This is a genomic window from Streptomyces sp. NPDC021224 (assembly GCF_044332905.1).
Taxonomy (GTDB): Bacteria; Actinomycetota; Actinomycetes; order Streptomycetales; family Streptomycetaceae; genus Actinacidiphila.
This window is the reverse complement of sequence record NZ_JBIRPW010000004.1, coordinates 404,560-461,459: the sequence shown is the minus strand read 5'-3', so window position 1 is coordinate 461,459 and position 56,900 is coordinate 404,560. Positions and strand designations below refer to the sequence as shown.

The 56,900-nt window shown below is 72.9% G+C and carries 54 protein-coding genes and 2 tRNA genes (1 of these 56 running past the window's edge); 47 read left to right on the top strand and 9 right to left on the bottom strand.

Annotated elements, in window-relative coordinates:
* Both ACH4PY_RS13655 and ACH4PY_RS13650 read left to right on the top strand, forming a co-directional pair.
* A protein-coding gene (locus ACH4PY_RS13655; protein ID WP_398180429.1) for a hypothetical protein crosses the window boundary here: on the top strand, positions 1-417 show its 3' portion. The gene continues 48 nt to the left of window position 1, outside the view; 417 of the gene's 465 nt are visible here — the last part of the coding sequence; its start codon lies off the left edge, out of view; the stop codon is at positions 415-417.
* Positions 418-555: 138 nt separating this feature from the next.
* Positions 556-900, top strand: a complete 345-nt coding sequence (locus tag ACH4PY_RS13650) for a hypothetical protein (protein WP_398180892.1) — start codon at positions 556-558, stop codon at positions 898-900.
* Between the two features lie 14 nt (positions 901-914).
* Here ACH4PY_RS13650 and ACH4PY_RS13645 read toward each other — a convergent pair whose 3' ends face one another.
* Positions 915-1,490 carry a CGNR zinc finger domain-containing protein gene (locus tag ACH4PY_RS13645; RefSeq protein ID WP_398180426.1) on the bottom strand — a complete coding sequence of 192 codons (576 nt, stop codon included), beginning with the start codon at positions 1,488-1,490 and terminating at the stop codon, positions 915-917.
* Between the two features lie 202 nt (positions 1,491-1,692).
* Positions 1,693-2,106: an SsgA family sporulation/cell division regulator gene (locus ACH4PY_RS13640; protein WP_003959770.1), complete on the bottom strand. Its 414-nt coding sequence runs from the start codon at positions 2,104-2,106 to the stop codon at positions 1,693-1,695.
* Between the two features lie 191 nt (positions 2,107-2,297).
* Here ACH4PY_RS13640 and ACH4PY_RS13635 point away from each other — a divergent pair, with 191 nt between their 5' ends.
* The 4 genes from ACH4PY_RS13635 to ACH4PY_RS13620 all read left to right on the top strand — a co-directional run bounded on the left by ACH4PY_RS13635 (position 2,298) and on the right by ACH4PY_RS13620 (position 3,497).
* Complete coding sequence (locus ACH4PY_RS13635) at positions 2,298-2,711, top strand: TIGR02611 family protein (protein ID WP_398180423.1); 414 nt, start codon at positions 2,298-2,300, stop codon at positions 2,709-2,711.
* A gap of 52 nt (positions 2,712-2,763) precedes the next feature.
* Positions 2,764-2,835, top strand: a tRNA-Val gene (locus ACH4PY_RS13630).
* Between the two features lie 90 nt (positions 2,836-2,925).
* On the top strand, positions 2,926-3,387 hold the full coding sequence (locus ACH4PY_RS13625; protein WP_398180420.1) for an SRPBCC family protein: 462 nt from the start codon (positions 2,926-2,928) through the stop codon (positions 3,385-3,387).
* A gap of 38 nt (positions 3,388-3,425) precedes the next feature.
* Positions 3,426-3,497, top strand: a tRNA-Val gene (locus tag ACH4PY_RS13620).
* Positions 3,498-3,575: 78 nt separating this feature from the next.
* Here ACH4PY_RS13620 and ACH4PY_RS13615 read toward each other — a convergent pair.
* Positions 3,576-4,016: a response regulator gene (locus ACH4PY_RS13615; protein WP_398180417.1), complete on the bottom strand. Its 441-nt coding sequence runs from the start codon at positions 4,014-4,016 to the stop codon at positions 3,576-3,578.
* 209 nt (positions 4,017-4,225) lie between these two features.
* On the opposite strand from ACH4PY_RS13615, the gene ACH4PY_RS13610 reads away from it, so the two are divergent.
* The 5 genes from ACH4PY_RS13610 (at position 4,226) to thrS (ending at position 9,807) form a co-directional block, all read left to right on the top strand.
* On the top strand, positions 4,226-5,857 hold the full coding sequence (locus ACH4PY_RS13610; protein ID WP_398180414.1) for an ATP-binding protein: 1,632 nt from the start codon (positions 4,226-4,228) through the stop codon (positions 5,855-5,857).
* Positions 5,854-7,104: a PP2C family protein-serine/threonine phosphatase gene (locus tag ACH4PY_RS13605; protein ID WP_398180411.1), complete on the top strand. Its 1,251-nt coding sequence runs from the start codon at positions 5,854-5,856 to the stop codon at positions 7,102-7,104. Before ACH4PY_RS13610 ends, ACH4PY_RS13605 begins: the two co-directional genes overlap by 4 nt.
* A 69-nt stretch (positions 7,105-7,173) precedes the next feature.
* On the top strand, positions 7,174-7,479 hold the full coding sequence (locus ACH4PY_RS13600; protein ID WP_398180408.1) for a DUF6400 family protein: 306 nt from the start codon (positions 7,174-7,176) through the stop codon (positions 7,477-7,479).
* Positions 7,463-7,708, top strand: coding sequence for a hypothetical protein (locus tag ACH4PY_RS13595; protein WP_398180405.1), 246 nt, complete (start codon positions 7,463-7,465; stop codon positions 7,706-7,708). The genes ACH4PY_RS13600 and ACH4PY_RS13595 overlap by 17 nt, the downstream gene beginning before the upstream one ends.
* A gap of 116 nt (positions 7,709-7,824) precedes the next feature.
* Complete coding sequence (thrS, locus tag ACH4PY_RS13590) at positions 7,825-9,807, top strand: threonine--tRNA ligase (RefSeq protein WP_398180402.1); 1,983 nt, start codon at positions 7,825-7,827, stop codon at positions 9,805-9,807.
* 26 nt (positions 9,808-9,833) lie between these two features.
* Here the strand turns inward: thrS and ACH4PY_RS13585 are convergent, their stop codons facing one another.
* Positions 9,834-10,493 (bottom strand): potassium channel family protein, encoded by a 660-nt coding sequence (locus ACH4PY_RS13585; RefSeq protein ID WP_398180399.1) that lies wholly within the window; start codon positions 10,491-10,493, stop codon positions 9,834-9,836.
* 66 nt (positions 10,494-10,559) lie between these two features.
* Here ACH4PY_RS13585 and ACH4PY_RS13580 point away from each other — a divergent pair, with 66 nt between their 5' ends.
* Positions 10,560-11,117 (top strand): HIT family protein, encoded by a 558-nt coding sequence (locus ACH4PY_RS13580; RefSeq protein ID WP_398180396.1) that lies wholly within the window; start codon positions 10,560-10,562, stop codon positions 11,115-11,117.
* Positions 11,118-11,135: 18 nt separating this feature from the next.
* On the opposite strand, the gene ACH4PY_RS13575 is transcribed toward ACH4PY_RS13580, so the two are convergent.
* Together ACH4PY_RS13575 and ACH4PY_RS13570 are read right to left on the bottom strand one after the other, a co-directional pair.
* Positions 11,136-12,785 carry a hypothetical protein gene (locus ACH4PY_RS13575; RefSeq protein ID WP_398180393.1) on the bottom strand — a complete coding sequence of 550 codons (1,650 nt, stop codon included), beginning with the start codon at positions 12,783-12,785 and terminating at the stop codon, positions 11,136-11,138.
* A gap of 190 nt (positions 12,786-12,975) precedes the next feature.
* Positions 12,976-15,192 (bottom strand): elongation factor G-like protein EF-G2, encoded by a 2,217-nt coding sequence (locus ACH4PY_RS13570; RefSeq protein ID WP_398180390.1) that lies wholly within the window; start codon positions 15,190-15,192, stop codon positions 12,976-12,978.
* 361 nt (positions 15,193-15,553) lie between these two features.
* Here ACH4PY_RS13570 and pgsA point away from each other — a divergent pair, with 361 nt between their 5' ends.
* The 15 genes from pgsA to ACH4PY_RS13495 all read left to right on the top strand — a co-directional run bounded on the left by pgsA (position 15,554) and on the right by ACH4PY_RS13495 (position 31,033).
* Complete coding sequence (gene pgsA / locus ACH4PY_RS13565) at positions 15,554-16,222, top strand: phosphatidylinositol phosphate synthase (RefSeq protein ID WP_398180386.1); 669 nt, start codon at positions 15,554-15,556, stop codon at positions 16,220-16,222.
* Positions 16,219-17,181 carry a phosphatidylinositol mannoside acyltransferase gene (locus ACH4PY_RS13560; RefSeq protein ID WP_398180383.1) on the top strand — a complete coding sequence of 321 codons (963 nt, stop codon included), beginning with the start codon at positions 16,219-16,221 and terminating at the stop codon, positions 17,179-17,181. Before pgsA ends, ACH4PY_RS13560 begins: the two co-directional genes overlap by 4 nt.
* On the top strand, positions 17,178-18,338 hold the full coding sequence (locus ACH4PY_RS13555; protein WP_398180380.1) for a glycosyltransferase family 4 protein: 1,161 nt from the start codon (positions 17,178-17,180) through the stop codon (positions 18,336-18,338). The genes ACH4PY_RS13560 and ACH4PY_RS13555 overlap by 4 nt, the downstream gene beginning before the upstream one ends.
* Before the next feature lie 11 nt (positions 18,339-18,349).
* A complete protein-coding gene (locus ACH4PY_RS13550) occupies positions 18,350-18,901 on the top strand; it encodes a hypothetical protein (RefSeq protein WP_398180377.1) in 552 nt (183 codons plus the stop codon).
* Between the two features lie 144 nt (positions 18,902-19,045).
* Positions 19,046-19,957: a pyridoxal 5'-phosphate synthase lyase subunit PdxS gene (gene pdxS, locus ACH4PY_RS13545; RefSeq protein ID WP_398180374.1), complete on the top strand. Its 912-nt coding sequence runs from the start codon at positions 19,046-19,048 to the stop codon at positions 19,955-19,957.
* Positions 19,958-19,963: 6 nt separating this feature from the next.
* On the top strand, positions 19,964-20,554 hold the full coding sequence (pdxT, locus tag ACH4PY_RS13540) for a pyridoxal 5'-phosphate synthase glutaminase subunit PdxT (protein WP_398180371.1): 591 nt from the start codon (positions 19,964-19,966) through the stop codon (positions 20,552-20,554).
* A 64-nt stretch (positions 20,555-20,618) separates the two neighbouring features.
* Positions 20,619-21,371, top strand: a complete 753-nt coding sequence (locus ACH4PY_RS13535; RefSeq protein ID WP_398180368.1) for a YebC/PmpR family DNA-binding transcriptional regulator — start codon at positions 20,619-20,621, stop codon at positions 21,369-21,371.
* A gap of 126 nt (positions 21,372-21,497) precedes the next feature.
* Complete coding sequence (gene ruvC, locus ACH4PY_RS13530; RefSeq protein ID WP_398180873.1) at positions 21,498-22,157, top strand: crossover junction endodeoxyribonuclease RuvC; 660 nt, start codon at positions 21,498-21,500, stop codon at positions 22,155-22,157.
* Positions 22,154-22,765, top strand: coding sequence for a Holliday junction branch migration protein RuvA (ruvA, locus tag ACH4PY_RS13525; protein WP_398180365.1), 612 nt, complete (start codon positions 22,154-22,156; stop codon positions 22,763-22,765). Before ruvC ends, ruvA begins: the two co-directional genes overlap by 4 nt.
* Before the next feature lie 113 nt (positions 22,766-22,878).
* A complete protein-coding gene (gene ruvB / locus ACH4PY_RS13520) occupies positions 22,879-23,988 on the top strand; it encodes a Holliday junction branch migration DNA helicase RuvB (protein WP_398180362.1) in 1,110 nt (369 codons plus the stop codon).
* Between the two features lie 160 nt (positions 23,989-24,148).
* Positions 24,149-24,637: a preprotein translocase subunit YajC gene (yajC, locus tag ACH4PY_RS13515; RefSeq protein WP_398180359.1), complete on the top strand. Its 489-nt coding sequence runs from the start codon at positions 24,149-24,151 to the stop codon at positions 24,635-24,637.
* A gap of 79 nt (positions 24,638-24,716) precedes the next feature.
* Positions 24,717-26,501 (top strand): protein translocase subunit SecD, encoded by a 1,785-nt coding sequence (gene secD, locus ACH4PY_RS13510; protein WP_398180356.1) that lies wholly within the window; start codon positions 24,717-24,719, stop codon positions 26,499-26,501.
* Positions 26,501-27,685, top strand: a complete 1,185-nt coding sequence (gene secF / locus ACH4PY_RS13505) for a protein translocase subunit SecF (protein ID WP_398180353.1) — start codon at positions 26,501-26,503, stop codon at positions 27,683-27,685. The genes secD and secF overlap by 1 nt, the downstream gene beginning before the upstream one ends.
* A 161-nt stretch (positions 27,686-27,846) precedes the next feature.
* Positions 27,847-28,407: an adenine phosphoribosyltransferase gene (locus ACH4PY_RS13500; RefSeq protein WP_398180350.1), complete on the top strand. Its 561-nt coding sequence runs from the start codon at positions 27,847-27,849 to the stop codon at positions 28,405-28,407.
* A 166-nt stretch (positions 28,408-28,573) separates the two neighbouring features.
* Positions 28,574-31,033 carry a RelA/SpoT family protein gene (locus tag ACH4PY_RS13495; RefSeq protein ID WP_398180347.1) on the top strand — a complete coding sequence of 820 codons (2,460 nt, stop codon included), beginning with the start codon at positions 28,574-28,576 and terminating at the stop codon, positions 31,031-31,033.
* A 115-nt stretch (positions 31,034-31,148) separates the two neighbouring features.
* On the opposite strand, the gene ACH4PY_RS13490 is transcribed toward ACH4PY_RS13495, so the two are convergent.
* On the bottom strand, positions 31,149-32,378 hold the full coding sequence (locus tag ACH4PY_RS13490; protein WP_398180344.1) for a DUF349 domain-containing protein: 1,230 nt from the start codon (positions 32,376-32,378) through the stop codon (positions 31,149-31,151).
* A 170-nt stretch (positions 32,379-32,548) separates the two neighbouring features.
* The gene (locus ACH4PY_RS13485) at positions 32,549-33,409 is read right to left on the bottom strand and encodes a peptidylprolyl isomerase (RefSeq protein WP_398180341.1); all 861 of its coding nucleotides are present in this window, start codon (positions 33,407-33,409) and stop codon (positions 32,549-32,551) included.
* Between the two features lie 358 nt (positions 33,410-33,767).
* Between ACH4PY_RS13485 and ACH4PY_RS13480 the strand changes: the two genes are divergently transcribed.
* The 5 genes from ACH4PY_RS13480 to rpsD all read left to right on the top strand — a co-directional run bounded on the left by ACH4PY_RS13480 (position 33,768) and on the right by rpsD (position 38,850).
* Positions 33,768-34,481 (top strand): MBL fold metallo-hydrolase, encoded by a 714-nt coding sequence (locus tag ACH4PY_RS13480; RefSeq protein ID WP_398180338.1) that lies wholly within the window; start codon positions 33,768-33,770, stop codon positions 34,479-34,481.
* Between the two features lie 11 nt (positions 34,482-34,492).
* Entirely contained in the window at positions 34,493-35,755 is a 1,263-nt protein-coding gene (gene hisS, locus ACH4PY_RS13475; RefSeq protein WP_398180336.1) for a histidine--tRNA ligase, read from the top strand.
* A 103-nt stretch (positions 35,756-35,858) separates the two neighbouring features.
* A complete protein-coding gene (locus ACH4PY_RS13470) occupies positions 35,859-36,518 on the top strand; it encodes a vitamin K epoxide reductase family protein (protein WP_398180333.1) in 660 nt (219 codons plus the stop codon).
* 90 nt (positions 36,519-36,608) lie between these two features.
* Positions 36,609-37,967 (top strand): replication-associated recombination protein A, encoded by a 1,359-nt coding sequence (locus ACH4PY_RS13465; RefSeq protein ID WP_398180330.1) that lies wholly within the window; start codon positions 36,609-36,611, stop codon positions 37,965-37,967.
* A 268-nt stretch (positions 37,968-38,235) separates the two neighbouring features.
* Complete coding sequence (rpsD, locus tag ACH4PY_RS13460) at positions 38,236-38,850, top strand: 30S ribosomal protein S4 (protein ID WP_398180326.1); 615 nt, start codon at positions 38,236-38,238, stop codon at positions 38,848-38,850.
* A 21-nt stretch (positions 38,851-38,871) separates the two neighbouring features.
* On the opposite strand, the gene ACH4PY_RS13455 is transcribed toward rpsD, so the two are convergent.
* Positions 38,872-41,022, bottom strand: a complete 2,151-nt coding sequence (locus ACH4PY_RS13455) for an ATP-binding protein (protein ID WP_398180322.1) — start codon at positions 41,020-41,022, stop codon at positions 38,872-38,874.
* 395 nt (positions 41,023-41,417) lie between these two features.
* Here ACH4PY_RS13455 and ACH4PY_RS13450 point away from each other — a divergent pair, with 395 nt between their 5' ends.
* From ACH4PY_RS13450 to ACH4PY_RS13380, 15 genes are all read left to right on the top strand, one after another.
* The gene (locus ACH4PY_RS13450) at positions 41,418-41,834 is read left to right on the top strand and encodes a DUF948 domain-containing protein (protein WP_398180319.1); all 417 of its coding nucleotides are present in this window, start codon (positions 41,418-41,420) and stop codon (positions 41,832-41,834) included.
* A gap of 5 nt (positions 41,835-41,839) precedes the next feature.
* The gene (locus ACH4PY_RS13445; RefSeq protein WP_398180316.1) at positions 41,840-42,178 is read left to right on the top strand and encodes a DUF6167 family protein; all 339 of its coding nucleotides are present in this window, start codon (positions 41,840-41,842) and stop codon (positions 42,176-42,178) included.
* Entirely contained in the window at positions 42,178-44,847 is a 2,670-nt protein-coding gene (alaS, locus tag ACH4PY_RS13440) for an alanine--tRNA ligase (protein ID WP_398180313.1), read from the top strand. Before ACH4PY_RS13445 ends, alaS begins: the two co-directional genes overlap by 1 nt.
* A gap of 44 nt (positions 44,848-44,891) precedes the next feature.
* Entirely contained in the window at positions 44,892-45,356 is a 465-nt protein-coding gene (gene ruvX / locus ACH4PY_RS13435; RefSeq protein WP_398180870.1) for a Holliday junction resolvase RuvX, read from the top strand.
* Between the two features lie 101 nt (positions 45,357-45,457).
* Positions 45,458-47,422 (top strand): endolytic transglycosylase MltG, encoded by a 1,965-nt coding sequence (gene mltG, locus ACH4PY_RS13430; protein ID WP_398180310.1) that lies wholly within the window; start codon positions 45,458-45,460, stop codon positions 47,420-47,422.
* A 30-nt stretch (positions 47,423-47,452) separates the two neighbouring features.
* Complete coding sequence (locus ACH4PY_RS13425; RefSeq protein WP_398180307.1) at positions 47,453-48,292, top strand: shikimate dehydrogenase; 840 nt, start codon at positions 47,453-47,455, stop codon at positions 48,290-48,292.
* A 117-nt stretch (positions 48,293-48,409) separates the two neighbouring features.
* A complete protein-coding gene (gene aroC, locus ACH4PY_RS13420) occupies positions 48,410-49,594 on the top strand; it encodes a chorismate synthase (RefSeq protein WP_398180304.1) in 1,185 nt (394 codons plus the stop codon).
* Positions 49,591-50,130, top strand: a complete 540-nt coding sequence (locus tag ACH4PY_RS13415) for a shikimate kinase (protein WP_398180301.1) — start codon at positions 49,591-49,593, stop codon at positions 50,128-50,130. The genes aroC and ACH4PY_RS13415 overlap by 4 nt, the downstream gene beginning before the upstream one ends.
* Positions 50,127-51,227, top strand: a complete 1,101-nt coding sequence (aroB, locus tag ACH4PY_RS13410) for a 3-dehydroquinate synthase (protein WP_398180297.1) — start codon at positions 50,127-50,129, stop codon at positions 51,225-51,227. Before ACH4PY_RS13415 ends, aroB begins: the two co-directional genes overlap by 4 nt.
* Positions 51,224-51,664, top strand: a complete 441-nt coding sequence (gene aroQ, locus ACH4PY_RS13405) for a type II 3-dehydroquinate dehydratase (RefSeq protein WP_398180294.1) — start codon at positions 51,224-51,226, stop codon at positions 51,662-51,664. The genes aroB and aroQ overlap by 4 nt, the downstream gene beginning before the upstream one ends.
* Positions 51,665-51,866: 202 nt before the next feature.
* Positions 51,867-52,754, top strand: coding sequence for an AAA family ATPase (locus ACH4PY_RS13400; protein ID WP_398180867.1), 888 nt, complete (start codon positions 51,867-51,869; stop codon positions 52,752-52,754).
* 88 nt (positions 52,755-52,842) lie between these two features.
* Entirely contained in the window at positions 52,843-53,976 is a 1,134-nt protein-coding gene (locus ACH4PY_RS13395) for a M24 family metallopeptidase (RefSeq protein WP_398180291.1), read from the top strand.
* Between the two features lie 54 nt (positions 53,977-54,030).
* Positions 54,031-54,597, top strand: a complete 567-nt coding sequence (gene efp / locus ACH4PY_RS13390) for an elongation factor P (protein ID WP_398180288.1) — start codon at positions 54,031-54,033, stop codon at positions 54,595-54,597.
* Positions 54,598-54,599: 2 nt separating this feature from the next.
* Positions 54,600-55,025, top strand: coding sequence for a transcription antitermination factor NusB (gene nusB, locus ACH4PY_RS13385; protein WP_398180285.1), 426 nt, complete (start codon positions 54,600-54,602; stop codon positions 55,023-55,025).
* A 116-nt stretch (positions 55,026-55,141) separates the two neighbouring features.
* Positions 55,142-56,599 (top strand): pyridoxal phosphate-dependent decarboxylase family protein, encoded by a 1,458-nt coding sequence (locus ACH4PY_RS13380; RefSeq protein ID WP_398180282.1) that lies wholly within the window; start codon positions 55,142-55,144, stop codon positions 56,597-56,599.
* Positions 56,600-56,900: the final 301 nt, after the last annotated feature.

Genomic DNA, 56,900 nt, shown 5'->3' with positions numbered 1-56,900 from the left:
ATCGCCGTGATGACCGCCTACCGGCGCCGCTTCCTGGCGGCGACCAGGATCGCCGCGGTGTCGCTGCTGCCGGTGGGGCTGGCGATGGCCGGGCTGGTGACGCTGGGCCGCAAGATCGGTACGGCCACCGCGCACTGGGGCGCCGACCTGGTCTTCAAGCCGACGGTGTGGATGGGCTTCGGTGTGCTCGCGGTCGCCGCGCTGCTGTACGGGGTGACGCGGCTGATCTCCGCCCGACTCCCGGAGGGCGGCGGTGCGGCGGAGCGCGGCCCGGCGTCCGTGCGGGGCGGTGCGGCGGCTCCGGCGATCGCCGGGAACCGTCCGGCGGCGGTGTCCGGCCGCCGCTCGCGCGGGTCCGACAGCGGCCTGTCGGAGTTCGCCGACGTCGAGGAGATCCTCAAGCGCCGCGGCATCTGACCGCGTCCGCCCCGCCCGCGTCCGCGGTGCGGGGCCCGTTCGACCGCGCTGCGAACGGCTCCCCCCGGAGTGCTGAAGATCACGGCGAAGTCCGCCGGGGGTGCCTCGGCACCCTGCGGGCTAGGCGAAGATCATCGTGTGCTGCCCACCACCGGCGACCGTGTCGCCGCACAGCGGCGGCCGGAGAGTGCCGTGCCGGCTGCCCCCGACGTCCTCGCCGTCCCCGCTCCGCGCACACCGGTGCGCACCCGGACCGTCGCGTGTCCGGCCCCCGCGGGCTCCGCGGCCGCGGAGCCCGCGGGGCGTCCGCAGCCGGTGGCGGGCGACGGTGAGGGGCGCGCCGAGGACGCCGTACCGGCCGGGCCCGCGGTGGAGCCGCAGGGGTGCCTGTACGCGCTGTCGCAGCCGCCGCTGATGCTGTTCCTGCTGGTCGTCGGCGGCCTGCTGGGCACGGGCGCCGCGTACGACCTGATCTTCCTGTGAGCCTGGGGCAGGCCCTAGACGGCCGCTTCCGCCGGGTCGCCCGACTCGCGGCGCCGGGCGCGGTACGCGGCGACGTGCAGCCGGTTGCCGCAGGTCCGGCTGTCGCAGTAGCGGCGGGAGCGGTTGCGGGAGAGGTCGACGAAGGCGCGGCGGCAGTCGGGGGCGTCGCAGCGGCGCAGCCGCTCCCGCTCGCCGGCGACGATCAGGAAGGCCAGCGCCATGCCGCAGTCGGCCGCGAGGTGGTCGGCGAGGGAGGCGCCCGGCGCGAAGTAGTGCACGTGCCAGTCGTAGCCGTCGTGGTCGGTGAGCCGCGGGGTGGTGCTCGCGGCGGCGATGAGCGTGTTGAGCAGGCCCGCGGCGGCCGCGTCGTCCTCGGCGGCGAAGACCTCGGCGAAGCGGGCGCGGACCGCCCGGACCGCGGTGAGGTCCTGCCCGTCGAGCCGTCCGACCTCGCTGATGTCCCGCCGCTCGACGAAGGCCCGCAGGTCGGAGAGTTCGGCGAGCCGCTCGCGGCCCTCGCTCGCGGGTGCGGTGTTGAGCAGATCCACCGCGCTGTCGAGCGCGCACCTGGTGTCATGGTTGATCAGCACGAAACGCTCCCTGCGCCGGCGTCGTCGTTCGGCTGCGTTCCGGTGACTCTAGCGTGCGAGAGCCGCCGCCGTGGGGTGTGTCGGCCCCACCGCGGCGGCTCTCGTTCCTGCGGTGTCAGGCGGCCGGCGCGGGCCTGCGCCGCCTTGGGTGTCCGGGCGGTCCCCCCGAGTAGGACCGGCCGCGGACGGTCGGTGACCGCGGCTAGCTCTCCGCGAGGATGTGGGAGAGCTCGGTGTCGAGGTCGAAGTGGCGATGCTCGGTGCCCGGCGGGACCGCGGCGTCCGTCCGCTTCAGGAAGGACTCCAGGGCCCGTGCGGGGGCTTCGAGCAGGGCTTCGCCCTCCGGGGAGCTGAGGGCGATGCAGACGACGCCCTGACCGTGGCTGCGGGACGGCCAGACTCTGACGTCGCCGGTGCCGGTGGGGCGGTGCAGCCCCTCGGCGAGCAGGTCGCGGGCGAAGACCCATTCGACCGTCTCTTCGGCTCCGGTGTGGAAGGTGGCGTGCACGGCATACGGATCGGCCGTGTCGTACCGCAAGCCCGCGGGTACGGGCAGTGAGGATTCGCTCGACACAACGAGGCGCAGGTGCAGCTCGCAGCTGACCGTGGTGTTCATAAGCGCCAGGGCCTTTCGCTCAGTGTGCGCTCGGGGATTCGCACGTCGGCGAAATCGACATGCCACCTGCGGGGACGTTGTAAACCCCTCTGAGGGGTTTGTGAGGCTTCTGGTAGCTCGTCCGGACTAGTGGAGAGAAGGGCGGAAGGGCCGTTTCGGCTAATGCCCCGACGTCCGGTACGTTGGCATATGTGATCGCGGAGAGTGACCAGATCGATGAAGCTGTGGCCAATGGTTCGCAGCTCGGTTCGCGTGCGCCGGAGTTCGTCAAGCGGTCACGGCCGCTGCACGCGGCGTGGCGGGCGGGGATCTTCGTTGTCGGCCTCGCGGTCATCGGCGGCGGCATCGTGCTGCTGCCGCTGCCCGGACCCGGCTGGCTGATCATCTTCGGCGGCATGGCGATCTGGGGGACCGAGTTCGTCTGGGCGCAGAAGGTGCTGCGCTGGACGCGCCGCAAGGTCGCCGACTTCGCCAGGGCCGCCGCCGACCCCCGGGTGCGCCGCCGCAACCTGCTGATCACCACGGCGGTCGTGCTCGTGCTCGCCGGGCTGGCGGTCTGGTACGTGCTCGCCTTCGGCTTCACGATGCCGTGGAAGGCGGTGTGAGGCCGGCTGGTCGGGAGGGCCGCGCGGGTGCGGTAAAGTAGTCCGCACACCGGGGCGATTAGCTCAGCGGGAGAGCACTTCGTTCACACCGAAGGGGTCACTGGTTCGATCCCAGTATCGCCCACCCCGGACCGAGGGTCCCGGAGCCGTCACAGGCTCCGGGACCCTCGGCGTTTCCGCCCCCGCCGCCCGGTCCCGCGCGCACACTGGCCCCATGGACTGGAGTCACTACCGATTCCGCAGCGTCTGGCGGCTGGCCGCCGATCCGGACACCGTCTACCGCGTCCTGGAACGCCCGGACGCCTACCCGCGGTGGTGGCCGCAGATCCGCGAGGTCCGGCAGACCGGCGCCACCACCGGCGTGCTGCGCTTCCGCTCCCTGCTGCCGTACGACCTCGTCGTCACCGCCCGCTCCACCCGCCAGGACCCCGGCGCCCGGGTCCTCGAAGCGGCGATGGAGGGCGACTTGGAGGGCTGGGTGCGCTGGACGGCCGCCCCGGAGGGCACCGGCACCCGGCTGCTCTTCGAGCAGCAGGTCGTCGTCCGCAAACCCCTGATGCGCCTTCTCGCCGCCCCCGGGCGGCCCTTCTTCCTGGCCAACCACACGCTGATGATGTACGCGGGCCTGCGCGGACTGCGCGCCCTGCTGGCGGACGGGCGCGGCCATGTCGTTTGAACGCGCGCCGCGTTCACCTGTAAGGTTCTCGATGTCCCGGGCGATTAGCTCAGCGGGAGAGCACTTCGTTCACACCGAAGGGGTCACTGGTTCGATCCCAGTATCGCCCACACTTTCCGAGACGTTCAGGGCCGCCCTCACCGGGCGGCCCTTTCGTCGTTCCCGGGGGCGGGTCCCCCCGGCCGGGCTCAGTCCTCGCGGTGCGGGACGGTCGCGGTCTCCAGGAAGAACTGGTCGATGCTGCGCACCGACTCCAGGAAGTCGTCGAGGTTGACCGGCTTGGTGACGTACGCGTTGGCGTGCCGCTCGTAGGCCCCGCTCACGTCGGCGGGGGTCGCGGAGGTGGTGAGCACCACGACCGGGATGCTGCGCAGCGCGCCGTCCTCCTTGAGGACGTCGAGCAGTTCGCGGCCGTTCATCCGGGGCATGTTGAGGTCCAGGACGATCAGGTCCGGGCGCGGGTTGGCCGGGTCGCGGAGGTGGTCGAGCGCTTCGATGCCGTCGTCGGCCCGGGTGATGTCCCGGTCGATCCCCCTGCCGGTGAGCGCCTCCTCCACGAGGAGCGCGTCGGCGGGATCGTCCTCGACGAGGAGCACGCGGTAAGCGGGGTGCGGGACGAGGGAGTTCACTGCGGTGCTCCTGACGTTGTGGACGGCGGGGCGCCCGTACGGTCACTCGCAGGATATGCAGCCCAGGCCGCGTGAACAATCGAGCCTCCGCGAGACAGCCGCCCGGGCCTGTTCCCGGCGGCCGTTCCAGGTACGATGGCGCCGTCCGCGACCGGGCCCGCAGTTCGCGTGTCACGCGGCATCAGCGCCGGCCGGTCGTGAGGAGCAGGATGGACATCCAGATACCGCAGCAGCCTGCCGGACCGCAGGCAGTGCCGCAGCAGCCGCAGCCCGAGGAGGCCGGTCCGGACGCGGCGGGGCGCTGGACGACCCGGCGGTGGCTCACCATCGGCGCCGCGTCCGCCCTCGCCGTCCTGCTGCTGCTCGGAACGGCGGGCGGCCTGCTGCTGGCCCGCTCCGCGACGCTGACCGACCGCGTGCTGTCCGCCGACTCCGCCTTCGTCGCCGCCGTCCGGCTGGAAACCGCCCTGACCGACCAGGAGACCGGCATCCGCGGCTACGGCCTCGCCGGCCAGCCCGACTTCCTCGACCCCTACCGCACCGGTGTCAGCGACCAGCGCACCTTCGCCACCCGGCTGCGTACGGTCATGGGCGACCACGCCGACGTCGTCCGCGACCTCGACACGCTGGAGCAGCGGGCCGCCGTCTGGCAGGGGCGCATCGCCGAGCCCATCGCCACCGCCCCGCCCGGCGCCCCGGTCGCCCTGGCCTCCGAGCGCGCCGACGAGGGCAAGAGCGAGTTCGACGCCGTACGCGACGCCGCGGGCCGGCTCCAGCAGACCATCCAGCACGCCCGCGAGGACGCCCGCGCCCAGCTGCACTCGGCCACCACCGAACGCGACGTCCTCTTCGCCGCGATCGGCGCGCTCATCGTCGCCCTGACCACCGCCGTCTTCGTCGGGCTGCGCCGCGGTGTGACGCGCCCGCTGGAGCGGCTGTCCGGCGACGTACGGCTGGTCGCCGACGGCATGTTCGACCACCCCGTCACCCCGACCGGACCGGCCGACCTGCGGCAGATGGCCGCCGGTGTGGAGTCGATGCGGGTCCGGCTGGTCCGCGAGCTCGCCCGCACCGACGCCAACCGGCTGCAACTGGACGAGCAGGCCACCGAACTGCGCCGCTCCAACGCCGAGCTGGAGCAGTTCGCCTACGTCGCCTCGCACGACCTCCAGGAACCGCTGCGCAAGGTCGCCAGCTTCTGCCAGCTGCTCCAGCGCCGCTACGCCGACCGGCTCGACGAACGGGCCGGGCAGTACATCGGCTTCGCCGTGGACGGCGCCAACCGCATGCAGACCCTCATCAACGACCTGCTCGCCTTCTCCCGCGTCGGGCGGCTGAACGCCGAGACCTCCGAAGTGGACCTGGAGCAGCTCTTCACCCGCACCGCCGACGCGCTGAGCGTCGTGGTGGAGGAGGCGGGCGCCGAACTGGAGCACGACCCGCTGCCCACGGTCACCGGCGACGCCACCCAGCTGGGCATGCTGCTGCAGAACCTGCTGTCCAACGCGGTCAAGTTCCGCAGCCCCGACCGCCCGCCGCGGATCCGGCTCAGCGCCCACGCCGACGACGACGGCCTGTGGCACTTCGCCGTCAGCGACAACGGCATCGGCATCAGCGCGGAGTTCGCCGAGCAGGTCTTCGTCATCTTCCAGCGGCTGCACACCCGCGAGACCTACCCGGGCAACGGCATCGGCCTGGCCCTGTGCAAGAAGATCGTCGAATTCCACGGCGGGACCATCGCCGTCGACCCCGTCCACACCCCCGGGACGCGTATCGCCTTCACGCTCCCCGGGCCGTCCCCCGCCGCGGCGGCCGCCACGACGCAGGAGAACCATCGGTGAACCTTGCGGCAACCGGGCCGGCGGACGCGTCGGCCCACTCCACGCTGCGCGTTCTGCTCGTCGAGGACGACCCGGGCGACGCGCTGCTCGTCGAGGAGTACCTCGCCGACACCACCCTCGACGTCGACCTGACGTGGGTGCAGAGTCTGCACGAGGGCATCGCGCTGGCCACCCGGCAGGCGCCCGACTGCGTCCTGCTCGACCTGCACCTGCCCGACGCGCAGGGCGTCGGCGCCGTGCGCCGGGTGCAGGAGGCCTGCGGCGTCGCGGCCGTCATCGTGCTGACCGGCCTGGCCGAGGACACCGCGGGCGCCGACGCGGTGGCCTCCGGCGCGCAGGACTACCTGGTCAAAGGCTCCGTCACCGGCGAGCTGCTGGACCGGGCGATCCGCTACGCCGTGCACCGCAAACAGGTCGAGCACACCGCGGCGCAGCTGCGCGCCAACCAGCAGCGCGCGCAGGAGAACCAGCGGCTGGAACGCGGCCTGCTGCCCGTCCCGATGCTGCCGCCCGAACCCCGGGTCGTCCCGGCGTCCCGCTACCTGCCCGGACGCGAGGGCGCCCTGCTGGCCGGGGACTTCCTCGACGTCGTGGAGACCGCCGACGGCGTCGTGCACGCCGTCATCGGCGACGTCAGCGGCCACGGGCCCGACGAGGCCGCGATAGGGGTGTGCCTGCGGATCGCGTGGCGCACGCTGGTCCTCGGCGGCTACCGGGACGCCGCGCTGCTCGCGCTGCTGGAGCGGATCCTGGTCGCCGAGCGCACCGACCCGGCCATGTTCGCCACCGTCGCGACGCTGCGGCTGGACCCGGCGGCCGGCCACGCCGACATCACCCTCGCCGGGCACGAGGCACCGCTGCTGGTCGAGAAGGGCCAGGCGGCCCAGATCGCGGCCCGGCCCGGTATCGCGCTCGGCTTCCTGCCCGGCACCGAGGACTGGCGCACCTCACAGGTCGTGCTGCCCCCCGCCGGGGCCCTGCTGCTGTACACCGACGGGCTCACCGAGGGCCATGCGGGCAGCGGCCCGGAGCGGCTCGGCACCGAGGGCCTCATCACCGTCATCGCCGCCGCGCCCGAACCGTACGGCCAGGCCCTCCTGGACCACCTCACGGCCGCCACCCGCGCCCTGGACGGCGGGCGGCACCTCGACGACGTGGCCGTCCTGCTGCTGACCTGGGCGGCCACCGGCAGGCTGCCGGAGCCCAGGGCGCCGCAGAACGGACATGAGGTCGGTCACGGCAGGTAAGGGGACCCTTCCCCCGGGGCGGCACGGCTGGTAAGGATGGAAGGGTCCCCCCAGATCGGAAGTCCTGCCATGAATGCCGCCGATGCCCGCGATCCCCGCAATCCGGACCGCCCCGACCTCGTACCCTTCAGCCTCGACCTGACGCGCGACGAGGTCCGGCGGCGTGCCGAGGTCGTCGCCGCGCTGGGCCCGGACTGGGACCCGGTCGAGGTGCTGCGCGGCGAGGCAGAGGCGTACGCGCTGCTCTACTCCGGGCTGGACGCCGAGCAGCAGCGCGTCCACGACGAACTGGTCGCGGCCGGGGTCCTGCCGGGCCGCGGGCCCGGACCGCAGGACGGACCGGGGGAGGGGCCGGGCCGTGCGGCTGCCCATTGACCCCCAGGCCGACCCCGCCCGGCGGGCCTGGGTGGCCTGCCCCGGCTGCGACGACGCGCGTGACTGCGCGGCCTGCGCCGGCCGCCGCACCTGCGGGGAGCACTGGCGCTACCTGCTGTCCAACCGCGGCCCCGTCGTCCACCTCCAGTGCCCGCGCTGCACGCATGTGTGGTCGCTGAACACCCGCCCGGGCGCCGCGGGCCCCGGCGGCGGCTCCCCCTGCCCCTGAAGGCGGCCCCGCGGGCACCTGTGGACGGCCTGCGCGGGGGGACCTCCCGGCTCGGTACGATTCAGGCGTGCGGCGACCTCCGCCGCGGTCCGTAGACCTCAGTCAGGAGCAGACCGGTGTCAGACCTCCGTGTGATCATCAGACGCGATTCCGCCGAACCGGAAGAGCGGACGGTCACGACGGGCACGACGGCCGCCGGGCTCTTCGAGGGCGAGCGGTCCGTCGTCGCGGCCCGGGTCGGCGGCGAGCTGCGCGACCTGACGTACGTCCTGGCCGACGGCGAGACCGTCGAGCCGGTCGAGATCACCAGCGACGACGGGCTCGACATCCTGCGGCACTCGACCGCGCACGTCATGGCGCAGGCCGTGCAGGAGCTGTTCCCCGAGGCCAAGCTCGGTATCGGCCCGCCCATCAAGGACGGCTTCTACTACGACTTCGACGTCGACAAGCCCTTCCAGCCCGACGACCTCAAGGCCGTCGAGAGGAAGATGCAGGAGATCCAGAAGCGCGGCCAGCGCTTCTCCCGCCGCGTCGTCACCGAGGACGAGGCCCGCGCGGAGCTGGCCGCCGAGCCGTACAAGCTGGAGCTCATCGGCCTCAAGGGCTCCTCGGCCGGCAGCGAGGACGGCGCGGACGTCGAGGTGGGCGGCGGTGAGCTGACCATCTACGACAACCTCGACGCCAAGACCGGCGAGCTGTGCTGGAAGGACCTGTGCCGCGGCCCGCACCTGCCGAGCACCCGCCTCATCCCGGCCTTCAAGCTCATGCGCAACGCGGCGGCGTACTGGCGCGGCAGCGAGAAGAACCCGATGCTCCAGCGCATCTACGGCACCGCCTGGCCGACCAAGGACGAGCTGAAGGCGTACCTGGAGTTCCTGGAGGAGGCCGCCAAGCGCGACCACCGCAAGCTCGGCAGCGAGCTGGACCTCTTCTCCATCCCCGAGCAGATCGGCTCGGGCCTCGCGGTCTTCCACCCCAAGGGCGGCATCGTCCGCCGGGTCATGGAGGACTACTCGCGCCGCCGGCACGAGGAGGAGGGCTACGAGTTCGTCTACACCCCGCACGCCACCAAGGGCACGCTGTTCGAGACGTCGGGCCACCTGGACTGGTACGCCGACGGCATGTACCCGCCCATGCAGCTCGACGAGGGCACGGACTACTACCTCAAGCCCATGAACTGCCCGATGCACAACCTCATCTTCGACGCGCGCGGCCGCTCCTACCGCGAACTGCCGCTGCGGCTGTTCGAGTTCGGCACGGTCTACCGCTACGAGAAGTCGGGCGTCGTGCACGGCCTGACCCGGGCCCGCGGCTTCACGCAGGACGACGCGCACATCTACTGCACCAAGGAGCAGATGGCCGAGGAGCTCGACAAGACCCTCACCTTCGTCCTCAACCTGCTGCGCGACTACGGCCTCACCGACTTCTACCTGGAGCTGTCCACCAAGGATCCGGAGAAGTACGTCGGCTCCGACGAGGTGTGGGAGGAGGCCACCGAGACGCTGCGCCAGGTCGCCGAGAAGCAGGGCCTGCCGCTCGTGCCCGACCCGGGCGGCGCCGCCTTCTACGGCCCGAAGATCTCCGTCCAGACGAAGGACGCGATCGGCCGCAGCTGGCAGATGTCCACCGTGCAGCTGGACTTCAACCTGCCCGAGCGCTTCGACCTCCAGTACACCGCCCCCGACGGCTCGCGGCAGCGCCCCGTCATGATCCACCGGGCGCTGTTCGGCTCGATCGAGCGCTTCTTCGCGGTGCTGCTGGAGCACTACGCGGGCGCCTTCCCGGCGTGGCTCGCCCCCGTCCAGGCGGTCGGCATCCCGGTGGGCGACGCGCACGTGTCCTACCTGGAGGAGTTCGCGGGCGAGGCGAAGCGCAAGGGCCTGCGGGTCGAGGTGGACGCGTCCTCGGACCGGATGCAGAAGAAGATCCGCACGCACCAGAAGCTGAAGGTCCCGTTCATGATCATCGTCGGCGACGAGGACATGACGAACGGCACGGTGTCCTTCCGCTACCGGGACGGTTCGCAGGAGAACGGCGTTCCGCGGGACCAGGCGCTGGCCAAGCTGGTGGACGTCGTGGAGCGCCGCGTCCAGGTGTGAGCGCCCGCTGCCCCCGGCGCCGCCGCTCAGCGGTCCGGGGGCAGCTCGCCCTCGCGGGCGAAGACCTGGAAGAGCCAGGAGGAGAAGGAGCCGGTCACCGCGCCCAGCAGGGCCAGGCCCATCGCCATCAGGAAGGCCGCGATGGTCCGGCCGCCCACCGTGACCGGCGTGACGTCGCCGTAGCCGACCGTCGTGAGCGTCTCGCACACCCACCACACCGCGTCCCCGAAGGTGCGGATCGTCGCGCCCGGCGCGCCCCGCTCCTGCTGGTAGACGGCGAGCGCGCCCGCGAAGCCCATGAGCAGCGTCGAGATGCCCGCGTACGCGATGACGCGGCCGTACAGGCTGAGCCGCGGCTGCGCGTTGCGGCGCTGCATCACCTGGTAGATCTGCACCGCCCGCAGCGGGCGCAGCAGCGGCAGCAGCAGCACGACGGTGTCCAGCAGGTGGTGCGCGACGTAGCGCGGGCCGAAGCGCCGGCCGCTGAGCCGGACCCGCACCACGTAGTCGGCGAGGAAGCCCGCCCAGGTCGCGCCGATGACGGCGAGCAGCGCGGTGTGCGCGGCCCGCGGCAGCCCGGTGGCGAGCACGTGCACGGCGTAGGCGGCGAGGTAGAGCGTCGACAGCAGGAAGAGCGGGGTCTCGCTGCGGTTCTGCCAGCGCTCCAGCCGGTCGTGGTCCTCCATCGGGACAGGATCGCGGTACGGGCCCTGGGCCGGGCCCGGCGACACGCGCCCCGCCGGGGAAGTCCTATGCTGAGCGGCATGACGAGTGAGCCGGAGCACAGGCACGGGGCGGGGGTACCGGACGCGTTCCAGCGGCTGTGGACCCCGCACCGCATGGCGTACATCCAGGGGGAGAACAAGCCCACCGGTCCCGGCGCCGGCGACGGATGTCCGTTCTGCGCGATCCCGGCCGAGTCGGACGAGGACGGGCTGGTCATCAAGCGCGGCGAGCACGTGTACGCGGTGCTCAACCTCTACCCGTACAACAGCGGGCACCTGATGGTGGTGCCCTACCGGCATGTCGCCGACTACACCGAGCTGGACGCGGCGGAGACGCTGGAGCTGGCGGAGCTGACCAAGCGGGCGATGACGGCGCTGCGCGGCGCCTCGGGCGCGCACGGCTTCAACATCGGCATGAACCAGGGCGCGGTGGCGGGCGCGGGCATCGCCGCCCACCTGCACCAGCACGTGGTGCCGCGGTGGGGCGGCGACGTGAACTTCATGCCGGTCGTCGGCCACACGAAGGTGCTCCCGCAACTCCTGGCCGACACCCGCAAACTCCTCGCCGACGCCTGGCCCCGCTGAGGGCCCGGCGGCGCGGCGTCACGCGTCGTAGGCGTCGGCCTTCTTGGGCTCGGCGCTCTGCACCGCGCCGCTGAGGGAGGACGAGCGGCTGCTGAAGTGCGTGGTGTCCACGCCGTTCTCGGCCATGACCTGGATCGCGGCGGCGTGCACCGCGCGCAGCACGGGGGTCGCGGTGCGCAGCGCGTCGTCGGCCATGAAGCGGTGGCCCCACGGCTTGTCGACCCAGGTGTGGCGCAGCCCGAACGGCTCGGGGAGCGTGAGGGTGCCGCCGAGGTGGTCCAGGACCGGCGGGAACCAGGTCAGCGGGGCGCGGGCGGCGAGCCGGACGACCTCGGTCGAGTCGATCAGCGGCAGGTTGACGGTCCTGGTCTCCCAGAACTTGACCGACTTGCTGACGGTCTTGGTCCTGGCCGAAGGGCCCGAGGTGAACAGCCCGTTGACCGGGCCGAGGGCGTGCGCGGTGACGTCGACCCGCAGGGTGTGGGCGAGCACGGTCACCGTCGTCATGAGGGTGATGACGAGGTTGCCGTCCCACAGGGTGAACTGGATGCCCAGGTAGTGGCGGTTGCCCTTGCCGAACTGCTGGGTGTTGCAGATCCGCTGGATCTCGAAGTCCTTGACGGTGAAGGCGTCGACCTCAGCGCCGGTCGGGCGGGAGATCTTCGAGGCGCCCTCGCCGGTCGGGACGACGATCCAGTGCCGTATCGACGGCTTGCTGAAGCCGCCGGTGTGCAGCGGGGTGCGCTCCAGCATCCGCAGCCGGTCGTGGATCGCGCGGATCACGTCCCAGCTGCGGAAGGGGTTGATGTCCTTGACGCCCTCGGCGGGCACCAGCTCCTCGGCCATGTGCCAGCTGCCCCAGCGGCTGCCCATGCCGAGTATCCCCTTGGGGCCGGCGTAGAAGACGACGTTGCTGCGCTGCTCGGCGGAGAGCTTGGCGAGGGACTGGCGCAGCGTCTCGGCCTTGGTCTGGTTGGGGTTGCGCGGCACCGCCTCGGGGATCTTCGCGCCGACGCCGCTGCCCGCGACGAGGCCGCCCCAGCGGTCGCGCAGGTCCTTCGCGGTGCGCTCGCAGATCCGCTTGGCGTAGAACCAGCCGATGACCGGGACGATCATCATGACCCGGAAGTACTGCCGCCAGAAGCCGGAGAACGGCGGCACGACCGCCAGCAGCACGGCCAGCGCGACGGCGACGAAGAGCACCGCGCCGCCGAGCACGCCGTACTTCTTGCCGCCGGCCTTCGCGTTGCCGAGCGACTTGCGCAGCTGGAAGGCGCCGAGCCACAGCAGCACACCGGGCAGGAAGAGCGCGCCGAACACGCCCATCACGACGGTCAGCCGGGTGTCGCGCTCCTGCCGGATGCGGTTGGCGGCCAGGCAGTGCTCGACGACGGTCTGCGGTTCGACGCCGAAGGACTGCACGAGTTCGCCGCGGGCCCCGCCGAGCATCCGGGTCTGCACGGCGCGCGACCAGGCCTCGCCGAGGTTGGGCTCGAAGAGCGACAGGCGCGGAGGCTTGACCTTGGTGGCGTCGTTGATCTCGACCAGCGCCTCCATCTTGGAGTCCCGGTACGCCGCCGAGGCGAGCGCCTGCGTCGCGCCGGTCTCGCCGTCGGTGCCCGTGAGCGGGACCTGAGCCCCGGGGCTGAAGTCGAATCCGTTCGTCACCGATGCCCCCAGTCCGCCATGCCGCCGCACCACCCCGCTCCGACCGGCCCATTCCCCGCCGGAGTCCGTGTCACACGTTCGGAGCAGTCACCAGATTACCGGCGCGGCGGCCCGCGGTGGGGCCGCAAGCCGCCGACGCCTCGTCAACGCTCCGGCGTACGCCGGGTGTTGGCGGTGTCACGGGCCGGGGTCAGCCGGCCGGGACGGAGGTTCCCTCCTGCTCGCGCAGCTTCGCCGCGAGCGCCGCGGGCATCGGCTCGTGCCGGACGTAGTGCCGGCTGAAGCGCCCGGTGCCGTGCGACAGCGACCGCAGGTCCACCGCGTAGCGGCCGATCTCGATCTCCGGCACGTCGGCCCGCACCAGGGTGCGTCCCGGTCCCGCGGGTTCGGTGCCCAGGACCCGCCCGCGGCGCGCGGACAGGTCGCTCATCACCGGGCCGACGTACGCGTCCGGCACCATCACCCCGACCTCGGAGACCGGCTCCAGCAGGTCGATCCGGCACTCGGCCGCGGCCTCCCGCAGGGCGAGCGCCCCGGCGGTCTGGAAGGCGGCGTCGGAGGAGTCGACGGAGTGCGCCTTGCCGTCCGAGAGCGTGACGCGGATGTCGACCACCGGGAAGCCCATCGCGACCCCGCGGGCGGCCTGGGCGCGCACGCCCTTCTCCACCGACGGGACGAACTGCCGCGGCACCGCCCCGCCGACGACCTTGTCCACGAACTCGATGCCCGAGCCCGCGGGCAGCGGCTCCACCTCGATCTCGCAGATCGCGAACTGCCCGTGCCCGCCGGACTGCTTGACGTGCCGCCCGCGCGCAGCGGCCGGCCGCCCGAAGGTCTCCCGCAGCGGCACCCGGTAGGGCACCGCGTCGACCTGCACCCCGTACCGGCCGCGCAGCCGCTCCAGGGCCACCCCGGCATGCGCCTCGCCCAGGCACCACAGCACGACCTGCCCGGTCGCCCGGTTCTGCTCCAGCCGCATCGTCGGGTCCTCGGCGACCAGCCGGGACAGGCCCAGCGAGAGCTTGTCCTCGTCCGCCTTGCTGTGCGCCTCGATCGCGACGGGCAGCAGCGGGTCCGGCATCTGCCAGGGCTCCATCAGCAGCGGGCGGTCCTTGGCCGAGAGGGTGTCCCCGGTCTCCGCGCGGGCCAGCTTCGCCACGCACACCAGGTCGCCGGCCGCGGCGGACGGCACCGGGCGCTGGTGCCTGCCGAACGGTGAGGTCAGGGCGCCGACCCGCTCGTCCACGTCGTGGTCCTCGTGGCCGCGGTCGGCCATGCCGTGCCCGGACACGTGCACGGTGTCGTCGGGCCGCAGCGTCCCGGAGAAGACCCGCACCAGGCTGAGCCGCCCCACGTACGGGTCGGACGACGTCTTGACCACCTCGGCGGCCAGCGGCCCGTCCGGGTCGCAGGTCAGCGCGGTGCGTGCGCCGTCCAGCGCGGCGACCGGCGGCACCGCGCGCTCCAGCGGCGTCGGGAAGCCGCCGGTCATCAGCTCCAGCAGTTCGACGGTGCCCAGCCCCTGCCGGGCGCCCTCGGCGGCGGGGGCGGCGGCCAGCACCGGGTGGAAGGTGCCGCGGGCCACCGCGCGCTCCAGGTCGGCGATCAGCGTGCCGACGTCGATGTCCTCGCCGCCCAGGTAGCGGTCCATGAGGGTCTCGTCCTCGCTCTCGGCGATGATCCCCTCGATCAGCCGGTCGCGGGACCGCGCCAGCAGCGGCAGCAGGTCCTCCGGCGGATCCTGCGCGACCCGCTCGCCGGAGGAGTAGTCGTACACCCGCCGGGTCAGCAGCCCGGCCAGGCCCGTCACCGGGGCGTGCCCGTCGGGTCCCGGCTCCCCGTGCACGGGGAGGTAGAGCGGCAGCACCGCGTCCGGGTCGTCGCCGCCCAGCTCGCGGGCGACCTGCGCGGCCGTCTCCTCGAAGCCGGCCCGCGCCGACTCCAGGTGCGTCACCACGACCGCCCGCGGCATCCCGACGGCCGCGCACTCGTCCCACACCATCCGCGTCGCACCGCCGACGCCCTCGCCGTCCTGCGCCGCCGAGACGACGAAGAGGGCCGCGTCCGCCGCCCGCAGACCGGCCCGCAGCTCCCCGACGAAGTCGGCGTACCCGGGGGTGTCGAGCACGTTGACCTTGACGCCGTCCCATGCGACCGGCACCAGCGACAGCTGCACCGAGCGCCCCTGCCGCTGCTCGATCTCGTCGTGGTCGGAGACCGAGCCGCCGTCCTCCACCCGGCCCGCCCGGTTCACCGCGCCGGTGGTCAGCGCCAGCGCCTCCACCAGGGTCGTCTTGCCCGCTCCGCTGTGGCCGACCAGCACCACGTTGCGCACCTGCTCGGGGCGGTCGGCCGCCGGTGCCCTTCCGGCGGCCCCTGGCTGTCCGTTCCTGTCGGCTGCACCCATGTGCACTCGCCTCCCGGCCTTGCCCGCGTGGGGTCCGCGCCCTCGCCACGGGGGCGCGCTCCGGGACACCGCGTCACGACCGCGCGTACGTTCCGAGGCGGCCTGGCGGCGACGCCCGCGGTCTTTCGACCTTCCCACGGCGGTCAGGCGGCGTCCATACGTCGTACCGGCGCCGGTCACCCGGGGAGCCGGGGGACGGCCGCGGCCGGGGTGAGCGGCGGTTACGGCGGTGCCTGGCGCGTCCGCTCCTCGGCGGCTGGCTACGATGGGCCATCCGGCGGCGGACCACGGACCGCCACCGCAGGCGGCCGTGCGACGTACGGGACGCCGCGCTCACGTTCTCCGACCTGTCGGGAAGGCCATGCTGAACAAGTACGCGCGTGCTTTCTTCACGCGTGTTCTCACGCCGTTCGCCGCGTTTCTGCTGCGCAAGGGGGTGACCCCGGACACGGTGACGCTCGTCGGCACCGCGGGTGTCGTCGCCGGCGCGCTGGTGTTCTACCCCATGGGGCAGTTCTTCTGGGGCACGGTCGTGATCACGCTCTTCGTCTTCTCCGACCTGGTCGACGGGAACATGGCACGCCAGATGGGCCGCTCCAGCCGCTGGGGCGCCTTCCTCGACTCCACCCTGGACCGGGTCGCGGACGGCGCGGTCTTCGGCGGCCTGGCCCTGTGGTACGCGGGCAAGGGCGACGACCTGGTGCTGTGCGCCGTCACGATCTTCTGCCTGGCCAGCGGCCAGGTCGTGTCGTACACCAAGGCGCGCGGCGAGGCGATCGGCCTGCCGGTCAACGTCAACGGCCTGGTCGAGCGCTCCGAGCGGCTCGTCATCACCCTCGTGCTGTGCGGCCTGTCCGGCTTCCACCGCACCTTCGGGGTGCCCGGCATCCAGTACCTGCTGCCGGTCGCGCTGTGGGTCGTCGCCGTCGGCAGCCTCGTCACGCTGATCCAGCGGGTCGTCACGGTCCGCCGCGAGGCCGCGGAGGCGGACGCCGCCGCGGCGGCCGCCGGCCAGGGGAGCAGCGTGTGAGCGCTGACGGCACCTCCCGCGCCGCCCGCCTGCGGGGGAGCCTCGTCGACGGCCTGTACGGGGCCGGCTGGGGCGCGGTGAAGACGCTGCCGGAACCCGCGGCGCGGGCCCTGGGCCGTACCGTCGCCGACGCCGCGTGGCGCCGGCGCGGCAAGGGCGTGCGGCGGCTGGAGGCCAACCTCGCCCGGATCGTGCCGGACGCCGGCGAGGACGCGCTGCGCGAGCTGTCCCGCGCCGGGATGCGCTCCTACCTGCGCTACTGGATGGAGTCCTTCCGGCTCCCGGCGTGGAGCAAGGACCGCATCCGCGGCGGCTTCACCCCCTCCGACGTGCACTACCTGACCGGCGGCATGGCCGCGGGCAAGGGCGTCATCCTCGCGCTGCCGCACATGGCCAACTGGGACCTCGCGGGCGCCTGGGTCACCACCAAGCTGGAGACGCCCTTCACCACCGTCGCCGAACGCCTCAAGCCCGAGACGCTCTACGACCGCTTCGTCGCCTACCGCGAGGGCCTGGGCATGGAGGTGCTGCCGCACACCGGCGGCAGCGCCTTCGGCACCCTCGCCCGGCGGCTGCGCGACGGCGGCCTGGTGTGCCTGGTCGCCGACCGCGACCTGTCCGCCTCCGGCGTCGAGGTCGACTTCTTCGGCGCGAAGACCCGCATGCCGGCCGGCCCCGCGCTGCTCGCCCAGCACACCGGCGCCCTGCTGCTGCCGGTCACCCTCTGGTACGACGAGTCGCCGGTGCTCCAGGGCACCGTGCACCCGCCGGTCGCGGTGCCGGACGAGGGCACCCGGGCGCAGCGCACCGCGGTGATGACGCAGTCGCTCGCCGACACCTTCGCGGCGGGCATCGCCGCGCACCCGCAGGACTGGCACATGCTCCAGCGGCTGTGGCTCGACGACCTGGAGCCGCGCACCCGCGCGGCGGTGACGGGCGAGGGAACGGGGACCGCGTGAGGATCGGGATCGTCTGCCCGTACTCCTGGGACGTCCCCGGTGGCGTCCAGTTCCACATCCGCGACCTCGCCGAGCACCTCACCGGGCTCGGCCACCACGTCTCCGTCCTCGCGCCCGCCGACGACGAGACGCCGCTGCCGCCGTACGTGGTGTCCGCCGGGCGCGCGGTCCCGGTGCCGTACAACGGGTCGGTCGCCCGGCTGAACTTCGGCTTCCTGTCCGCCGCCCGGGTCCGGCGCTGGCTGCACGACGGCGGCTTCGACGTCGTCCACATCCACGAGCCCAGCTCGCCGTCGCTGGGGCTGCTCGCGTGCTGGGCCGCGCAGGGACCGATCGTGGCGACCTTCCACACCTCCAACCCGCGCTCACGGGCGATGATCGCCGCCTACCCGATCCTCCAGCCCGCGCTGGAGAAGATCCGGGCGCGCATCGCGGTGAGCGAGTACGCCCGCCGCACCCTCGTCGAGCACCTGGGCGGCGACGCCGTCGTCATCCCCAACGGCGTGGACGTCGGCTTCTTCGCGCGCGCCGAGCCCCGCCCGGAGTGGCAGGGCGACACCATCGGCTTCATGGGCCGCATCGACGAGCCCCGCAAGGGCCTGCCGGTGCTGATGCGCGCGCTGCCCGCGATCCTCGCGGCCCGGCCGCGGACCCGGCTGCTGGTCGCCGGGCGCGGCGACGCCGAGGAGGCCGTCGCCACGCTGCCGGAACGCCTGCGCGGGCAGGTCGAGTTCCTCGGCATGATCAGCGACGAGGACAAGGCCCGGCTGCTGCGCAGCGTCGACCTGTACGTGGCGCCCAACACCGGCGGCGAGTCCTTCGGCATCATCCTCGTCGAGGCGATGTCGGCCGGTGCCCCCGTGCTCGCCAGCGACCTGGACGCCTTCGCCCAGGTGCTCGCGCAGGGCACCGCGGGCGAGCTGTTCGGCAACGAGGACGCCGACGCGCTCGCCGAGGCCGCGCTGCGGCTGCTGGGCGACCCGGAGCGGCGCGCCGCGCTGAGCGAACGCGGCCGGGCGCACGTGCGGCGCTTCGACTGGTCCGAGGTCGGCGCGGAGATCCTCGCCGTCTACGAGACCGTCGCCGACGGCGCCGCGCGCGTCGCCACCGACGAACGCACCCGGCTGCGCGGCATCTTCGGGCCGACGCGCCGGTAGCCTTGCCGCCCGTGACCACCACCATCATCTGGATCGCGGTCGCGCTCGTCGCCGTCGGCCTCTACCTGAGCTGGACCGCGGGGCGCCTGGACCGGCTGCACGCCCGTATCGACGCCGCGCGCGCCGCACTGGACGCGCAGCTGCTGCGGCGCGCCTCGGTCGCCCAGGAGCTGGCGACCGCGGGCGTCCTCGACCCGGCCGCCTCGATCGTGCTGTACGAGTCCGCGCACGCCGCCCGGCAGGCCGAGCCCGAGCAGCGCGAAGTGGCCGAGAGCGAACTGAGCCAGGCGCTGCGCGCGGTCTTCCCGGACACCGAGGCGGTCGGCGAGGTGCGCGCCGCGCCCGGCGGCACCGCGGCGGTCGGCGAGCTGACGCAGGCGGTGCGCCGGGTGCCGATGGCCCGCCGCTTCCACAACGACGCGGTGCGTGCGGCCCGCGCGGTCCGCGAGCACCGTGTGGTGCGCTGGCTGCGGCTGGCCGGGCACGCGCCCTTCCCGCTGGCCTTCGAGATGGACGACGAACCCCCCGCGCCGCTGACCGCGGAGGGCGCGGGCGTACCGTAGAAGGTGCCCGCGCAACCGGTGGCACCACCGGTGACCTGCGGCGGGAGCCACCCGAGGCGAATTGGCCCTTTCCCGCGGCCACGCCCCGCCGGACCATGGGTGGGGTTTGCCAGCCAGCCACCGTCATCAGTGAGTGAGGTCACCGTGTCCACCACACCGTCCACCGCCAGCACCCCCGAGACCGGCACCGCGCGTGTGAAGCGCGGCATGGCCGAGCAGCTCAAGGGCGGCGTGATCATGGACGTCGTCACCCCGGAGCAGGCCAAGATCGCCGAGGACGCCGGCGCCGTCGCCGTCATGGCGCTGGAGCGCGTTCCGGCCGACATCCGCGCGCAGGGCGGTGTGGCCCGGATGTCCGACCCCGACATGATCGAGGGCATCATCAACGCCGTCTCCATCCCGGTGATGGCCAAGTCCCGTATCGGCCACTTCGTCGAGGCGCAGGTGCTCCAGTCGCTCGGCGTGGACTACATCGACGAGTCCGAGGTGCTGACCCCGGCCGACGAGGTCAACCACTCCGACAAGTGGGCCTTCACCACCCCCTTCGTGTGCGGCGCCACCAACCTGGGCGAGGCCCTGCGGCGTATCGCCGAGGGCGCGGCCATGATCCGCTCCAAGGGCGAGGCCGGCACCGGCAACGTCGTCGAGGCGGTCCGCCACCTGCGTCAGATCCGCGGTGAGATCGGCCGCCTCAAGGCGCTCGACAACCACGAGCTGTACGCCGCCGCCAAGGAGCTGCGCGCGCCCTACGAGCTGGTCAAGGAGGTCGCCGAGCTGGGCAAGCTGCCTGTCGTGCTGTTCTCCGCCGGCGGCGTGGCCACCCCCGCGGACGCGGCCCTGATGCGCCAGCTCGGCGCCGAGGGCGTCTTCGTCGGCTCGGGCATCTTCAAGTCCGGCGACCCGGCCAAGCGCGCCGCCGCGATCGTCCGCGCGACCACCTTCTTCGACGACCCGAAGGTCATCGCGGACTCCTCCCGCGACCTGGGCGAGGCCATGGTCGGCATCAACATCGACACGCTGCCGGAGTCCGAGCAGTACGCCAAGCGCGGCTGGTAAGCACCGATGACCCGGCCCACCATCGGCGTGCTCGCCCTCCAGGGCGACGTACGCGAACACCTTGCGGCGCTGGCCGCGGCGGACGCCGCGGCCGGCCCGGTCCGCCGCCCCGAGGAGCTGGCCGGGCTCGACGGCCTGGTGATACCCGGCGGCGAGTCCACCACCATCTCCAAGCTGGCGGCGCTCTTCGGCCTGATGGAGCCGCTGCGCGCGGCGATACGCGACGGCCTGCCGGTCTACGGCACGTGCGCCGGGCTGATCATGCTCGCCGACAAGATCCTCGACCCCAGGTCGGGTCAGGAGACCTTCGGCGGCATCGACATGATCGTGCGCCGCAACGCCTTCGGGCGGCAGAACGAGTCCTTCGAGGCGGCCGTCGAGATGGCGGAGGTCCCCGGCGGCCCGGTGGAGGGTGTCTTCATCCGGGCGCCCTGGGTCGAGTCGGTCGGTGCGAGCACCGAGGTGCTCGCCGAGCACCGGGGCCACATCGTGGCCGTCCGGCAGGGGAACGTGCTGGCCACGTCCTTCCATCCGGAGCTGACCGGCGACCACCGGGTGCATGAACTCTTCGTGTCCGCCGTGCGCGCCGCGGGGTGATCCGATCCCGGTAGGATCGACCGAGCCGAAGAACAGCACTGGGTGACGCGAAGGAGACTGTCGGATGTCCGGCCACTCTAAATGGGCTACGACGAAGCACAAGAAGGCCGTGATCGATGCCAAGCGCGGCAAGCTCTTCGCGAAGCTGATCAAGAACATCGAGGTCGCGGCCCGGACCGGTGGCGCGGACCCGGACGGCAACCCGACGCTCTTCGACGCCATCCAGAAGGCGAAGAAGAGCTCCGTCCCGAACAAGAACATCGACAGCGCGGTCAAGCGCGGTGCGGGCCTGGAGGCCGGCGGCGCCGACTACCAGACGATCATGTACGAGGGCTACGGACCGAACGGCGTCGCCGTCCTCATCGAGTGCCTGACCGACAACCGCAACCGCGCCGCCTCCGACGTCCGCGTGGCCATGACCCGCAACGGCGGTTCCATGGCCGACCCGGGCTCGGTGTCGTACCTGTTCAACCGCAAGGGCGTGGTGATCGTCCCCAAGAGCGGGCTGTCCGAGGACGACGTCCTCGGCGCCGTCCTGGACGCGGGCGCCGAGGAGGTCAACGACCTCGGCGAGTCCTTCGAGGTGATCAGCGAGGCCACCGACCTGGTGCCGGTCCGCAAGGCCCTCCAGGAGGCGAACATCGACTACGACTCGGCGGACGCCAACTTCCTGCCCACCATGCAGGTGGAGCTGGACGAGGACGGCGCGCGCAAGATCTTCAAGCTGATCGACGCGCTGGAGGACAGCGACGACGTGCAGAACGTCTTCGCGAATTTTGACGTCTCGGACGAGGTCATGGAGAAGGTCGACGCCTGACGCGAGCGGCGGGCGGGCCGGGGCGGGCCGGGCGGGAACACACCTGCCCGGCCCGCCCTTTGTTGTCGGTGCGAACCGATAGCCTGCGGGAACGAGCGGACGAGTGTGCGAGGGAAGGGGGCGGCGGTGCGGGTGCTCGGCGTGGACCCGGGGCTCACCCGGTGCGGCATCGGCGTGGTCGACGGCACCGCGGGCCGCCGGCTGGCGATGGCCGGCGTCGGTGTCGTGCGGACCCCGGCGGACGCGCCGGTCGGCGAACGGCTGGTGCTGGTCGAGCAGGGGATAGACGCCTGGCTCGACGAGTACGGGCCCGACGCCGTCGCCGTGGAGCGCGTCTTCAGCCAGCACAATGTGCGGACGGTGATGGGCACGGCGCAGGCCAGCGCGGTCGCCATCCTGTGCGCCGCCCGCCGCGGCCTGCCCGTCCACCTGCACACCCCCAGCGAGGTCAAGGCCGCCGTCACCGGCAGCGGCCGGGCCGACAAGGCGCAGGTCGGAGCGATGGTGACCCGGCTGCTGCGGCTGGACGCACCGCCCAAGCCGGCCGACGCGGCGGATGCGCTGGCGCTCGCCATCTGCCACATCTGGCGCGGCCCGGCCACCGACCGGCTGCTGCGCGCCGCCGCCGGACAGGCCGCGGCCGCCGGCGTACGCCCCCCGTCCGCGGTCGCCGCCCGCGCCGCCGCCGCCCGCCCCCGGCGGACCGCCGCCGCACCCCGTTCCGCCGCCCCTCGTTCCGCCGCACCCGGCACCGACGCCGTACGCAACCAGGAGTCCGCCCCGTGATCGCCTTCGTCAGCGGCCAGGTCGCCGCGCTCGCGCCCGACGCCGCCGTGATCGAGGTCGGCGGGGTCGGCCTGGCCGTGCAGTGCGCGCCGGGCACCCTCGCCGCCCTGCGTATCGGAGCCCCCGCCCGGCTGGCGACCTCGCTGGTCGTCCGGGAGGACTCGCTCACCCTCTACGGCTTCGCGGACGACGACGAGCGGCAGGTCTTCGAGCTGCTCCAGACGGTCAGCGGGGTCGGCCCGCGGCTGGCCCAGACGATGCTGGCCGTGCACGCGCCCGACGCGCTGCGGGCCGCGGTCGCCGCGGGCGACGAGAAGGCGCTCACCGCGGTGCCCGGTATCGGGAAGAAGGGGGCGCAGCGGCTGCTGCTCGAACTGAAGGACCGGCTCGGCGCCCCCGTCGGCACCGCCGCGGTGCCCGTCGCGGTGGCCGCGGGGCCCGCCGCGTGGAACGAGCAGCTGCACGCGGCGCTGCTGGGCCTCGGCTACGCGGCCCGCGAGGCGGACGAGGCGGTCGCCGCGGTCACCCCGCAGGCCGAGGCGTCGGCCGAGCCCAATGTGGGGGCGCTGCTGCGCAGCGCGCTGCAGTCCCTCAACCGCACCCGCTGACCACCCGCGCGCCCCCGCCGCGCGCCCCTCCGCCCGAGCCCGACCGTGCTGATCGCGCCGACCGCATCGACCGAACCGCCCGTCCGAACCGAGAGACCCGAGAGACCACACTCATGAACTGGGACGCCGCCGAAGAAGCCGCCGGCCCCGACCGCGCCGCCGACGCGTTCCCCGACCGGCTGGTGGGTGCCGTGGCCGACGGCGACGACCAGGCCGTGGAGGCCGCGCTGCGGCCGCGGGACCTGGGCGAGTTCGTCGGCCAGGAGCGGGTCCGCGAGCAGCTCGGCCTGGTCCTGCAGGCCGCCCGCCAGCGCGGCGGCACCGCCGACCACGTCCTGCTCTCCGGCGCCCCCGGCCTCGGCAAGACCACGCTGTCCATGATCATCGCGGCCGAGATGGGCGTCCCGATCCGGATCACCTCGGGCCCGGCCATCCAGCACGCGGGCGACCTGGCGTCGATCCTGTCCTCGCTCACCGAGGGCGAGGTGCTCTTCCTCGACGAGATCCACCGCATGTCCCGGCCCGCCGAGGAGATGCTGTACATGGCGATGGAGGACTTCCGGGTCGACGTGATCGTCGGCAAGGGGCCGGGCGCCACCGCCATCCCGCTGGAGCTGCCGCCCTTCACCCTGGTCGGCGCGACCACCCGGGCCGGGCTGCTGCCGCCGCCGCTGCGCGACCGCTTCGGCTTCACCGGGCACATGGAGTTCTACGCCCCCGCCGAACTGGAACGGGTGATCCACCGCTCGGCCGGTCTGCTGGACGTCACGATCGACACCGGCGGCGCCGCCGAGATCGCCGGGCGCTCCCGCGGCACCCCGCGTATCGCCAACCGGCTGCTGCGCCGGGTGCGGGACTACGCGCAGGTCAGGGCGGACGGCGTGGTCGACCGGGCAACGGCCGCCGCGGCTCTGGAGGTCTACGAGGTGGACGCACGCGGCCTGGACCGGCTGGACCGTGCGGTGCTTCATGCCCTGCTGTCCCTTTTTGGCGGCGGTCCTGTGGGTTTGTCCACACTTGCTGTCGCCGTGGGGGAGGAGCGTGAGACTGTGGAGGAGGTCGCCGAGCCCTTCCTCGTCAGGGAGGGGCTGCTGGCCCGCACCCCGCGGGGCAGGGTGGCGACCGCTGCCGCATGGGCGCACCTGGGCCTCGTACCCCCGCAAGCCACCGGGGGGCAGGGCGCGGGAGGAGGACCGGGACAGACCGGGCTGTTCGGGCCGTGACACGGCCCGGCTCGTCCGTCCAGGAACCTCAGTACCATGCTTGGCGTTGTTCCAGCGGCGAGCCAGCGCTTAGACTCCGCCGACGCCCTTCCTCCGGAGCGGCACCTCAGATCCCGAAACCCAGGCCAGCAGCGTTGGCCGTGCGAAGGAACGTCAGACCGTGAATCCCCTGATCCTCATCTTCATCGTCGCGATCGGCGGCATGCTGCTCATGACGAGGTCCGCGAAGAACAAGCAGCGCCAGGTTCTCGAAATGCGGGAGAAGATGGAGCCCGGCGCCGGGATCCGTACCATCGGCGGCATGTACGCCGTGGTGAAGGAGGTCAACCAGGAGACGGTCCTGCTGGAGCTGACCGACGGCGTGCACGCGCACTTCACCAAGGGCGCCATCTCCGCCGTGCTCAGCGAGCAGGAGTTCAACCGCATCGTGCACGGCATCGAGCCGGACGAGATCGACGACGTGGACGACGAAGGTGCCGAGGCCGCCGACGCCGCCGACACCGAGGCCACCGACGCCGACGGCGCGGAGGACACCGCGCAGGACGGCACGCACGGCGACGCCGTCGTCACGGCCGCCGACGGGGACCGCGTGGAACTGAAGAAGACCGAGGACGAGCCGGGGGCGGGCGGCTCGGGCCCCGCCAAGTAAGGGTCATTTTCGCGCAACACTCGTCACCGTCCCGCGGGCGCGCAGGCCCGGGTGCGGTAGGACAGGGAGACACAAGAAGGTGGCAGCAGCCAAGAAGGGCCGCAGGCCCTCGGGGAGCCAGGGTTACCCCGGGCGCGCTCTGGCCGTGATCCTCATCGCCCTGGTGGCGCTGACCGGGGGGATCTTCCTCACCGGTGACCGCACACCCCGGCTGGGCATCGACCTCGCCGGCGGCGTGAGCATGACCCTGACCGCCCGCCCCGGCCAGGGCGACGCGGTGAACAAGGCCAACATGAACACCGCGGTCAACATCATCAGCAACCGGGTCAACGGCCTGGGTGTCTCCGAGGCGGAGGTGCAGACCGAGGGATCGAAGAACATCATCGTCAACATCCCCAAGGGCACCAACGCCGACCAGGCGGAGAAGCAGGTCAACACCACGGCGAAGATGTACTTCCGCCAGGTGCTCGCGGCCACCGCCGGCACGCCCACGCCGACGGGCACGCCGACCCCGAGCGCCTCGGGCAGCGCCACCCCGTCCTCCTCCGGCACGCCGTCCCCCGGGGCGAGCAGCACGGCGACCCCCAAGGCCACCGGCAGTGCGACGAGCAGCCCCACGGCCAGCTCCTCCGCGCAGGGCCGCGCGCTCAGCGGCGCCCTGACCTCCTCGGTCGACAAGGCGCCCACCCCGCTGCCCTCCCCGTCCGCGACGGACGGCAGCGACGCGGCGCCCGACAGCGCCACCGACACCAGCGTCCCCGCCGACCTCCAGGCGAAGTTCGCCGCGCTCGACTGCACCAACCCCAAGCAGCGCGTCGCCGCCCAGGAGGCCGCCGGCGACCCGGCCAAGAAGGTCGTCACCTGCGGTGACGAGGGCGGGGTCTGGCAGAAGTACGTGCTCGGCCCGTCCGTGATCGACGGCAAGCGCATTTCCGGTGCCAACGCGGCCTTCGACACCCAGCAGGGCAACGGCTGGGTCGTCAACCTGACGTTCGACTCCAAGGGCGCCAGCCAGTTCACCTCGGTGACCAGCAACCTGGCCAGCCAGCAGGACCCGAACAACCGCTTCGCGATCGTCCTGGACGGCGACGTCCAGTCGGCCCCCTCGGTCCACGAGGCGCTGCCCGGCGGCAGCGCGCAGATCTCCGGCGCCTTCAAGCAGTCGGAGGCCCAGGACCTGGCGAACGTGCTCAAGTACGGTTCGCTGCCGCTGGCGTTCGACATCTCCGACAAGACCACGGTGTCCGCCGCGCTCGGCGGCGAGCAGCTGCACGGCGGCCTGGTGGCCGGCGCGGTCGGCCTCGCGCTGGTCGTGCTCTACATGTTCGCCTACTACCGCGGGCTGAGCCTGGTCGCCATCGCGAGCCTCATGGTCTCCGCTGGCCTGACGTACACGATCATGTGTCTGCTCGGCCGGGCCATCGGCTTCGCGCTGAACCTGCCGGCCGTCGCCGGTGCGATCGTGGCCATCGGTATCACCGCCGACTCCTTCATCGTGTTCTTCGAACGCATAAGGGACGAGTTGCGTGAGGGCCGGTCGCTGCAGCCCGCGGTGGCCCGCGGCTGGCCGCGTGCCCGGCGCACCATCCTGGTGTCCGACTTCGTGTCCTTCCTGGCCGCGGCGGTGCTCTACGTCGTGACCGTCGGCAAGGTCCGCGGCTTCGCCTTCACGCTGGGTCTGACGACGCTGCTGGACGTCGCGGTGGTCTTCCTCTTCACCAAGCCGCTGATGACGATCCTGGCCCGGCGGACGTTCTTCGCCGAGGGCCACAAGTGGTCCGGGCTCAACCCGAAGAGCCTCGGAGTCAAGGCGCCGCTGCGCCGTGTCCGCCGTACCCACAGCACCGAGACGAAGGAAGCCTGATGTCCAAGCTCGGCACTCTCGGTCACCGGCTGCACCGCGGCGAGGTCAGCTACGACTTCGTCGGCAAGCGGAAGCTCTGGTACGGCGTCTCGATCCTGATCACGGTCGTCGCGATCGTCGGTCTGGTGGTGAACGGGCTCAAGCTCGGTATCGAGTTCAAGGGCGGCGCGGTCTTCACCACGCCGAAGGTCCCGTACTCGACGTCGCAGGTGCACGACATGATCTCCGGCGACACCGCCGGGCACCCGGCGACGATCCAGAAGCTGGGCAACGGCGGCCTGCGCATCCAGGTCAGCGACATCTCCACGCAGACCTCCAAGGAGGTCCAGCAGAAGATCGCCGGTGACCTGAAGCTCGCCCCCACGAAGATCGACGCGGAGATCGTCGGCCCCAGCTGGGGCAAGGAGATCTCCAAGAAGGCCCTCCAGGGTCTGGTCATCTTCCTGGTGCTGGTGGTCATCTACCTGGCGATCGCCTTCGAGTGGCGCATGGCCATCGCGGCACTCGTCGCCCTGCTGCACGACCTGACGATCACCACCGGCGTGTACGCGATCGTCGGCTTCGAGGTCACACCGGGCACGGTCATCGGTCTGCTCACGATCCTCGGTTACTCCCTCTACGACACCGTCGTCGTCTTCGACGGTCTGAAGGAAGCCACCAAGGACATCACCAAGCAGAACCAGAAGACCTACAGCGAGCTGGCCAACCGCAGCCTGAACGGCACCCTGGTGCGGTCCATCAACACCACGGTCGTCGCGCTGCTGCCGGTCGCCGCGCTGCTCTTCATCGGCGGCGGCCTGCTCGGCGCCGGTGTGCTCAACGACATCGCGCTCGCGCTCTTCGTCGGCCTCACCGCCGGTGCCTACTCCTCGATCTTCATCGCCACCCCGATCGTGGCGGAGCTGAAGGAGCAGGAGCCGCAGATGAAGTCGCTGCGCAAGCGGGTGCTGGCCAAGCGCAAGGCGGACGCGGCCAAGGCCAAGGAGGCCGCGGCCCGCGGGGAGGAGCTGGAGGAGCCCTCCGACGAGGCCCCCGAGGACGCCGAGGACGGCGACGACGAGGAGACCGCCTCGGCGGGCGCCGGCGTGGTCTCCCTGCGCGCCCAGAGCGGTACCCGTTCGCGCACCCAGCCGCGCAGCGGCGGGCGCGGGGGACGGGGCCGCCCGTCCGGCCGGCGGCGCTGACGCCGCGCACCGCACCGCAGGATCCCGCGGAAGCCGCCCGGTCGCCACGGCCGGGCGGCTTCCGCACGTCCGGCGGGGGACAATGGAGCGCGCGCCGCCCGCGCGCCCGCCCCCGTCCCCACCTTTGTCCCGACGACCGACCAGAGCCGAGGAACACCCTGATGACCACCACGGAGACCCCGTCCGCCGAGCTGCGCGAGCTGCTGCTCGCCCACATCAGGGACGTCCCGGACTACCCGGAGCCCGGTGTGATGTTCAAGGACATCACCCCCCTGCTGGCCGATCCCGGGGCCTTCGGCGCGCTCGTCGAGGCGCTCGCGGAGCTGTGCGCCCGGCACGGCGCCACCAAGGTCGTCGGCCTGGAGGCACGCGGCTTCATCCTGGCCGCGCCCGCCGCGGTGCGCGCCGGGGTCGGCTTCGTACCGGTGCGCAAGGCGGGCAAGCTGCCCGGCACGGTGCACGGACAGGCCTACCAGCTGGAGTACGGCACCGCGGAGATCGAGGTGCACACCGACGCCTTCGCCGCGGACGACCGGGTCCTGGTGATCGACGACGTGCTGGCCACCGGCGGCACCGCCGAGGCCAGCGTGGAGCTGATCCGGCGGGCCGGTGCCACCGTGGCGGGCCTCGCGGTCCTGCTGGAGCTGAGCTTCCTCGGTGGGCGCGAGCGCCTGCTCCCCGCGCTCGGCGGGGCGCCGCTGGACGCGCTCATCACCGTCTGACACCGTCCGGGAACCGCGGGTTCCCCGGCGCCGGGCGCCCCTGGCGCCCCACGAACCGTGTCGCGTACCGCCCGGTGGCGCGGCGGGGGGCGCCCGGGCACCGCGCACGCCCGGGTGTCGGCCCAGGTCGATACCATGGGATTTCTACCGCGCGTGAGGAGTGCACTTGCCAGACAAGGCCCAGCCCCTCGGCGGCGCGGGCGGTACGGAACCGGCCCCGCGCGGCACGGACGCGCCCGCGCACAACCCGGCCGAGTCCGCGCCGAAGCCCTCGCCGCCCGCCGTCCGGCCGGTCCGCACCCCGGGCAGCGTGGCGCCGACCCGCCCCGGGGCGTCCTCCAGCCGGGTGCGCGCGCGGCTGGCCCGGCTCGGTGTGCAGCGCTCCAGCCCGTACAACCCCGTGCTCGAACCGCTGCTGCGGGTCGTGCGGGGCAACGACCCGAAGGGCGACACCGCCCAGCTGCGGCAGATCGAGGCCGCCTACCAGGTCGCCGAGCGCTGGCACCGCGGCCAGAAGCGCAAGAGCGGCGACCCGTACATCACCCACCCGCTCGCCGTGACGACCATCCTGGCCGAGCTGGGCATGGACCCTGCCACCCTGATGGCCGGGCTGCTGCACGACACCGTCGAGGACACCGAGTACGGCCTGGACCAGCTGCGCCGCGACTTCGGCGACCAGGTCGCGCTGCTGGTGGACGGCGTCACCAAGCTGGACAAGGTCAAGTTCGGCGAGGCCGCGCAGGCCGAGACGGTGCGCAAGATGGTCGTCGCGATGGCCAAGGACCCCCGGGTCCTGGTGATCAAGCTCGCCGACCGGCTGCACAACATGCGCACGATGCGCTACCTCAAGCGGGACAAGCAGGAGAAGAAGGCCCGCGAGACGCTGGAGATCTACGCCCCGCTGGCACACCGGCTGGGCATGAACACCATCAAGTGGGAGCTGGAGGACCTGGCCTTCGCCATCCTCTACCCCAAGATGTACGACGAGATCGTGCGGCTGGTCGCCGAGCGCGCGCCCAAGCGCGACGAGTACCTGGCGATCGTCACCGACCAGGTGCAGCAGGACCTGCGCGCGGCCCGGATCAAGGCCACCGTCACCGGACGGCCCAAGCACTACTACAGCGTGTACCAGAAGATGATCGTCCGCGGCCGGGACTTCGCGGAGATCTACGACCTGGTCGGCATCCGGGTCCTGGTCGACACCGTCCGTGACTGCTACGCGGCGCTCGGCACGATTCACGCGCGGTGGAATCCGGTCCCCGGCCGGTTCAAGGACTACATCGCGATGCCGAAGTTCAACATGTACCAGTCGCTGCACACCACGGTGATCGGTCCCAGCGGCAAGCCCGTCGAGCTGCAGATCCGCACCTTCGACATGCACCGCCGCGCCGAGTACGGCATCGCCGCGCACTGGAAGTACAAGCAGGACGCGGTGGCCGGCGCGTCCAAGGTCCGCACCGACAGCCCGCGCTCGGACAAGAAGGACGACGCGGTCAACGACATGGCGTGGCTGCGCCAGCTGCTGGACTGGCAGAAGGAGACCGAGGACCCGGGCGAGTTCCTGGAGTCGCTGCGCTTCGACCTGTCGCAGAGCGAGGTCTTCGTCTTCACGCCCAAGGGCGACGTGATAGCGCTGCCCGCGGGCGCCACCCCGGTGGACTTCGCGTACGCGGTGCACACCGAGGTCGGCCACCGCACCATAGGCGCCCGGGTCAACGGGCGGCTGGTGCCGCTGGAGTCGACTCTCGACAACGGCGACCTGGTCGAGGTCTTCACGTCCAAGGCCGCCGGCGCCGGCCCGTCGCGCGACTGGCTGGGCTTCGTCAAGTCGCCGCGGGCGCGCAACAAGATCCGCGCGTGGTTCTCCAAGGAGCGCCGCGAGGAGGCCGTCGAGCACGGCAAGGACGCCATCGCGCGCGCCATGCGCAAGCAGAACCTGCCGATCCAGCGGGTGCTCACCGGAGACTCCCTGGTCACGCTGGCGCACGAGATGCGCTACCCCGACATCTCCGCGCTGTACGCGGCGATCGGCGAGGGCCACATCACCGCGCAGTCGGTGGTGCAGAAGCTCGTCGACGCGCTCGGCGGCGAGGAGGGCGCGACCGAGGACGTCGAGGAGATCACCGCCCCGCCGCAGACCGGGCGCGGCAAGCGGCGCGGCATCGCCGACCCCGGCGTGGTCGTCAAGGGCACCAGCGACGTGTGGGTCAAGCTCTCCCGCTGCTGCACGCCCGTGCCCGGCGACCCGATCATCGGGTTCGTCACGCGCGGCAACGGGGTGTCGGTGCACCGCGCCGACTGCGTCAACGTCGACTCGCTGTCGCAGCAGCCGGAGCGGATCATCGACGTCGAGTGGGCGCCCACCCAGTCGTCGGTCTTCCTGGTCGCGATCCAGGTGGAGGCGCTGGACCGCTCCAGGCTGCTGTCGGACGTCACCCGGGTGCTGTCCGACCAGCACGTCAACATCCTGTCGGCGGCCGTGCAGACCTCCCGGGACCGGGTGGCCACCTCGCGCTTCACGTTCGAGATGGGCGACCCCAAGCACCTGGGGCACGTCCTGAAGGCCGTACGCGGCGTCGAGGGCGTCTACGACGTCTACCGGGTCACCTCGGGACGCCAGCGCTGACACAGGCCCGCAGCGGGGCCCTGAGCGCCGCTGCGGCCCCGGGACGCGAACAGCGAGCGGCCCCCGGTGCTCCGTGCACCGGGGGCCGCTCGCCGTCGTACGCGGGGCCGGGAGGTCAGCCGCCGAACTCCTGGAGGCCCTTGAGCGCCTGGTCCAGCAGCGCCTGGCGGCCCTCCAGCTCGGCCGCGAGCTTGTCCGCCTTGGCGGTGTTGCCCGCCGCGCGCGCGGTGTCGATCTGGCCGCGCAGCTTGTCCACCGCCGCCTGGAGCTGGCCGGTCAGGCCCTGGGCACGAGCCCGCACCTCGGGGTTGGTGCGCCGCCACTCGGCTTCCTCGGAATCCGCGAGCGCCCGCTCGACGGCGTGCATCCGCGACTCGATACGCGGCCGGGCGTCGCGCGGCACATGGCCGATGCCCTCCCAGCGCTCGTTGATCGAGCGGAAGGCGGCGCGGGCCGCCTTCAGGTCCGTCACCGGCAGCAGCTTCTCGGCCTCGACGACCAGCTGCTCCTTGGCCGCCAGGTTGTCGCGCTGCTCGCCGTCCCGCTCGGCGAAGACCTCGGAGCGGGCGGCGAAGAAGACGTCCTGCGCCCCGCGGAAACGATTCCACAGGTCGTCCTCGGCCTCGCGCTGCGCGCGGCCCGCGGCCTTCCACTCGGTCATCAGCTCGCGGTAACGGGCCGCGGTCGGCCCCCAGTCGGTGGAGTCCGACAGCGACTGCGCCTCGGCGACCAGCTTCTCCTTGGTGCACCGGGCCTGCTCGCGCTGCGCGTCCAGCGACGCGAAGTGCGCCTTGCGGCGCTTGGAGAAGACCGACCGCGCGTGACTGAAGCGGTGCCACAGCTCGTCGTCGCTCTTGCGGTCCAGCCGGGGCAGGCCCTTCCACGTGTCGACCAGCGCCCGCAGCCGCTCACCCGCGGTGCGCCACTGCTCGCTCTCCGCCAACTGCTCGGCCTCGGCGACCAGTTGCTCCTTGGCGGACCTGGCCTCCTCGCTCTGCTTGGCCTTGGCCGCGCGGCGCTCCTCGCGCCTTGAGTCCACCAGCGCGACGAGCGCGTCCAGCCGGCCCGCGAGCGCCGCCAGATCGCCGACCGCGTGCCCCTCGTCCACGGCCGCCCGCAGGTGCTCGATCGCGGCCAGCGCGTCCTTGGGCGCGAGGTCCGTGGTCTGCACCCGGCGTTCCAGGAGGCCGATCTCCACGACGAGCCCCTCGTACTTGCGCTCGAAGTAGGCGAGGGCCTCCGCCGGGGAGCCCGCCTGCCACGAACCGACCTCCTTCTCCCCGTCGGCCGTACGCACGTACACGGTCCCCGTCTCATCGACGCGGCCCCACGGGTCGCTGCTCACAGCGCCTCCTCCACGTGATGCCCGGCCGGGTGGCGGCTCGACGGCATCGTCCACAGTGTCTCCCCGGCGCATTCCCCGGGTGATTCTCCGGCCGGGCTGTGCGCACGGACCGGTCCAACGCCAACATAGGCGACCATCGCCCCGGCTGTCCGCATCCGATGCGGCGGGAATCAGGATTTGCCGACGGTCGCCTTGTTGATGACGACGGTGGCGTTCGGCGCCCCGTCGCCCTGCCCGCCGCTGTTCTCACCGGCGCCGGCGATCTTGTCCAGCACCTTGAGGCCGTCGGCGCTCAGGGTGCCGAACGGAGTGTAGTTGGGCTGGAGCGGGCTGTCCTTGTAGACGAGGAAGAACTGGCTCCCGCCGGTGTTCGGGCCGCTGTTGGCCATCGCCACGGTGCCCGCCGGGTACGTGACCACACCGCTGGCGTCGGCCTTGCCGAACGCCGTCAGGTTCTCGTCCGGGAGCGCGTAGCCCGGACCGCCGCTGCCGGAGGCCGTCGGGTCGCCGCACTGGAGCACGTAGATGCCCGCGGTGGTGAGCCGGTGGCATCGGGTGTGGTCGAAGAAGCCGTTGTCGGCGAGGAACTTGAAGGAGTTCACCGTCTCCGGCGCCTTCGCCGCGTCCAGCGTGACCGGCATCGAGCCGCACGTGGTGTCGAGCGTGAAGGTGTACTTCGCGCCCTTGTCGATCGCCATCGCCGGCTTCGACTTCCAGGTCTTCGTGCCCGGGTTGCCCGCGGCGGGCTTCTTGCAGGGGTCGGGCGCCGCGGTGGGCGCCGAGGTCGTGCTGCCGGAGGCGCTCGGCGTGCTGGACGCGGCGGCGCCGGCCGCGTCGTCCTTCTTCTTCGAGCTGCCGTCGAAGGCCCCCGCCGCCCACGCCCCGCCGGTGCCCGCGAGCGCGACCACCACGATCGCCGCGATGCCCGCGGTGCGCTGGCGCGCCTTGCGCTGGTGACTCACCCTGCGTGTCTGCTGCCGCTCGAACTTCTCCCGGGCGAGCTGCCGCCGCCGCTGATCCTTGGTGACCACTTCGCCTGCTCCCGGTCGCTGGGCCGGACCGTGCCGGCCGCCTCGTGTACGTACGTAGGTGTACGTCTGCGTCTGTCTTGGATGAGTCTGGTGCGGTTTGCTGTGTATCTGCTGGGGCGAATCTCCGACCCGCGGAAGCATTCTGCCGCAGGCCGTGTGAGCTGTGCTTTTGCTGTGGGTCCACGGCGCGGGCGCGAACCCGTACGAGGGTGTGTGCGCAGATCTTCGCGTCCCGTGGCGGGTCGAGTCCAGTCCGCCAACACGCCGATGCACGCCCGATACGAGTTCGCGACCGCGATGTTCTCGCCGGTAGGCTCGTGAACTGCCGACACCGCCCGCGGACGACAGAAGGACGAACGTGCTCATTGCCGGGTTCCCCGCCGGGGCCTGGGGGACCAACTGCTACGTGGTCGCCCCCGCCGCCGGCGAGGAGTGCGTGATCATCGACCCGGGCCACCTCGCGGCCCAGGGCGTCGAGGACATGCTCGCCAGACACCGTCTCAAGCCCGTCGCCGTCGTCCTCAGCCACGGCCACATCGACCACGTCGCCTCCGTCGTACCGGTGTGCGGCGCGCACGGCGTACCGGCCTACCTGCACCCGGCGGACCGCTACATGCTCAGCGACCCGGAGAAGGCGCTCGGCGGCACCATCGGCGCGGCCCTGATGGGGGAGCTGACCGTCGGCGAGCCCGACGACCTGCGCGAGCTCACCGACGGCGGCACGCTGTCGCTGGCCGGACTGGAGTTCTCCGTCGCGCACGCGCCCGGCCATACCAAGGGGTCGGTGACCTACCGGCTGCCGGAGGCCGCGGACGTCCCGTCCGTGCTGTTCTCCGGCGACCTGCTGTTCGCCGGCTCCGTCGGACGCACCGACCTGCCCGGGGGTTCCACGCCCGAGCTGCTCGAGTCGCTGGCCCGCGTGTGCCTGCCGCTCGACGACTCCACCGTGGTGCTGTCGGGGCACGGCCCCCAGACGACCATCGGCCGCGAGCGCGCCACCAACCCGTACCTGGGCGAGGTGGCCCGCGGCCAGGGAGCCCCGCACCCGGCGGCTCCCCGACGAGGATTGTGACGACTGCTGACGTGAGCACCATCCAGGCCCCCAAGGGCACCTACGACCTGCTGCCGCCGGACTCGGCGGCCTACCTCGCGGTGCGCGAGGCCATCGCGGCCCAGGCCCGCCGGGCCGGTTACGGCTACGTCGAGACCCCCGGCTTCGAGCACGTGGAACTGTTCTCCCGCGGCGTCGGCGAGTCCACCGACATCGTGACCAAGGAGATGTACACCCTCACCACCAAGGGCGGCACCGAACTGGCGCTGCGCCCCGAGGGCACCGCCTCGGTGCTGCGCGCGGCGCTGGAGGCCAACCTGCACAAGGCGGGCAACCTCCCGGTCAAGCTCTGGTACTCGGGCTCCTACTACCGCTACGAGCGCCCGCAGGCCGGGCGTTACCGGCACTTCTCGCAGGTCGGCGCCGAGGCGATCGGAGCCGAGGACCCGATGCTGGACGCCGAGCTGGTCATCATGGCCGCCGAGGCCTACCGCACGCTCGGGCTGCGCGACGTCCGGCTGCTGCTCAACTCGCTCGGCGACCGCGAGTGCCGCCCCGTCTACCGCGCCGCGCTCCAGGACTTCCTGCGCGGCCTGGACCTGGACGAGGACACCCGGCGCCGGATCGACATCAACCCGCTGCGGGTGCTGGACGACAAGCGCGAGTCCGTGCAGCGGCAGCTCACCGGCGCCCCGAAGATCTCCGACCACCTGTGCGAGGCGTGCAAGGCCTACCACGAGCAGGTGCGCGAGCTGCTGGACGAGGCGGGCGTGGCCTACGAGGACGACCCGAAGCTGGTGCGCGGCCTGGACTACTACACCCGCACCACCTTCGAGTTCGTGCACGACGCGCTCGGCTCGCAGTCCGCGGTCGGCGGCGGCGGGCGCTACGACGGCCTGTCGGAGATGCTCGGCGGCCCGGCGCTGCCGTCGGTCGGCTGGGCGCTCGGTGTGGACCGCACGGTCCTCGCGCTGCGCGCCGAGGGCGTCGAGCTGCCCCTGCCGCGGGTCACCGACGTCTACGCGGTGCCGCTCGGCGACGAGGCCCGGCGGGTGCTCTTCGGCGCGGTGACGCGGCTGCGCCGGGAGGGCGTCGCCGCGGACCTCGCGTACGGCGGCAAGGGCGTGAAGAACGCCATGAAGTCGGCCAACCGTTCGGGCGCCCGTTTCGCGCTCGTCGCGGGCGACCGGGATCTCGCCGAAGGTGTGGCCCAGCTCAAGGACCTCGACAGCGGCGAGCAGGTCGCGGTGCCGCTCGACGCGATCACCGCCGCGGTCAAGGAACGGCTGGCGTAAACCCCTCGTTCGTGTACGAGGGCGGCTCGGGCTTATTCCCTCCTGACCGCCCTCGTGCACAATGAATGTGCCCGCCCCCACGGACTCTGAGAGATCGGCGACCATGACGACTTCCGCGCTGGACGAGACGCGTACCTCCGGAGAGAGCGCACCACGCCCGGCCGCCGAAGGCATCGTGGCGGGCAAGGCGTTCACCTGGCTGCTGCTGGTCTGCGGCGCGCTGGGCCTGCTGGCCTCGTTCGTCATCACCGACGACAAGTTCAAGCTGCTCCAGGCCAAGGTCGAGGGCAAGTCGTACACCCCGGGGTGCAGCCTCAACCCGATCATCTCCTGCGGCAGCGTCATGGAGAGCGACCAGGCGCACGTCTTCGGCTTCCAGAACCCGATCATCGGCCTGGTCGCCTTCCCGGTCCTGATCACCCTGGCCGTGGGCATGTTCGCGGGCGCCCGCTACAAGGCCTGGTTCTGGTACGGGCTGCAGGCCGGCGGGCTGTTCGGCGTGTGCTTCATCAGCTGGCTCCAGTACCAGACGATCTACAACATCAACGCCATCTGCCTGTGGTGCTGCCTGGCCTGGATCGTGACCATCGCCACCTTCTGGTACACGGCGGTCCACAACATCAAGCACGGCCTGTACAAGGTGCCGGCCAAGGCGAAGGCGCTGGTGCTGGAGTTCCACTGGGTCGTGCCGGTGCTGTGGTACGGCATCATCGCGATGCTGATCCTGGTGCACTTCTGGTACTACTGGAAGACTGTCATCTGATCATGGACGGGCCGCCTCCGGGCGGCCCTCCGGCGGCCGCCGACCCCGCCCGCCACCCGGCTGTCAGTGCCGTGACCTAGGCTTCAGGACGTGGAGCCAGACCTTTTCACCGCCGCCGCCGAGGAACGCCGGGAGCGCGACCCGGGCGCCAGCCCGCTCGCCGTACGCATGCGCCCGCGCACCCTGGACGAGGTCGTCGGGCAGCAGCACCTGCTGCGGCCCGGCTCACCGCTGCGGCGCCTGGTGGGGGAGAGCGGCGGCGGCCCGGCGGGACCCTCGTCGGTGATCCTGTGGGGCCCGCCCGGCACCGGCAAGACGACCCTGGCGTACGTGGTGAGCAAGGCCACCAACAAGCGCTTCGTGGAGCTGTCGGCGATCACCGCGGGCGTCAAGGAGGTCCGCACGGTCATCGAGAGCGCCAAGCGGCAGTCCGGCGGCTTCCAGCGCGAGACGGTGCTCTTCCTCGACGAGATCCACCGCTTCAGCAAGGCCCAGCAGGACTCCCTGCTGCCCGCCGTGGAGAACCGCTGGGTCACGCTCATCGCGGCCACCACGGAGAATCCCTACTTCTCGGTGATCTCCCCGCTGCTGTCCCGCTCGCTGCTGCTGACCCTGGAGCCGCTCACCGACGACGACGTGCGCGGGGTGCTGCGCCGCGCCCTCGCCGCCGAGCAGGGCCTCGCGGGCGCGGTGAGCCTGCCCGAGGACACCGAGGACCATCTGCTGCGGATCGCCGGCGGCGACGCCCGCCGGGCGCTCACCGCGCTGGAGGCCGCCGCGGGCGCGGCGCTCGCCAAGGGCGAGGAGGCCATCGCGCTCGCCACCCTGGAGCAGACGGTGGACCGCGCCGCGGTCGCCTACGACCGGGACGGCGACCAGCACTACGACGTGGCCAGCGCCCTCATCAAGTCCATCCGCGGCTCGGACGTGGACGCGGCGCTGCACTACCTGGCCCGGATGATCGAGGCGGGCGAGGATCCGCGCTTCATCGCCCGGCGGCTGATGATCTCGGCGAGCGAGGACATCGGCCTGGCCGACCCGACGGCGCTGCCCACCGCCGTCGCCGCGGCGCAGGCGGTCGCGATGATCGGTTTCCCGGAGGCGTCGCTGATCCTGTCGCACGCCACCATCGCGCTCGCGCTGGCCCCCAAGTCCAACGCGGCGACCACCGCGATCGGCGCCGCGCTCGCCGACGTCAAGGCGGGGAAGGCGGGTCCCGTCCCGGCCCATCTGCGGGACGGCCACTACAAGGGCGCGGCCAAGCTCGGCCACGCCCAGGGCTACGTCTACCCGCACGACGTGCCCGGCGCCGTCGCCGCCCAGCAGTATCTGCCGGACGCGCTCGCCGGGCGCCGCTACTACGAGCCGACGCGCTACGGGGCGGAGGGCCGCTACGCCGACGTGCTGGAGTGGGTCCGCGGCCGGCTGGAGGGCAAGGGCGACAAATAGCCGCTCCCTCCCGCGCCGGGGCGTGATCTGCGGCACAGCGGGCGCGGCGGCCCGGCGGGCGGGAATCGGCCGGTCACGGGCCGGGTTACGCTCGAACGGAGTGCGCGCGCCGTACGGCCGTCGGGCCGACGGGCGCTCCTTCCTCTTCGGGACGCGGCTGACCGCGCCGCGGCCGTCTCCGGCCGCCGTTCGGGGTTCCCGGGTCGAAATCTGCGCACTCCTTCAGTTAAGGTAAGCCTTACCTAATTTCGATGGAGGTTCGACGCACGTGAACCAGTCGCGTCCCAAGGTCAAGAAGTCCAGGGCACTGGGCATCGCGCTGACCCCGAAAGCGGTCAAGTACTTCGAGGCCCGCCCCTACCCGCCGGGCGAGCACGGCCGCGGCCGCAAGCAGAACAGCGACTACAAGACGCGACTGCTGGAGAAGCAGCGGCTGCGCGCCCAGTACGACATCAGCGAGCGGCAGATGCAGCGCGCCTACGACGCCGCCAAGAAGGTCGCGGGCCTGCGCACCGGCGAGGCGCTGATCATCGAGCTGGAGCGCCGTCTCGACGCCCTCGTGCTGCGCTCCGGCCTGGCCCGCACCATCTACCAGGCCCGCCAGATGGTCGTGCACGGCCACATCGAGGTCAACGGGCGCAAGGTCGACAAGCCGTCCTTCCGGGTCCGCCCCGACGACGTCGTCCAGGTCCGCGAGCGCTCCCGCGAGAAGACCCCGTTCCTGGTCGCCCGCGAGGGCGGCTGGGCCGGTGAGGGCGAGACCCCGCGCTACCTCCAGGTCAACCTCCAGGCGCTCGCCTTCCGGCTGGACCGCGACCCCAACCGCAAGGAGATCCCGGTCATCTGCGACGAGCAGCTGGTCGTGGAGTACTACGCCCGCTGAGCCCGCGACCGGGCCCGCGCATCAGCCCGCCGCCTCGGGAGAGGCGGCGGGCTCGTGCGTGCGGGGCGCGGGCGGCCGCGCCGCACCGCGCTGCTCCGCCGGGCCCGCGCCGCCGCGCCGCCGGTCCAGTGCCCGGTGCGCCGCCGCGTCCAGGCCCAGCAGGGCGCCCTCGGCGAGCGCCGCGGCGTAGGCCGTGTCGCCCAGCGCCGCCCGCACCCGCTGCTCGCACACCGCGTGCGGGGCGTTGAAGTACCGCGAGCCGAACAGCCGCAGCCCCACCGACTCCCACAGCCGCCGCGCCGCGCCCTGCAGCACCGCCGCCTCGTACGGCGCCCCCTCGCCCTCGGTGATGAGGGCCAGCAGCTCCAGCGCCAGCACCGCGCCCACCAGGTCGTCGAAGCTGTGGTCGATCGCCAGCGCCTCCTCGGCCAGCAGCCGCGCCCGGTCCGGCCGCCCCTCCAGCCAGGCCGCGTACCCCAGCACGTACAGCGCGTAGGCCAGCGTCCACCGCTCCCCGTGGTCCCGGCAGATGTCCCGGACCTCCTCCACCAGGCCCACCGCCTTGGCCACATCGCCCTGGAAGGCCACCGACATCGCCAGCTCCACCTGCGCCATCAGCACATTGCTGTTCAGCTCGCCGATGCTGCGGTAGCGCACCAGCGCGTCGCCGATGAAGCGCTCGGCGCGCGGCATGTCGTCCGAGACCAGCGCCAGGCAGCCCAGCCGGTGCACCGCGTACGCCTCCGCGGTCGCGTTGCCCGCCGCGACCGCCTGGTCCCGGCAGTCCTGGAGCACCGCGAGGGCGGCCGCCGAATCGCCCTGGAGCAGGGCGACGTAGCCGTACACCCACATCGCCTTCGCACGCGCCTCGGTCGGCTCCGCCGACGCCTCCAGCGCCCGGTCCAGCCAGTGCCGGCCCTCCGCGAGCCGCCCGCAGCCCACCCAGCAGAACCACAGCGTGCCCGCCAGGTACTGGCCCACCGCCGGGTCCTCCGGCGGCTCGCCCGGCAGCCCGTCGAAGCTGAACTCCAGGGCCAGCCGCAGGTTGGGCAGGTCGGCGGCGACCCGCGCGGCCACCTCCGCCTGCCGCGGGCTGAACCAGTCCAGCTCGCACCAGGTGGCAAGGCCCAGGTACCAGTCGCGGTGCCGGCGCCGCACTCGCGGCTCGTCGCCCAGCGCCGCGAGCCACCCGGCGCCGTACTCGCGCACGCTCTCCAGCATCCGGTAGCGGACCCGGCCCGCGCCGTCCTCCTCGCGGCCGAGCACGGACTGGGCCACCAGCGCCGCGACCGCCTCCACCACGTCCTCCTCGGGGAGCCCGGTGCCCGCGCACACGTACTCAGCGGCGTCCAGGTCGAAGTGCCCGGCGAAGACCGACAGCCGCGCCCACAGCAGCCGTTCGGCGGGACTGCACAGCTCGTGGCTCCAGCCGATCGCGGTGCGCAGCGCCCGGTGCCGCTCGGGCGCGCTCGGGTCGCCGCCGGTCAGCAGCCGGAACCGGTCGTCGAGCCGGTCGAGCAACTGCTCCACCGACAGCGCGCGCAGCCGCACCGCCGCGAGCTCCAGCGCCAGCGGCAGACCGTCGAGGCGGGCGCACAGCTCGGTGACGGCCGCGCGGTTCGCCGCGGTCACGGCGAACCCGGGCACCACGGCCGCGGCCCGGTCGGCGAACAGCCGCCCCGCCTCCGCACCCGCCGCCAGCGGCTCCAGCGGCAGCAGCCGCTCACCCGTGACGCCCAGCGCCCGGCGGCCCGCCGCCAGCACCCGCAGCCCGGGGCTGCTCCGCAGCAGCTCGGCGACCAGCTCCGCGCAGGCGTCCGCGAGGCGGTCGAAGCCGTCGAGCACGAGCAGCATCTCGCGGTCGGCCAGATGCTCCACGAGCGCGGCACGCGGCGCCCGGCTGGTGTGGTCGGGCAGCCGCAGCGCCTCGGCGAGCGTGTGCTCCAGCAGGTCCGCGACGGGCAGCGCGGCGAGCTCGGCCAGGAAGACGCCGTCGGTGAAACGGTCCTGCAAGGCGGCGGCCGCACACAGCGCGAGGCGGGTCTTGCCGACTCCGCCGGCGCCGGTCACCGTCACCAGCCGGTCCGCTCCGCGCAGGGCGTCCACGACCTGCTCCACATCGGCCGCCCGGCCGACGAATCGGGTCAGCTCCGCTGGGAGGTTCGTCCTCATGATTGACGGAGCGTACCCGTACGCTTTCGCTGCGTACAACGGTGCCTCGGGCTGCGCCTGCCGGTGGGGGCCGCGCCCCGGGCTGCCTCTTGCGGTTTCCCGCGCGACCTTCCGCCGGTGGGAGCTGGTCGCGCAGTTCTCCCTGCGGCACCTCCCGGGAGGTGCCCCCACGCGCCCCTGACACACGCTTACCCGGCGTGGCAGGGAGCGCGTTTCTGCCACGCCGGGCAACAAATCAGGGGCGCGGGGAACTGCGCGCGCAACCCACCGCTCACCGCAGGATCCCGCCACCGGCGGAACCCGGCACCCCCGGGGGTAAAGCGGTGCGGGGTCAGGTCCGCGGAGCGGTAAGGTCAGGAGTCACTGACCTGGGGACGAGAGGAAGGCGCGGCAAGGTGTCCGGTGGAGAAGTGGCCGGCGTAGCCGGCCTGATCGTGGCGGTGTTCTGGGCGATCCTCGTGTCGTTCCTGGCCGTCGCGCTGGCGCGGCTCGCCCGCACGCTGCGGAGCACCACGGAGCTGGTGGCCGGTATCACGGAGCAGGCCGTTCCGCTGCTCGGTGAGGCCTCGGACGCGCTGCGCTCCGCGCACGAGCAGCTGGACCGGGTCGACACGATCACCGCGGACGTGGCCGAGGTGACGGCCAACGCCTCCGCGCTCTCCTCCACTGTCGCCAGCACCTTCGGCGGGCCCCTGGTGAAGGTCGCGGCCTTCGGCTACGGGGTGCGGCGGGCGGTCGGGCGGCAGGCTCGGGCCGGCGCGGACGTGCCGGCCGCCAGGCGGCGCGGACGCCGCAACCGCTCGAAGGACTGAGGCCCATGTTCCGCCGTCTGTTCTGGTTCCTGACCGGTGCCGCCACCGGTGTGTGGGCCACCACGAAGGTCAGCCGCGCGCTGCGCCGGCTGAGCCCCGACAGCCTCGCGGCGACCGCCGCGGACCGCGCGCTGGAGACCGGCGCGCGGCTGCGCGAGTTCGCCGCGGACGTCAGGTCGGGGATGGCACAGCGCGAGGGAGAGCTGCAGGACGCGCTGGGCCTGACCGGCGGCGAGCCCGACCGGGCCGCGCCCCGCCCCGCCCCGCGGGAACTGGACACCGACCTCCCGGCACCGCGCCGGGGCATCGCGTACAACACGTACGACCGGAAGGACGAACACTGATGGAGTCGGCAGAAATCCGCCGCCGCTGGCTGCGCTTCTTCGAGGAGCGCGGGCACACCGTTGTGCCGTCGGCGTCCCTCATCGCCGACGACCCGACGCTGCTGCTGGTCCCGGCGGGCATGGTCCCCTTCAAGCCCTACTTCCTCGGCGAGGTCAAGCCGCCCTTCGCGCGCGCCACCAGCGTGCAGAAGTGCGTGCGCACCCCGGACATCGAGGAGGTCGGCAAGACCACCCGGCACGGCACGTTCTTCCAGATGTGCGGCAACTTCTCCTTCGGCGACTACTTCAAGGAAGGCGCCATCCGCTTCGCCTGGGAGCTGCTCACCGAGCCCCTGGACAAGGGCGGTTACGGCCTGGAGCCGGAGAAGCTCTGGATCACCGTCTACGAGGAGGACGACGAGGCCGAGCAGATCTGGCGGGACGTCATCGGTGTGCCCGCCGAGCGCATCCAGCGGCTGGGCAAGGGGCCCAACTTCTGGTCCATGGGCGTCCCCGGCCCGTGCGGTCCGTGCTCGGAGATCAACTACGACCGCGGCCCGGAGTTCGGCGCCGAGGGCGGCCCGGCCGTCAACGACGAGCGCTACGTGGAGATCTGGAACCTGGTCTTCATGCAGTACGAGCGCGGTGCGGGCGAGGGCAAGGAGGACTTCCCGATCCTCGGCGACCTGCCCGCCAAGAACATCGACACCGGCCTCGGCCTGGAACGCCTCGCGATGATCCTGCAGGGCGTGCAGAACATGTACGAGACCGACACCCTGCGCGTCGTGATCGACAAGGCCACCGAGCTGACCGGCGTACCGTACGGCCGCTCGCACGACTCGGACGTGGCGCTGCGCGTGGTCGCCGACCACATGCGCACCTCCGTGATGCTCATCGGTGACGGCGTGACCCCCGGCAACGAGGGCCGCGGCTACGTGCTCCGCCGCATCATGCGCCGCGCCATCCGCAACATGCGGCTGCTGGGCGCCCACGAGCCCGTGGCGGCCGAGCTGCTGGACGTCGTCATCGGCATCATGGGCCTGCAGTACCCGGAGCTGGTCACCGACCGCAAGCGCATCGAGACCGTCGCGCTCGCCGAGGAGGCCGCCTTCCTCAAGACGCTCAAGGCCGGCACCAACATCCTCGACACCGCCGTGACGGAGACCAAAGCCGGCGGCGGCACGGTGCTCGCCGGCGACCAGGCCTTCCTGCTGCACGACACGTGGGGCTTCCCGATCGACCTCACCCTGGAGATGGCCGCCGAGCAGGGGCTGTCGGTGGACGAGGACGGCTTCCGGCGGCTCATGAAGGAGCAGCGCGACCGCGCCAAGGCCGACGCCCGCGCCAAGAAGACCGGCCACGCCGACCTGTCCGCCTACCGCGAGGTCGCCGACCGCACCGGCGGCACCGAGTTCACCGGCTACGCCGTGGACCGCAACGAGGCCACCGTCGTCGGCCTGCTGGTGGACGGTCTGCCGTCGCCCGCCGCGACCGAGGGCGACGAGGTCGAGGTCGTCCTCGACCGCACGCCGTTCTACGCCGAGGGCGGCGGCCAGCTCGCCGACACCGGGCGGATCCGGGTCGAGGGCGGCGCCGTCGTCGAGGTCCGCGACGTGCAGCAGCCCGTGCCCGGCGTCAGCGTGCACAAGGGCGTCGTCCAGGTCGGCGAGGTCACCGTGGGCGCCGCCGCGCTGGCCCAGATCGACCTGGTGCGCCGCCGGGCCATCGCCCGCGCCCACAGCGCCACCCACCTGACCCACCAGGCGCTGCGCGACGCCCTCGGCCCCACCGCGGCCCAGGCCGGTTCGGAGAACTCGCCCGGCCGCTTCCGCTTCGACTTCGGCTCGCCCGCGGCCGTGCCCGGCACGGTGCTCACCGACGTCGAGCAGAAGATCAACGAGGTGCTGGCCCGCGAACTCGACGTCACCGCCGAGATCCTGCCGATCGCCGAGGCCAAGCGGCAGGGCGCCATCGCGGAGTTCGGCGAGAAGTACGGCGAGCAGGTGCGCGTCGTCACCATCGGCGACTACTCCAAGGAGCTGTGCGGCGGCACCCACGTGGGCAACACCGCCCAGCTCGGCCTGGTCAAGCTGCTCGGCGAATCCTCCATCGGCTCCGGCGTGCGCCGGGTCGAGGCCCTGGTGGGCGTGGACGCGTACAACTTCCTCGCCCGCGAGCACACCGTGGTCGCCCAGCTGACCGAGCTGGTCAAGGGCCGCCCGGAGGAGCTGCCCGACCGGATCGCCGGGATGCTCGGACGGCTCAAGGACGCCGAGAAGGAGATCGAGCGCTTCCGCGCCGAGAAGGTGCTCCAGGCCGCCGCCGGGCTCGCCGAGGGCGCCGAGGACGTCAAGGGCGTCGCCCTGGTCACCGGCACCGTGCCGGAGGGCACCGGCGCCGACGACCTGCGCAAGCTGGTACTCGACGTGCGGCAGCGCGTCAGCGGCGGCCGTCCGGCCGTGGTGGCCCTTTTCACCGTGGCGGGCGGCCGTCCGCTGACCGTGGTCGCCACCAACGAGGCCGCCCGCGAGCGCGGCATCAAGGCCGGTGAGCTGGTGCGCACCGCCGCCAAGACGCTCGGCGGCGGGGGCGGCGGCAAGGACGACGTGGCCCAGGGCGGCGGCCAGAACCCGGCGGCCGTGCCCGAGGCCGTGGAGGCCGTGCGGCGGCTCGTCGCCGAGAAGGCGTGAGCGTGCACGACGCATCTGACGGCACCGAGCCGCCCCGGCCCGCCATGCGGCGCGGGCGGCGGCTCGGTGTCGATGTCGGGGACGCCAGGATCGGGGTCGCCTCGTGCGACCCGGACGGCATCCTGGCCACCCCCGTCGAGACGGTGCCGGGCCGGGACGTGCCCGCCGCGCTGCGCAGGCTGGCGCAGATCACCGCCGAGTACGAGCCGATCGAGGTCGTCATCGGGCTGCCCCGGTCGCTCAACGGCACGGAGGGACCGGCCGCGGCCAAGGTGCGGGCCTTCGCCCAGGGTGTGGCGAAAATCATCGGCCCGGTGCCGGTGCGGCTGGTGGACGAGCGGATGACCACCGTGACGGCCGCGCAGGGGCTGCGCGCGTCGGGCGTACGTGCGAAGAAGGGACGCTCCGTAGTCGATCAGGCAGCCGCGGTCATCATCCTGCAGAGCGCGCTGGAAGCCGAACGGCTGTCGGGTAAAGCTCCGGGGGAGAGCATCCAATCCTCTGTCTGATCGCGATACGGTAACGTTCCGCGCGACACGGCGGCGCCTCATGGCGCCGCCCGTTTCGCAAGGTCGGCAGGCCCGATGCCGACCGCGTACCAAGGGGACCGATGACTGACTATGGCCGGGGCTCCGGCTCCGAACCGTGGCACCCGGACGACCCGCTGTTCGGCGACACGTACGACCGGGGTCAGGGCCAGCAGCCGCCGCAGGAACAGTACGGCGGCGACTGGCAGGACCCGTACGCCTCGGGCCAGCACCAGCAGCAGTACCCGCAGCAGGGCACCGGCCAGTACCCGCAGACACCCCAGCAGCAGTACGGGCACCAGCAGGGCTACCCCCAGCAGCAGGGCCACACCGGCCAGTACCCCCAGCAGGGCGGCTACCCGCAGCAGGGCGGCTACGACACCGGCTCGCACCAGACGTACGACACCGGCAGCCACGGCACCTACGACACCGGCAGCCACGGCACCTACGACACCGGCAGCCACGGCACCTACGACACCGGCAGCCCTGGGACGTACGACACGGGTGGCCACGGCACCTACGACACCGGTTCGCACGGCACGTACGACACCGGCTCGCACCAGACCGGCGGCTACGGCAACCCGGACGCGTACGGCCGCGGCCCCCAGGATCCGTACGGCCATCCGCAGCAGCAGGGCGGCTACTACGACCAGAGCGGCGGCTACCAGCAGCAGTACCACCAGCCGCAGCAGCCCCAGCAGCCCGGCCCCGGCGGCCAGCAGGCCATGGGCGCGCCCGGCCAGACCCCCGGCCAGACCCCCGGCCCCGGTCAGGGGCAGGGCCGGGTGCAGCAGCCCCCGGCCGGCACCCGCCCGCAGGAGCCGCGCAGCACGCCGCTGCGCACCGGCCCGGCGGCCACCGACTGGGACGCCGACGAGGACAAGGGCCCGCGCGAGCACAACTTCTTCGCCAACCGCGACGACGACGATGACGACGACACCCCCGCGAGCACCGGCGGCCGCCGCACCGGCCGCGACCAGCAGGGCGGCCGCAAGCGCCGCAGCGGCTGCGCGTGCTTCGTCGTCGCCCTCGTGCTCGTCGGTGGCATCGCCGGCGGCGGCTACTACGGCTACGGCTTCTACCAGGACCACTTCGGCCCGGCCCCCGACTACTCCGGCCAGGGCACCGGCTCGGTGCAGGTGACGATCCCCAAGGGCGCGACCCTGACCACCATGGGCAACCTGCTCAAGGAGGCCGGCGTGGTCAAGAGCGTCGAGGCCTTCACCACCGCGGCCAACAAGAACCCCAAGGGCACGAGCATCCAGGCGGGCGTCTACTCGCTCAACAAGCAGATGTCGGCGGACTCCGCCGTCGCGATGATGCTCGACCCCAAGTCGCAGGACGCCCTGATCATCGCGGAGGGCATGCGCGACAAGCAGATCTACGCGACGATAGACACCAAGCTCGGCCTCAAGGCCGGCACCACCGAGGGCGTCGCCAAGGCCCAGTACAAGACCTTCGGCCTGCCCGACTGGGCCGTCGTCGGGCACAACGTGAAGGACCCGCTGGAGGGCTTCCTCTTCCCGACGAAGTACAGCGTCGCCAAGGGCATGAAGCCCGAGGCCCTGCTCAAGCAGATGGTCACCCAGGCGAACGCGCAGTACGCGCAGCTCGACCTCGCGGGCGAGGCCAAGAAGCACAACCTGTCCGGCCCGTACCAGTTCCTCACCGTCGCGAGCCTCGTGCAGGCCGAGGGCAAGACGGACGACGACTTCCGCAAGATGGCCAAGGTCGTCTACAACCGGCTGGACCCCGCCAACAAGCAGGGCACCAACGGACTGCTCCAGTTCGACTCGACGTACAACTACGTCAAGAACCGCAGCCAGGAGAAGATCTCCAACACGGAGATCCTCTCGCTGAAGGACAAGTACAACACCTACGTCTACAAGGGCCTGCCGCCTGGACCGATCGGTAACCCGGGTCTCGTCGCCCTCAAGGCCGCGATGAACCCCGACTCCGGCCCCTGGTATTTCTTCATCTCCAAGGACGGCAAGACCACCGAATTCACCGAGACCCGCTCGGAGTTCGAGAAGATCAAGAGCAGCTAGCCGCCACCGCGAAGACGAGCGACCACTCACGTGAACCCCACCGCATCCTCCGGCGGCGCCCGCCGAGCCGCCGTGCTCGGCTCGCCGATCGCCCACTCGCTGTCCCCGGTGCTGCACCGCGCCGCCTACGCGGCGATGGGCCTCGACGGCTGGCACTACGACCGCTTCGAGGTCGACGAGGCGGCCCTGCCGGCCTTCCTCGGCGGCCTGGACCCGGCCGAATGGGCCGGGCTGTCGCTGACCATGCCGCTCAAGCGCGCGGTGATCCCGCTGCTCGACGAGATCACGCCCACCGCCGCCTCCGTCGAGGCCGTCAACACCGTGGTGTTCGGCCCCGGCGGGCGGCGCGGCGACAACACCGACATCCCCGGGCTGCTCGCCGCGCTGTACGAGCGCGGCATCACCACCGTGCCGTCCGCCGCCGTGCTCGGCGCGGGCGCCACCGCGTCCTCCGCGCTCGCCGCCCTCTCCCGCATCTGCACCGGGGAGGTCACCGCGTACGTCCGCAGCGACGCGCGCGCCGCCGAGATGCGGCAGTGGGGCGAGCGGCTGGGCGTGGCGGTGCGCACCGCCGACTGGGCGGATGCCGCCGCCGCGTTCGTCGCCCCGCTGGTGATCGCCACCACCCCCGCGGGAGCCGCCGACCACCTGGCCGCCGCCGTACCGCGGCGGCCAGGCGCGCTCTTCGACGTCCTGTACCACCCGTGGCCGACCCCGCTGGCCGCCGCCTGGTCCGCCCGCGGCGGCACCGTCCTCGGCGGTCTCGACCTGCTCGTCCACCAGGCCGTCCTGCAGATCGAGCAGTACACCGGCCGCACCGGCGTACCCGTGGACGCGATGCGCGCGGCGGGCGAGGCGGCACTGCGCTGACCTCGCGCGGGCGCTGAGCACCGGGCCCGTCCCGCACCCTGGACGCCCGTCCGGGACGTGCCGCGAAACGTGGGAGGATCGGGGCGAGAACGGCAGGGCTTTGTCGAGGGAGCACCGTTGAGCAGGTTGCGCTGGCTGACCGCGGGGGAGTCGCACGGCCCCGCACTCGTGGCGACACTGGAAGGGCTGCCCTCCGGGGTGCCCGTCACCACCGACCTGGTGGCGGACGCGCTGGCGCGCCGCCGGCTCGGTTACGGCCGCGGGGCCCGGATGAAGTTCGAGCGCGACGAGGTGACCTTCCTCGGCGGCGTGCGCCACGGCCGCACCATGGGCAGCCCGGTCGCGGTCATGGTCGGCAACACCGAGTGGCCCAAGTGGGAGCAGGTCATGTCGGCCGACCCGGTCGACCCCGAGATCCTCGCGGGCCTCGCCCGCAACGCCCCGCTGACCCGGCCCCGGCCCGGCCACGCCGACCTCGCCGGGATGCAGAAGTACGACCTGGACGAGGCCCGCCCTGTCCTGGAGCGCGCCAGCGCCCGGGAGACCGCGGCCCGTGTCGCGCTCGGCGCCGTCGCCCGCTCCTACCTCAAGGAGACCACCGGCATCGAGATCGTCTCGCACGTCGTCGAACTCGCCGCCGCCAAGGCCCCGTACGGCGTGCTGCCGGTGCCCGCCGACGAGGCCCGGCTCGACGAGGACCCGGTGCGCTGCCTCGACGCCGACGCGAGCAAGCGGATGGTCGCCGAGATCGACCAGGCCCACAAGGACGGCGACACCCTCGGCGGCGTCGTCGAGGTGCTGGCCTACGGGGTGCCCGTCGGCCTCGGCTCGCACGTCCACTGGGACCGCCGGCTCGACGCCCGGCTCGCCGCCGCGCTCATGGGCATCCAGGCCATCAAGGGCGTCGAGGTCGGCGACGGCTTCGACCTCGCCCGTGTCCCCGGCTCGCAGGCGCACGACGAGATCGTGCCCGGCCCCGACGGCATCCGCCGCAGCTCCGGCCGCTCCGGCGGCACCGAGGGCGGCATGAGCACCGGCGAACTGCTCCGCGTACGCGCCGCGATGAAGCCCATCGCGACGGTGCCGCGGGCGCTCGCCACCGTCGACGTCACCACCGGTGAGCCCGCGCAGGCCCACCACCAGCGCTCCGACGTGTGCGCGGTGCCCGCCGCCGGCATCGTCGCCGAGGCCATGGTCGCGCTGGTGCTCGCCGACGCCGTCGCCGAAAAGTTCGGCGGCGACTCCGTCGCGCAGGTGCGCCGCAACGTCCAGGACTACCTCGACCACCTGGTCGTCCGGTGACGGCGCCGGCCGCGGGCGCGGCCGGGCCGCCCGTCGTCGTCCTGGTCGGCCCGCCCGGCGCGGGCAAGTCCACCGCGGGCCGCATCCTCGCCGAGCGGCTCGGCGTCGGCTACCGCGACACCGACGCCGACATCGAGGCGACCGCGGGCAAGCCGATCCCGGACATCTTCATCGACCACGGCGAGCCGCACTTCCGGGAGCTGGAGAGCGCCGCCGTCCGTGACGCGCTGGCCGGCCACGGCGGAGTCCTCGCGCTCGGCGGCGGCGCGATCATGGACGCCGGCACCCGCGCGCTGCTCGACGGCCTGGCGGTGGTCTTCCTCGACGTCGGCCTGCACTCCGCCGTGCACCGCGTCGGCCTCGACGCCCCGCGCCCGCTCCTCGCGGTCAACCCGCGGCAGCGCTGGCGGGAGCTGATGGAGGCGCGCCGCCCGCTCTACACCGAAGTCGCCCGGGCCGTCGTCCCCACCGACGACCGCACCCCCGAGGACGTGGCCGACGCCGTCCTCGACGTACTCCAGCTGAAGGACGCATGAGCGACACGCCCGAGACCCCGGTCCGCATCACCGTCGCCGGGACCGCCGGCACCGACCCGTACGACGTGCTCATCGGCCACCAGCTGCTCGGCGAACTCCCCGGCCTCATCGGCGACAGGGCCCGGCGGGTGGCCGTCCTGCACCCCGAGGCGCTGGCCGGTACCGGTGAGGCCGTCCGCGACGACCTCGCCGAGCAGGGCTACGAGGCCGTCGCCGTCCAGGTGCCCAACGCCGAGGAGGCCAAGACCGCCGAGGTCGCCGCCTACTGCTGGAAGGCCCTCGGCCAGTCCGGCTTCACCCGCACCGACGTCATCGTCGGCGTCGGCGGCGGCGCCACCACCGACCTCGCCGGATTCGTCGCCGCGAGCTGGCTGCGCGGGGTGCGCTGGATCGCCGTCCCCACCACGGTGCTCGGCATGGTCGACGCGGCCGTCGGCGGCAAGACCGGCATCAACACCGCCGAGGGCAAGAACCTCGTCGGCGCCTTCCACCCGCCCGCCGGTGTCCTGTGCGACCTCGCCGCCCTCGACTCGCTGCCCGCCAACGACTACGTCAGCGGCCTCGCCGAGATCATCAAGGCCGGTTTCATCGCCGACCCCGTCATCCTCGACCTGATCGAGGCCGACCCCGAGGGCGCCCGCAGCCCCGGCTACGCCCACACCGCCGAGCTGATCGAACGCGCCATCCGCGTCAAGGCCCACGTCGTCTCCAGCGACCTCAAGGAATCAGGGCTGCGGGAGATCCTCAACTACGGCCACACGCTCGCCCACGCCATCGAGAAGAACGAGCGCTACCGCTGGCGGCACGGCGCCGCCGTCTCCGTCGGCATGGTCTTCGCCGCCGAACTCGGCCGCCTCGCCGGACGCCTCGACGACGCCACCGCCGACCGGCACAGCGCCGTCCTCGGCGCGGTCGGCCTGCCCCTCACCTACCGCGGCGACCAGTGGCCGAAGCTGCTGGAGACCATGAAGGTCGACAAGAAGTCCCGCGGCGACCTGCTGCGCTTCATCGTCCTCGACGGCCTGGCCAAACCCACCGTCCTCGAAGGCCCCGACCCGGCGATCCTGCTCGCCGCCTACGGGGAGGTGTCCGCGTGACCCGCCCCGTCCTCGTCCTCAACGGCCCCAACCTCGGACGCCTCGGCTCCCGCGAGCCCGACGTCTACGGCTCCACCTCCTACGCGGGCCTCGTCGAGCGCTGCACCGCCTTCGGGACGAAGCTCGGCTTCGCCGTCGAGGTCCGTGAGACCAACGACGAGGGCGAGCTGATCCGCTGGCTGCACGAGGCGGCCGACGGGCAGGTGCCCGTCGTCCTCAACCCCGGTGCGTTCACGCACTACTCGTACGGCCTGCGCGACGCCGCGGCCCAGCGCACGGCGCCGCTCGTCGAGGTGCACATCTCCAACCCCTACGCGCGGGAGGCGTTCCGCCACGAGTCGGTGATCGCCCCGGTGGCCACGGGCACGATCGCCGGCTTCGGCCTCACCTCCTACCTCCTGGCCCTCCAGGCCCTCGCCGACCTCCCTACTGCGTAGGGCGTCGGCCCCAGGGCCGCGTATGCCGCGCCGGGCAACCACCAGGGGCGCGGGGAACTGCGCGAGCAACCACCCACCGGCCGGTGGTCCGGGAGCGACAGCAACTGCCCCCTCGGGTCGGTGTCTACCCACGCCCCGGTGGGGGCTGGGGGTACCGCCCAGGAGAAGCTCTGGGGGAGCGCAGTTCTCCCCCAGGCTCCGCCTGGGAGGTGCCCCCACGCGCCCCTGGGCGTACCGCCCTGCGCAGAGGGCAGCCCCCGAAGCCCGCCCGGCAAGGGCAGGGCACCGGGAAGGTTTCCCGGGCGTTCACCAAACGAAGCGCGGGAACGGTACCGTTCCATGTCAACCCGCGCGGCAGCGCACACCGCACGAGATGGAGTCGGCCGACATGCAGCACGCTGTGGGGGCGCCGCAGCCCGGCGGAGGCCCGACGCCCCCGGCCGTAAGCGTCACCGGGCACTTCCCGCTGCCCGCGGCCGCCCCGGTGCAGGCGCCCGTGCCGGACGGCAACGGTTCGCTGGGCGGCGCAGCCCACGGCCCGGTGGCCGTCCTGCTGATCGGCGCCGCGGGCGCCGGGAAGACGACCATCGCCCGGCACTGGGCGGACAACCGCGGCGCCCCGACCGCGCACATCAGCCTCGACGACGTGCGCGAGTGGGTACGGGCCGGGTTCGCCGACCCGCAGGCGGGGTGGAACGAGCACTCCGAGGCGCAGTACCGGCTCGCCCGCCGCACGTGCGGTTTCGCCGCGCGGAACTTCCTGGCCAACGGGGTGTCCTGCATCATCGACGACGCCGTCTTCCCCGACCGCCCGGCGGTGGGCCTGGGCGGCTGGAAGCGGCACGTCGGGCCCGGACTCGTCCCCGTGGTGCTCCTGCCGGGCCTGGACATCGTCCTGACCCGCAACGCCGAGCGCTCCGGCAACCGCCGGCTCTCCGACGAGGAGGTCGCCCGTATCCACGGCCGGATGGCCGGCTGGTACGGGTCGGGTCTGCCGATCATCGACAACTCCCACCTCGACGTCGAGGCCGCCGCCGCGGCCCTGGACCGCGTCGTGCTGCGCAGCCTGCAGGGCCCTCCCACCTGGTGAGGCCGTGCCCCGCGGGGGCACACCGGGCCCGCCTCCGCAAGGCGGCGGAAAAGGGGCGGGGGCCGACACGTCGACTTAAGCTCGCCGCATGGCGGAGGTGCATGGGACCCGGCGGGACCGGCTGCGCGAGCGATGCGCCGCGGCAGGCGCGGCCGCCGCGCTGATCACCCGACCGGCGAACGTCCGGTATCTGACCGGCTGCGCGCCGCCCGGCTCCGCACTGCTGGTCGGGCCGGGCGCCGAGGACACCCTCGTCCACCTGCGGCCGCCGCCGGACGACGAGGGCGCGGGCCGCGACCCGCGGGGTGCGGGGGAGCAGCCCCCGGAGGACCTGCGGGCGACCGTGCTGCCCTCGCCGGACGGCGACGCCGCCGTGGCCGCGGCCACGCTCGCACGCGAGCAGCACGCGGGGTCGCTCGCCGTCGAGGAGCACCACCTGACCGTGGCGCGGCACCGCGCCATCCGCTCGGTCGCGAACGGCATGCCGATGTCCGACCTCGGCGGGGCCGTGGAGCAGCTGCGGCTGGTCAAGGACGAGCACGAGATCGCCGCGCTGCGGATCGCCGCGGAGATCGCCGACCAGGCGCTCGGCGAGCTGCTGGAGTCGATCCTGGTGGGCCGCACCGAGCGGCACCTCGCGCTGGAGCTGGAGCGGCGGCTGGTCGACCACGGGGCCGACAGCGCGGCCTTCCCCACCTCCGTGGGCACCGGCCCGAACAGCGGTACGGCCCGGCACGTCCCGACGGACCGGCGGGTCGAGGAGGGCGACTTCCTCACCGTGCGGCTCGGCGCGTGCTACCGCGGGTACCGCTGCGAGGTGGGCCGTACGTTCGTGATCGGCACGGCTCCCGCGGGCTGGCAGATCGACCTGTACGACCTGGTCTTCAACGCCCAGCGGGCCGCGCGGGAGGCGCTGGCACCGGGTGTGGCCTGCCGGGACGTGGACCGGGTGGCCCGGCAGCCGCTGGTCGCGGCGGGGCACGGGGACGGTGTCGCGCAGTGGTCCGGGCACGGCGTGGGCCTGGAAATCGACGAGGACCCTCAGTTGTCACCTGCGGCCATGGGTAAACTGGACGCTTGCGTGCCGGTCACCGTCGAGCCGGGGGTCCACCTTCCGGGCCGCGGCGGGGTCCGCATCGACGACACACTCGTCGTACGCCCCGCGGCGGACGGCGGGCCCGAGCTACTCACCATCACGACCAAGGAACTCCTCGCCCTGTGACGGGCAGGGGGTGTCCGCGGTCCCCGAAGCAGCACATTCAGGAGATCCGCAACCGTGGCCACCACGAACGACCTCAAGAACGGCCTCGTGCTCAAGCTGGACGGCGGTCAGCTCTGGACCGTAGTCGAGTTCCAGCACGTCAAGCCCGGCAAGGGCCCCGCCTTCGTGCGCACCAAGCTGAAGCACGTGCTCTCCGGGAAGGTCGTCGACAAGACCTTCAACGCGGGTGTGAAGGTCGAGACCGCCAACGTCGACAAGCGCGGCATGCAGTTCTCCTACAAGGACGGCACCGACTTCGTCTTCATGGACACCGAGACCTTCGACCAGATCACCATCACCCCCGAGGTCGTCGGCGACGCCGCCAACTACCTGCTGGAGGGTTTCGAGGCCACCGTGGCGATGTACGAGGGCGCGCCCCTGTACGTCGAGCTGCCCGCGGCCGTCGAGCTGGTCATCGAGTACACCGAGCCGGGCGTCCAGGGCGACCGCTCGACGGGCGGCTCCAAGCCGGCGCGGCTGGAGACCGGCTACGAGATCGGTGTCCCGCTCTTCATCACCACGGGTGAGAAGGTCAAGGTCGACACCCGTACGGGCGACTACCTCGGCCGGGTGAACAGCTAACCGTGGCCGCACGGAACAAGGCCCGCAAGCGCGCCTTCCAGATCCTCTTCGAGGCCGACCAGCGGGGCGCCGACCCGGTGACCGTCATGGCGGACTGGATCCGGCTCGCCCGGACCGACGACCGGCAGCCGCAGGTCACCGAGTACACGATGCAGCTGGTCGAGGGGTACGCGGCGCACGCCGGGCCGATCGACGAGCTGCTGTCGCGGCACGCCGTGGGCTGGACGCTGGACCGGATGCCGGTCGTCGACCGCAATGTGCTGCGGCTCGGCGCCTACGAGCTGATCTGGGAGGACGACGTCCCGGACGCGGTGGTGCTGGACGAGGCGGTGGAGCTCGCCAAGGAGTTCTCCACGGACGAGTCGCCGTCCTTCGTCAACGGCCTGCTCGGCAAGCTCATGGAGCTCAAGCCGACCCTGCCGCGCTAGGCCGCGGGGCTCGCGCACCCCTGACGCACATCCTGACCAGGCCCGACAGCAGAAGGTGAACATTATTCTGCTTCGGGCCTGGTGCATGCCGCACACCGTGGCCTAGATTCCCGCGCATGGACGAAGCGGCGGGCCCCGGCGGCGACGACACGATCCTGGCCCACCTGGAGCGGCTGCGCGCGGCCGACCTGCCCGTGCGCGGCGGCCGCACCATGGCCTACGTCTACGACGCCGGGCTCGCCGGACTCGACGAGCTGGCGGCGCGGGCGCACACCGCGTTCGCGGGCGTCAACGGACTGGACATGACCGTCTTCCCCAGCGTTGTCGCGCTGGAGAACGACATCGTCCGGCAGACCGCCGACCTGCTCGGCGGCGGCCCCGGCACCGCCGGCACCTTCACCAGCGGCGGCACCGAGAGCTGCCTGCTCGCCGTGCTGACCGCCCGCGAGCACGCCGCCCGCACCCGCGGGGTCACCGCCCCCGAGATCGTGCTGCCGCAGACCGCGCACGCCGCCTTCCACAAGGCCGCCGCGCTCTTCGGGCTCACCCCCGTCACCGTCCCCGTCGATCCCGCGACCTTCCGGGCCGACCCGCACGCCACGGCCGCCGCGCTGACCGAGCGCACCGCCCTGGTCGTCGTGTCCGCGCCCTCGTACGCGCACGGGGTGGTCGACCCGGTGCCCGCCGTCGCGGCCGCCGCCGCCGAGCGCGGCATCCTCTGCCACGTCGACGCCTGCATCGGCGGCTGGTACCTCGGCCACCGGCGGCTCGCCGCCGGTATCGCCCCGCCGCCGCCCTTCGACCTGGCCGTACCCGGCGTCACCTCGCTCTCGGTCGACCTGCACAAGTACGGCTACACCCCCAAGGGCGCCTCCGTCCTGCTCTTCCGCGACGCCGAGCTGCGCCGCCACGGCTGGTTCGCGCACGCCTCCTGGCCCGGCTACCCGGTCGTCAACGCCACTCTCCAGGGCACCAAGTCCGCCGGGCCGCTCGCCGCCGCCTGGGCGGTGCTGCGGAAAGTCGGCACCACTGGTTACGTGGACCTGGCCCGCCGGGTGCACGAGGCGGCCGCCCGGCTCACCGAAGGCATCGGGCGCATCGAGGGCCTGCGCGTCCTCGGCACCCCCGATGCCTCGCTCGTCGCGGTGGCCGCCGCCGAGGAGGGGCTCGACCCCTTCGTCGTCGCCGACGAGATGCGGCTGCGCGGCTGGTACCTCCAGCCGCAGCCCGCCTTCGGCCCGTCCCCGGTTAACGTGCACCTGACCGTGACGGCTGCGGTCGCCGACCCGGCGCGGATCGACGAACTGCTCGCCGAACTGGCCGCCGCGACCGCGCGGGCCCGCGCCCTGGGCCCCGCGACCGCCGACCCGGCGATCGCCGCGGCCGCGGCCGGACTCGACCCCGCCGCCCTCGGACCGGACGAGGTCGCCTTCGCCCTCGACGTCGCCGGGGTCGGCACGGACGGCGCCCTGCCGGAGCGGATGGCCCCGGTGCTCGCCGTACTCCAGGCACTGCCCGCCCCGGTGACGGAACGTCTGCTGCCCGAGGTCGTCGCGCGGTTGTACACCGCCTGAGCCGCGCCCCGCGGAAAACCCGGTGCCCTCGGTGCCTCCCGCGCGCTACGCTCACGCCCGGAATCGCGCGCAGTCCGCCACGAGGAAGCTGCGCCCGCCGACGAACGAGGGGAGACGGCCGTGCGTACCGCCGCTGTCGTCCCCGCGCCGCGGCACCGGGTGATCCTGGTGTCTTCGTGCCTCCGGAGCCGGCTGCGCGGCCGGCCCCGGACCCCCTGACGCACCCGCACGCCCTCCGCCGCCAGGCGATCCGTGGGCCCGGTGCGCCCGGGGAATCGCGCCCGCCCGATTTCCGGATCAC

Bases quoted from the DNA above. Each gene is read 5' to 3' on its own strand.
- ACH4PY_RS13500 (WP_398180350.1), top strand. From the start codon at position 27,847: ATGACCACCACGGAGACCCCGTCCGCCGAGCTGCGCGAGCTGCTGCTC.
- ACH4PY_RS13445 (WP_398180316.1), top strand. From the start codon at position 41,840: ATGTTCCGCCGTCTGTTCTGGTTCCTGACCGGTGCCGCCACCGGTGTG.
- ACH4PY_RS13580 (WP_398180396.1), top strand. From the start codon at position 10,560: ATGCTGAGCGGCATGACGAGTGAGCCGGAGCACAGGCACGGGGCGGGG.
- ruvB (WP_398180362.1), top strand. From the start codon at position 22,879: ATGAACTGGGACGCCGCCGAAGAAGCCGCCGGCCCCGACCGCGCCGCC.
- ACH4PY_RS13395 (WP_398180291.1), top strand. From the start codon at position 52,843: ATGGCGGAGGTGCATGGGACCCGGCGGGACCGGCTGCGCGAGCGATGC.
- ACH4PY_RS13455 (WP_398180322.1), bottom strand. From the start codon at position 41,022: ATGAGGACGAACCTCCCAGCGGAGCTGACCCGATTCGTCGGCCGGGCG.
- ACH4PY_RS13570 (WP_398180390.1), bottom strand. From the start codon at position 15,192: ATGGGTGCAGCCGACAGGAACGGACAGCCAGGGGCCGCCGGAAGGGCA.
- ACH4PY_RS13470 (WP_398180333.1), top strand. From the start codon at position 35,859: ATGACGACTTCCGCGCTGGACGAGACGCGTACCTCCGGAGAGAGCGCA.
- ACH4PY_RS13535 (WP_398180368.1), top strand. From the start codon at position 20,619: ATGTCCGGCCACTCTAAATGGGCTACGACGAAGCACAAGAAGGCCGTG.
- ACH4PY_RS13600 (WP_398180408.1), top strand. From the start codon at position 7,174: ATGAATGCCGCCGATGCCCGCGATCCCCGCAATCCGGACCGCCCCGAC.
- secF (WP_398180353.1), top strand. From the start codon at position 26,501: ATGTCCAAGCTCGGCACTCTCGGTCACCGGCTGCACCGCGGCGAGGTC.
- ACH4PY_RS13585 (WP_398180399.1), bottom strand. From the start codon at position 10,493: ATGGAGGACCACGACCGGCTGGAGCGCTGGCAGAACCGCAGCGAGACC.
- ACH4PY_RS13380 (WP_398180282.1), top strand. From the start codon at position 55,142: ATGGACGAAGCGGCGGGCCCCGGCGGCGACGACACGATCCTGGCCCAC.
- alaS (WP_398180313.1), top strand. From the start codon at position 42,178: ATGGAGTCGGCAGAAATCCGCCGCCGCTGGCTGCGCTTCTTCGAGGAG.
- pgsA (WP_398180386.1), top strand. From the start codon at position 15,554: ATGCTGAACAAGTACGCGCGTGCTTTCTTCACGCGTGTTCTCACGCCG.
- aroB (WP_398180297.1), top strand. From the start codon at position 50,127: ATGAGCGACACGCCCGAGACCCCGGTCCGCATCACCGTCGCCGGGACC.
- ruvX (WP_398180870.1), top strand. From the start codon at position 44,892: ATGCGGCGCGGGCGGCGGCTCGGTGTCGATGTCGGGGACGCCAGGATC.
- ACH4PY_RS13625 (WP_398180420.1), top strand. From the start codon at position 2,926: ATGGACTGGAGTCACTACCGATTCCGCAGCGTCTGGCGGCTGGCCGCC.
- ACH4PY_RS13610 (WP_398180414.1), top strand. From the start codon at position 4,226: ATGGACATCCAGATACCGCAGCAGCCTGCCGGACCGCAGGCAGTGCCG.
- pdxT (WP_398180371.1), top strand. From the start codon at position 19,964: ATGACCCGGCCCACCATCGGCGTGCTCGCCCTCCAGGGCGACGTACGC.
- mltG (WP_398180310.1), top strand. From the start codon at position 45,458: ATGACTGACTATGGCCGGGGCTCCGGCTCCGAACCGTGGCACCCGGAC.
- ACH4PY_RS13640 (WP_003959770.1), bottom strand. From the start codon at position 2,106: ATGAACACCACGGTCAGCTGCGAGCTGCACCTGCGCCTCGTTGTGTCG.